Genomic DNA, 56,380 nt, shown 5'->3' on the forward strand with positions numbered 1-56,380 from the left:
CTTCGCCACGCTTGGCCGCAGTCAATCCGGCGGCGACACCTATCCTTCGCTCGATATCGATTTCGAGAGGGCGGGTGATGAAGCCGTCGACCGGCTGGTCGCGCGCGGCCACCGCCGCATTGCCGCCATCCGCCCTTCGCATGATCTCAACTTCGGGTACCTGTTCCTCGACGGCTACCGCAAGGCGCTGGAGCGGCACGGCATCGAAGTCGACCTCGGCCTGATCGCCGACGGCTTCATCAACGAGGCCGGAGGCTACCAGGTGACGCCGCGCGTGATGCTCTCCAAGGACCGGCCCACAGCCATCATCTTCAACAATGACGCAATGGCGCTCGGCGGCTGCAAGGCACTGGTCGAGATGGGCATCAGGCCCGGCCACGACATCGCGGTGATCGTCATCGTCGACACGCCGCTTTGCCGCTACTTTTCTCCGGCGCTGACTGCCTTCCGTCCGTCGCTGGAGCCGATGGGAAGGCGGCTGGCTGAAATGCTGCTGGCCTCGCTCCCCGCCTTCGCCAGCCCCGAAGGCACGCGCATCATCCGCGAAGTCTGGCCGCTGGAGCTGATTGCGCGCGATAGTGACTGATAACTGCCGGACGCAGGCTGGCCGGCATCAATCCACCTTCTTCTCACCCCGCTCGCCGGCCTTGACGATGTCGCCCGTGGTGAACAGGATTTCCTTCAGTTCCGCCCGCCAGTCCTTCTTCTGGCGCAGCAGGAATTCCAGATCCATGCCGAAATGCTTGAACTCCTCGCCTTGCGCATTCTTCATGATCGCCTTGGCCTGCGGGTCCTTCTCCACCGATATGCGCTGCTCATACCAGCCGATCGCCTCCGCCTCCTCGATCAGCGAGGTAATCATGCGGGCGAAGGTCCGCACCTTCTGCGTCAGTTCTTCCGGCGGCTCGTGATACTGATCGAAACCCATGTCGCCTCCCTCAAACGGACCGGCAAATCCAGCCATATCCAGGAATGCACTGGAACGCGGTGGGTTCCGCCTCACTGTAGCAATTCGACCAAAGCCCTCTGCAAAGGCGCCGACGAAATCTGGATCGGGCCGGAGAACGGCACATCCATATCGAGGATCAGGTAAAGCGCTCCGGCAATCAGCGCTGCCGACACCACGAACGTCTCTATGGTGATGGCATTTCGCGGCGCCCTGAAACCGAAACTGGCGAAGATAAGCACCAGCCACGCAACGAGCATAACGATAAGCGGCCGCGGGATGGTACCTTCGGATTGCTCGATCAAAGCCCAGCGCAGTTCCACTACCTTCTGCAGATGCTGGCGGGCGTCCTCCAGCAGGGAACCGTGCGCTGCGTCAGCAGGCTGCAGAGCGGTCAATCGTGTGCTGATCTCGGTCAACAGACGTTCAGACAGCCGGTTGGCGACGAGGGGTGTTTCGTTGGCTTCTGTCCAGTTGTTGGTCTGTCTTTGTACATAAGCGACCAGCGGCTGACGGACCTCGGCGGTCTCGGGCCCATATTGCCGAAGCGACCGGTCGAGAAGGATCAACTCGGTCGCATATGTGTGCACGTTGCGGTCGATCGACTCGAAAGTGTTCTTGGCCGAGTTGATCATGAGACCAAGCACCAGCGAGGTCATGACGACGAACAGGTTGGCGGCGAGCCGAACCACGGCGTTGGTGTCGTCGTCACGGTGATGGGCTGGCAACCTGCCGTAGACGGCCATGCTGGCCAGCGGCGCCGCCGTCAGGCAGAGGAAAACGGCCACCGCGATGAGTGTTTCCTGCATGCAGCCATTTCTGCACGGCAAGCACCGAATGCCAATGGCTGTCAGAATGCTCTGTCACGCAAGTATCATGTTCGCGTCCTAGACCGCTTCGCGGGGGGCGACATCGTCGATGCGACGCGGAGCCCTTTGCAGTCTCGGCCGCTTGAAGGCTTGTCACAAAGAGGATCTCCATGAAAATCTCGCACCGAACCGTGTCGCTCGGCGCCGCATTGGCGCTGTTTACCGCTTTGACCCCTGCCCTTGCCGACAGCACCGCCACCGTTGGCGGCGTCAGTTTCGTCAACAAGGGCCTGGTCGGCGTCGGTCGCCTCCCGGCCGACCTGAAGGACAAGTTCGGCGAGACCTTCGGCTCCGGCTCCGGCATGTCGATCGACGCCGCCGGCTGGACGCATGGCGCCGACGGCTACAAAGGTTCGCTGTGGCTGCTGCCGGACCGTGGCTACAATGTCGTCGGCACCACCGACTACCGGCCGCGCCTCAACACCATCGGCATCGAGTTCACCCCGGTTGCACCAGGTGCCACGCCCGCCGCCGGCCAGGAACAGACCGGCGTCAAGGCGACGCTCACCGATTCCCTGCTGTTGACCGACGACAAGGGCGCCGACGCCACCGGCCTTGATCCGTTGAACGGCGTGCGCGCGGCAAGCGGCGAGCTGCCGATCCTGCCCGAGGCCAATGGCAAGCTGGCGCTCGACAACGAGGCGATCGCCCGGCTGCCCGACGGCACCATGTTCATCTCCGACGAATACGGCCCCAACATCTACCGCTTCTCGGCCGAGGGCCATTTGTTGTCGGCAACGCAGCCGCCGGCCGCCCTGGTGCCGATGCGCAAGGGCACGCCGAACTTCGCCTCCGACAATCCGGGCCCCGGTGCCGCCGAGCCCGATCCGAAGGATCCCGAAACCGGCCGCCAGAACAACCAGGGCCTCGAAGGCATGGCGCTGACGCCGGACGGCAAGTCGCTGATCGCGGTGCTACAGTCCGCGCCCCGCCAGGATGGCGGCGATTCCGGCGCGACGCGCCAGAACACCCGCGCACTGGTCTATGACGCCACCGACCCGGCGCACCTCAAGCTGGCGCATGAATATGTCGTGCCGCTGCCGGTGTTCAAGGACGACAAGGGCAAGACCAAGATCGCCGCGCAGAGCGAGATCGTGGCGCTCTCCGACAAGACCTTGCTGATGCTGGCGCGCGACAGCGGCAACGGCCAGGGCGTGAAGGGCGACACTTCGCTTGTGCGCCAGATCTTCGTCGTCGACGTCTCTGGTGCCACCGACATTGCCGGCGGCGCCTTCGATGCCGCCGACAAGCCGGTAGCGCCCAAGGGCGTGCTCGACCCCTCGGTCATGCCGGCCAAGCTGACGCCGTTTATCAACATCAACGACAACAAGGAACTCGGCCGCTTCGGCCTGCATGACGGCAAGCCGAACGACAAGAACAACCTCTCGGAGAAGTGGGAGGCGATGTCGGTGGTCAGCGTGCTCGATCCGGCGCTGCCCGACGATTATTTCCTGTTCGTCGGCAACGACAACGACTTCCTCGCCCAGGACGGCTTCCAGGTCGGCGCGCCTTACAAGGCCGAAGACGGCGCCGATGTCGACACCATGTTCCTGGTCTATCAGGTCACGCTTCCGGGCCTCGCCAAGAAGTAATCGCATACGACAGACAAAAGCGGACGCGCCTAAAGCAATTCCAGGAAAAGTGTGATCGGTTTTCCGTCCGGAATTGCGAAAAAAACAAAGAGACAGAGCGTTTCACCTTTTCCGTGAAACGCTCTATCTCGTCCGCTTTTTTGTCGGCTACAGCGATACCGCTGAGAAACTTACTTCAATATCTCGGCATCCTTCGGCACGCCGGCATCGATCGGCTCGGCGGTACGGCTCGACACGGCCATGATCTTGCCGGCGGGCGACAGGTTCGGGCGCACATAGACCTGGGCGACGCCATTGACCCGGCTGTAGAGGTCGATGATGTCCTGGTTCATGAAGCGCACGCAACCCGACGATGCGTTCTTGCCGATGGAATCCCACTCCGGCGTACCGTGCAGCCGGTACATCGTGTCCTTGCCGTCGCGGAACAGATAGAGCGCGCGGGCGCCGAGCGGGCTCTGCGGTCCCGGCGGCATGCCGTCCTTGTATTTCGTCAGTTCCGGCCGGCGCTGGATCATTTCGGGCGGCGGCGTCCACACCGGCCACTTCTTGCGCGCCTGGACCACCGCACTGCCGGTCCAGCCGAACCCGGCCTTGCCGAGGCTGACGCCGTAACGGATCGCCTTGCCGCCATCGCGCACCAGATAGAGGAAATGCTCCGACGTATCGACAACGATGGTGCCGGGTTTTTCGCCGGTCGGGTCGGTCACGATCTGGCGCACGAACTTCGGATCGAGCTTGGATATCGGGATCGCCGGCAGTGAAAAGCCTTCGTCGACGCGCGCCGCATACATGCTTTCGGCGGCGCCGAAGGCCGAGTCGCTTGGCGGCGGCGGCGCTGCCGCTGGCGGCGCCACGTCCGTGGTGGTGCAGGCCGAAAGCGCCATCGAAGCGGCACCCAAGGCGGATACCCCAAGAAATGCGCGCCGGTTCAGGCGCTCAGAAAAAAGCGGATTGTCGGACATGATCCCCTCGGTTTGCGGCCCCACGCGGCGACGATCCATAGCCCATTCCGGATGCTTTGAGAACCTGATTGGCGCAGCACGCAAGGCGGAATGTTCCGATGCCGCATCGACCTTGTCAGTCAAATCGGCAATCATTGCGGCCGGACTGAGACAGCGCTGAGTGCCAGCCATGGACGAAAAAATGCCCCCGCGCCGGCGCACCGGTGATCTCACCAGCGGCCCGATCCCGCGCACGCTGCTTTTGTTCGCCCTGCCGGTGCTCGGCTCCAACGTGCTGCAATCGCTCAACGGTTCGATCAATGCCGTCTGGGTCGGCCGCTTTCTCGGCGAATCGGCGCTGACCGCGACCTCCAACGCCAATCTGGTGCTGTTCCTCATCCTCGGCACCGTGTTCGGCATAGGCATGGCGGCGACCATCCTGGTGGCGCAGTCGGTCGGCGCCCGCGACCTGCCCGAAGCGCGGCGCATCGTCGGCACCAGCGCCACTTTCTTCTTCCTCGTCTCGGTCATCTTCGCTGTCTGCGGCTGGATCTGGGTCGATGCGATCCTCAACACGCTTGGCACGCCACCCGACGCGCTGCCGCTGGCACGCTCCTACCTGCGCATCATCTTCGTCGCCGTACCGATGATGAATCTCCTTTCCTTCGTCATGACGGTGCTGCGCGGCGCTGGCGATTCGCGCACCCCGTTCTTTTTCATGGCGCTCGCCGTCGTGCTCGACATCGTGCTCAACCCGCTGCTGATCCGCGGCATCGGCCCCTTCCCCGAACTCGGAATTGCCGGCTCCGCCACCTCGACGCTGGTCGGCCAGACGGTGAGCGTGATCGCCATCCTCGTGGTGCTTTATGCGCGCAAGCATCCGCTCAGGATCGCCGGCGCCGACCTAGCTCTGCTGCGGCCCGACCCGACGCTGCTCCGGATCGTCGTCTTCAAGGGCGTGCCGATGGGCCTGCAGATGATCGTGATTTCGGCGGCAGCTCTGACGGTGATGGGCATCGTCAATTCCTACGGCTCGCAGGTCGCCGCCGCCTATGGCATCGCTGCCCAACTCTGGACCTATATCCAGATGCCGGCGCTGGCCATCGGCGCTGCGGTCTCCTCGATGGCGGCGCAAAATGTCGGCGCCGGGCGCTGGGACCGCATCGGCAAGGTCGCCGCCTCCGGCGTCGGCTTCAACCTCGTGCTCACCGGCACGCTGGTGGCGCTGCTGTTCTTCTTCGACAGGCCGGTGCTCGGCCTGTTTCTCAGCGGCGACAGCACGGCAATCGACATTGCCGCCCACATCAACAAGGCGGCGTCCTGGTCGTTCATCCTTTTCGGCATCACCATCGTGCTGTTCGCCACCGTGCGGGCAACCGGTGCCGTGATGCCGCCGCTGATCATCCTGGTGATTTCGGTGCTGGTCGTGCGCACCGGCTTTGCCTACTTCTTCCGCAGCTACATCGGCCAGGAAGCGCTGTGGTGGAGCTTTCCGGCGGGCTCAATCACCTCGCTGGTGCTGGCCGCCGCCTACTATCGCTTCGGCCGCTGGCGCACCATGCACATGATCGAAGACCGGCCTGCCGCCGGCGAACCGCCCGACACCGGCCTCGGCGTACCGCGCCACCGCGCCAACCTGGCGCCTGAGACGCCGAATGGATGAAGTTCAGCGCGCATATTTCGCGCCGAACCCCAATGCCACCAGCGAGAACACCGTGATCATGCCGGCGAACGCCAGGCTCGCCGTCGTCGGGCTGCTCCAGTTCGACAACAGGCCGATGCCGATGACCGGCAGCGCGTTGCCGCAGAAGCAGCAGATGAAGAAGGCCGACACCACTTCGGCGCGGCGATCCGCCGGCGCGATCTGGTTCACCACTTGCAGACCGCCGCGATAGCCGAGCGCGGCCGCCACGCCGCACAAAGCAGTAGAGGCAATCATCAGCGACATCGACGCAAAAAACTGCGCCGCAACGACCAGCGCAACTGCCGGGATCATCAGCGCCAGCGCCGCCAGCATGCCGGTGCGGCTGGGCAGCCAGGTCGTGCCCAAAATGGTGGCGGCGGCGACGATCGACAGTTCGAAGAACAGCCCGCCTGCTTCGGCATGGTTGGCCACATGCAGCTGCTGCGCCAGGATGCTCGGCGCCAGTGCCGCATAGAAGCCGACCAGCGCCATGGCGCCGAAACCGGTCACCGCCGGCGCCACGAAAGCGGCGCGGGTATCGGCCGGCACCGAGAGGCGTGGCCGCAGCGAAACATCGGCCAGCCTTCCCGGCCGCGACACGGTTTCGCGCGTGCGCCAGATCATGAGCGTGACCACGACAAGCACCGCCAGATAGACCGCAAACGTCAGCCTGAGCGGCCACGGCGCATATTCGGCAAGCAGGCCTGAGCCGAGCGCGCCGAGGCCGAGGCCGACGAAGTTGGTGCTGGTGGCGATGACAGCCGCGCGCGACTTGTCCTCGCCATCGATCAGCTCGGCGAGCCAGGCCGTGCCGGTTCCCGCGCCGATGCCGATGCCAAGGCCGCTCAGGATACGGGCCGCGTCGAGCCAGGCCACATTTTCGGCGAACAGAAACACCAGCGCACTGACCACCGCCACCGCCATCGACGCCAGTGCCGCAGGACGGCGGCCAATGCCGTCGGACAGCCGTCCGAACATCAGCAATGCGCCGAGATTGCCGACGACATAGACGGCGTAGACCAGGGTGAGTGTGACCTGCGAGAAGCCGAAGGCCTGCTTGTAGATGATGTAAAGCGGCGTCAGCGCCGTGCTGCCCGCGAACAGCGCCGCGATCATGGCGGCGACCGCAGCCATCGCGGCACGGCCGCCGAGTTCACTGTCGCGCGTCGTCGTCTCGGCATAGCTGGTCATGGCAACCTCCGGTCAGTTGCCCCAACGCCCGATCGAAACCCAACGTTGATGTAAGGACGGCTGTTCCATTTGCCGAACCCGCTCCTGACAATCTTGTCAGGATGGCCTTGCGAGAAATCCTCGCTTAACGTCGGCCCAACGAGAGGGAGGAACCATGGGCAAAGGCAGGGTCGAGGCATTCACCGACGGCGTCGTCGCCATCATCATCACCATCATGGTGCTGGAGCTGAAAGTGCCGCATGGCGAGGATTTTTCGTCCCTCCTGCCGCTGTGGCCGATCTTCTTCTGCTATGTCCTGTCCTTCATCTATGTCGGCATCTACTGGAACAATCTGCATAACATGTTCCACACCGTGCAGCGCGTCGACGGCCGCGTGCTGTGGGCCAACCTCAACCTTCTGTTCTGGCTGTCGCTGATGCCGGCGACCACCGCCTTCATGGGCGAGAACCATTTCGCCCCGGCGCCGGTCGCCGTCTACGGTATCGACCTGGTGTTATGCGGGCTCGCGTATACGATTCTTGCGACCAAGCTGCACCATCTGCATGGCAACGAAACCGCCTTCGCCAAGGCGCTCGGCAATGACCGCAAGGGCAAGATTTCGGTGGCGCTTTACACAACGGCGGTGCTGCTGACCTTCGTCAACCAATGGATCAGCGTTGCGATCTACGTTCTGGTGGCCGCAATCTGGTTCGTGCCGGATAGGCGGTTTTCGCGAATGATCGAAAAGTAGCGCGCTATTTGCGCATCGCCTTCAGCTTTTCGGCGACCGAGGCTGCGAGGTCGCCGTAGCGCTCCTCCAGCCGCTCCGCCGCCTTGATGATCGAAAAATCATGGCCGAATTTTTCCAGCGCCATACGCAATTTCTCGACGAACTCGGCCTGTTTTTCCAATGCCGAAAACAAGGTCTTGACCTGCGCTTCGCTGATGTCGGGATTGGCCAGCATCTGCGGCACCTCGCGGCCCATCTGGTCGCCGGTGGCGGTCTGCTCCTTCAGGATTGCGATCCAGTCGGTCAATCGGCAGTCTCCTAAAGCAGTTCCAGGAAAAGTGTGACACGGTTTTCCGTCCGGAACTGCGTAAAACTAAGACTCACTCGCACCATGCGCAGCCAGCGCCGATACGGTCAACCCGAACACGCCGGACGGCCTTGCGCGAAGCGCATCCCGCGCTAAGTTCGGCGCCATCTGATACCCAAGGAAAAGACCATGACCCGCGACGCCGAAATCCAGTCCGCTTTGCCCGCCCTCAGCTCCGGCAATGTCGCCGTTATCACCGGCGCGGCCAGCGGCATCGGCCTTGCCGCGGCCAAACGGCTGGCGGCTATGGGCATGAAGATTGTGCTGGCCGACATCGGCGGCGCGCGCCTCGACGCGGCCCGGCAAGCGGTTGCCGCGATCACTGGTGAGGATGGCGTGCTTGCCGTCGCCACCGACGTTTCGAAGGCCGACGAGCTCGCCCGGTTGGCGGAGACGACGCACCACGCCTTCGGCACTGTCTCGCTGCTGATGAACAATGCCGGCGTCGGCAACAATCCTGGAAAACCCTGGGAAAACGGTGAGGCCTGGAAGCGGCTGATCGATATTAATTTCTGGGGCGTCGTGCACGGCGTCGAGGCTTTCGCGCCGGCCATGCTGGCATCGGGAAAGCCCGGCCTGATCGTCAACACCGGCTCCAAGCAAGGCATCACCACGCCGCCCGGCAATCTCGCCTACAACGTCTCCAAATCGGCGCTGAAAACCTTCACCGAAGGCCTGGCGCACGCACTGCGCAACGAACCGGGCGCGAAGGTCGCGGCACATCTTCTCATTCCCGGCTTTACCTTCACCGGCATCACCGAGGGCGCGACCGAAAAGCCGGCCGGCGCCTGGACCGGCGAGCAGGTCATCGACTTCATGCTGGACTCGCTCATGCGCGGCGATTTCTACATCCTGTGCCCAGACAATGAGGTGAAGCGACCGACGGACGAGAAGCGCATGGCCTGGGCGATCGGCGACATCATCGAGAATCGCCCTGCCCTCTCGCGCTGGCACCCCGACCACAAGGACGCTTTTGCGGCCTTCATGGAGCGCTGAGCCGCGAATTCACGCAAAGCTGAGACTCAAGCAGCGCGCTTTTTCGCAGTGCGCTTCTGCGTCACCGCTTTCTTGGCGGCCAGTTCGGCGATCTCGGTGTCATGTCGTTTCGCCGCCCGTTCGCATTTGTCTCTGATTTCCTCGACCTCGGTTTCGGTCAGATGCTCGATGCCGATGAAATTGTTGTGCCCCTCGCTGACCCGGATCAGTTCGTCGAGCTTGGCCTGGACCGCGGCGCCATCGCGGTTTTGCGTGTTCTGGATCAGGAACACCATCAGGAAAGTGATGATCGTCGTTCCCGTGTTGATGACCAGTTGCCACGTATCGGAGAAGCCGAAGAACGGCCCGCTGACCGCCCAGACGATAACGATCGCGCAGCAGCCGACAAAGGTCAGCGGCAGCCCGGCCAGATGGGCAACGAAGTTGGCGATCCTGGTAAACAGCTTTTCCAATTCAAAATCCCTCAGTTGCCCGAAACGCGGCAAGCCGGGACGCCGCCGCGCTGGTCGCTCAGCTAGAAACAATCGGTGGCCGCTCCCGGTTCCCCCTCGCAGGTGATATCGCTGATGCAATTGAACACACGCGAAAATCGTAGCGCCGGGAAAAGCCGCCTTATGGGTTTGTTGCCATAGTCCTTGTGCAGGCCGGAGAGCCTGTTCCTTCCGCTTCACGGCGGTTTACCTCCAAAGCCCCTTCCGCTGCGCCACCCCCGCATAGCGGAAGGGGTTCCTGCCGGAGAGCCGTCCCGGAGGCGGCTTGCTAACCCGACCGCTGCGCTCAGGAGCGCTCTTGCTCCCAGCGGTCGAGAAAATCCTCGATCGCGAGGGCCTGCATATCGGGAACCGCTTTCGCCAGTTTCTCCGGTGGCCAGTCCCACCAGGCAAGGCTTTCGATCCGCGCCGCGATCTCAGAGGGAAAACGCCGGCGCAATGGCTTCGCCGGCACGCCGGCGACGATCATGTAGGCCGGCACATCCCTGGTCACCACCGCATTGGCGCCGACGATGGCGCCATTGCCGATGCTGATGCCGGGCATGATCACCGCGCCATGGCCGATCCAGACATCGTTACCGATGCTGACGGCCTTCTCCTGCCGCTGCGCGCGAAACGCCGCGTCGACGCCCAGCCAGCGAAAATATTCGTTCGGCCGGTAGCTGAGCTTGTGCTGTGTCACCCGCTCGATCGGATGCTCCAGCGCATTGATGCGGCTGTTGGCGGCGATCGAGCAGAATTTTCCGATCGTCGTGTAGATCGCTTCGGCGTGGCGCTCGAAATAGGAGAAATCGCCGACATTGACCTCGCGCAGCACGACCCGCTCGCCGATCGAGGCATAGCGGCCGAGCTTGCACGCCTTCAGCTCCGCGGTCGGGTGGATGCGCGGTTCCGGGTCTTTGAGGACAAGGTTTTCGGTACGGTCCATCTCGCGGCTTTACCCCCGCGCAATTGCGGAAGCAATTGTCGCGTCAGGAGTAACGGCCCTATTTCGGCTGGCCGTTGGTCCACACCACGCTCTGGCCGAACAACGGCACGGTGGTCACCGACATTTTCGCCGAGCCGTCCTGCACCTGGCGCGAATGCGAGAGGTATATCAGCGTCTCGTTTTTCTTGTCGTAGATACGGTTCACCACCTGCTTCTTCCAGATCAGGCTGATGCCTTGCTTGAACACCTCTTCGCCGCCTTCGCTCATGTCGATGTCGCCGATGGTGATCGGGCCGGTCTGGCGACAGGAGATCGACGAATCCGACGGGTCCTCGAACCAGTTGCCTTTCTGCAGCCGGTCGATGACGCCGCGGTCGAAATAGGAGACGTGGCAGGTGATGCCGTCGACCTTCGGGTCCTTGATCGCCTCGACAATGATGTCGTTGCCGAGCCAGTCGACGCCGACCTTGCCGACTTCCTCAGCCGCGGCGGCACCGGCGCCGAGGACAATGCATGCGGCCAGTGCGCCACCGATCAGTTTCTGCCCAATCCGTCTCTGCAACGTAGCCTCCTCAGGTTCTGGTTGCCGACCACAGGTGGGGCGAACTGCCTTGCTTTGCAAGCTAAGCCTGCCGGAATGCCAGCATCCGCCGCAGCACATCGGTCTTGAAGAAAAAATGCTGAACCAGCGCGCCTGCCGTATGCAAGAGCACCACATAGAGCAGGATGTTCTTGCCCAGCACATGCACCAGACTTGCCCCCGGCACACCAAGAAACCATGCGGCGGCGCCCGAGAGCGGAACGATGAAGATGAGGGCGTAGATGACGAAATGCGTCGCCTTGGCGAGCAGTTTCAACGCCGGATGTTCCATGCCCGACACCGGCGGAACGCCGCGCGTCGCCCTGAGCCAGACCCGCCACGCAGCCAGGACCAGCACCGCCAGGCCGATCACGACATGCATATAGGCCAGCGGCACATCACCCGGCGACGCCTCCTGCCCCCTGCGAAAGGCACGCCACACATGCTCCATGCCGTCATGGGCGAGGAACTGGATCAGGATCAGGGCAGCAATGCTCCAATGCAGCCCGATCTGGGTTTTCGAATAGGAAGCGACGGACATATCCGACATTGGCTGGTTCCACGGCAAGAGAACAGACCGTCAAGATAGGTAGGGGCCTGAATCGGTCAAATTACGGTTTGGTAACTCCGGCGGCATCGAGAGCGGGTTGCGGCAACGCGGCATCTTTGCCTTGACCGCCGCTACCGGCTAAGACTTCCGCCGCAGGCGCCAATCCGGCGTCCATCAAAATCACGACGGACACTTCCCGATGATGCGTGCAATCCTGGTCGGCATTCTCGTTCTGATGGCGGCCGGCATCGGCTGGCTCACCTTCGACTGGTACAAGGGCCATTATGGCGGCGAGCCGTTCGGCGCGCCGTTCACGCTGGTCGACCAGAAAGGCGCGCCGATCACGGAAGCTGCGTTCAGAGGCCATCCCAGCGTCGTCTTCTTCGGCTTCACCCATTGTCCGGAAGTCTGCCCGACCACGCTGTTCGAGCTGGCCGGTTGGCTGAAGACCCTGGGTGACGACGGCAAGAACCTCAACGCCTATTTCGTTACCGTCGACCCGGAGCGCGACACGCCCGAAGTGATGAAAACCTATGTCGGCAATTTTTCCGACCGCATCGTCGGCATTTCGGGCGATCCCGACAAGGTGCACGCGATGGCGAAATCGTTCGCCATTTACTGGAAGAAGGTCGACACCGGCGACGGCGACTACACGATGGACCACACCGCCTCGGTGCTGCTGCTCAATGCCAAGGGCGAATTCTCCGGTACGATCGCTTACGGTGAGAGCGCCGACACCGCGATTGCCAAGTTGAAGCGGCTGGCGGCAGGTGCCCAAAGCTGATGGGTCAGACAAGGCTCCATTTCACGACCGGAAAGGTCGAGGCCGACCGCATCTTCGCCGCGCTCGAACTGGCCTTCGAGGATGAAGGCCTGCCGCTCGCCGTGCTCGAAGTCGACGAGGACCGCGATATCCATGAAGTCTCGCTTTATGCCGACGGCGATGTCGACGCGGTCGAGGCAAGGCTGAAAGACGTCCTTGCCGAGCTTTCGCTATCGAAGCCGGTCGAACGCGAGGTGTTGCCCGACATCGATTGGGTGGCGCGTTCGCTGGAAGGGCTGAAGCCGGTGCGCGCCGGGCGTTTCTTCGTCCATGGCGCGCATGACCGCCGGAAGCGCCATAGCGGCGAACTCGCCATCGAGATCGAGGCCGGCCTTGCCTTCGGCACCGGCCATCACGGCACCACGGCCGGGTGCCTGGAAATGCTGGAACGGGTCGTACGGCGCGAGCATCCCAGGAATGCTCTCGACCTCGGCACCGGCAGCGCGGTGCTGGCGATCGCCGTCGCCAAGCTGGCGCATATTCCAGTGCTGGCGACCGACATCGATCCGATCGCCGTCAGGGTCGCCGCCGCCAATGCCCGTCTCAACCACGTCAAGGCGCTGGTCGAAACAGTGACGGCGCCCGGCTTCCACCACCCGATCTTCGGCAAGCGCGCGCCTGTCGACCTCATCGTCGCCAACATATTGGCGCGGCCGCTGATGCGGCTGGCGCCTGAGATGGCCAAGCATATCAGCCTCGGCGGCTCGATCGTGCTGTCCGGCATTCTCGATCGCCAGTGCAACGCGGTGATCTCGGCCTATGTCGGCCAGAATTTCCGCCATGTCAGGACCTTGCATCGCGAAGGCTGGGTGACCATCCACCTCAAGCACTAGCTGGACCAATCCGAGCCTGTTGCGATTGTCGAAAATCGATTCCGGTTTTCCGGGCCATGCGCTACGGTCGCGCCAAGTACAGGAGGAAACCAGCCATGTTCCAGACCTTTGACTCCGCTGGCGATCCCAGCGTCGGCAAGCCGCGCGTGAAACTGCTGCGGCAATGGCTGGCGGACAATGGCCTGGACGGTTTCCTCGCGCCCCGCGCCGACGAACACCAGGGCGAGTATGTCGCCGACCGCTCGGCGCGGCTGAAATGGCTGACCGGCTTCAGCGGTTCGGCCGGCGTCGCCCTCGTGCTGCGCGACCGCGCTTTCATGTTCGTCGACGGCCGCTACACGCTGCAGGTGCGCCACGAAGTCGATCTCGACATTTTTGCCATCGAGAGCCTCGTCGACAATCCGCCGGCCGTCTGGATCAAGGACAATCTCGGCAAGGGCGCCAGGCTTGGCTTCGACCCCTGGCTGCACACGATCGCTGAGGTCAAGGCACTTCAAGCCTCGGCCGAGCAATCCGGCGCGACGCTGGTGCCGCTCGACAAGAACCCGATCGACGTCATCTGGAAGGATCAGCCCGAACCGCCGCGGGCGCCGGTCGAAATCCACCCGATCGGCTTTGCCGGCGAACTGGCCAAGGACAAGCTGGTGCGGTTGGCGGCGGCAATCGGCAAGGACGGCGCCACGCATGCGGTTCTGACCGACCCCTCCTCGATCGCCTGGGCCTTCAATATTCGCGGCGGTGACGTGCCGCACACGCCGCTGGCGCTCGGCTTCGCGATCCTCGCCGCCGACGGCAAGCACCAGTTGTTCATGGACCAGCGCAAGTTTTCGCGCACCGTCGCCGCCTATCTCACCCAGCTCGCCGACCTGCACGAGCCCGGCGAATTCGAGGCGGCGGTCGTCGCCCTTGCCAAGGGCGGCGCAAAAATCGCGCTCGACCCCGTGCTGGCGGCGGAAAAGCTGAGAATGCTGGTCGAGGACAATGGCGGCACCTTTGTTGCCGCGCCCGATCCCGCCCGCATTCCGCGCGCCACCAAGAACCCAGCCGAGATCGCCGGAAGCCGCGCCGCGCACCGCCGCGATGGGGCGGCCGTCGCCAAGCTGCTGTGCTGGCTGGAGCGGCAGAAGCCGGGCACGCTCGACGAAATAACCGTCGTCACCAAACTGGAGGAGACGCGCCGGCAGACCGGCGAGGAAACGCAGATGCCGCTGCGCGACGTTTCCTTCGACACCATTTCGGGCGCCGGGCCGAACGGCGCCATCATGCATTACCGCGTGTCGCGCGCCACCAACCGCAAGCTGGCAAAGGGCGAGCTGTTCCTGCTCGATTCCGGCGCCCAGTACCAGGATGGCACCACCGACATCACCCGCACCGTGCCGATCGGCCAGCCGACCGAAGAGATGCGAGAACGCTTCACCCTGGTGCTGAAAGGCATGATCGGCATTTCGACGCTGCGCTTTCCCGCCGGCACGCGCGGCTCCGAGATCGACGCGGTGGCGCGCATGGCGCTGTGGAAGCATGGCTGCGACTTCGCCCACGGCACCGGCCATGGCGTCGGCTCCTACCTCGCCGTGCATGAGGGTCCGCAGCGCATCGCCCGCACCGGCACCGAAAAACTGCTCGCCGGCATGATGCTCTCCAACGAGCCCGGCTATTACAAGGAAGGCTCCTACGGCATCCGCATCGAGAACCTGATCCTGGTGACGCCGGCCGAAGCGGTCGAAGGCGGCGACATCGCCATGCACAGCTTCGAGACCCTGACGCTGGCGCCGATCGACGTCAGGTTGATACGCACCGACCTGTTGACGCGCGAGGAGCTGCACTGGCTGGATACTTACCATGCCTGGGTGTTGGCCGAGATCGGCCCGATGCTCGATGGCGAGACGCAGTCCTGGCTGGAGAAAGCAACCGCGCCACTGCCGCACGACGCGAAGATTTGATTTTCCGAGACCTGCAAGGGTGTGTTGAGATTCAGGTCAGGCCGAGTCGAAAATGGCCGATACCGAGAACCGAAGCGGAGCGTACTTTTGGGTACGTGAGCATCGGAAGCGCAGGTATCGGCCGTTTGCAGACCGGCATCACCTGAATATCAGCACACCCTACCCGACGAACTGCCGCGCCAGAATCAGCACGGCAGCTCCGGCCAAAAACATCGCCATCAGCCCGCCACGCAGCGAGGCCACAGCGGTGACGATCAACGCCGCCCATTCCGCCGGCCCGGCGCTGAGCGCGGCGGGCGCCACCAGCGTCGTCAGCACCGCCGCCGGCACGGCGTTCAAGCCCGCCTCGACGCGCGGATGGATGTGGTCGAAGCGCGAGATCACCAGATGGCCGCCGACGCGGGTGAGATAGGTGGCGACCGCACCGGCAATGATGATCCAGAAGGTCGTGCTCATCGCTTTGCCTCCACGCCGCTATGATGCGGCGGCAGGATCACCGCCAGAAGCACGCCGGCAACGGCGCCGATGGAGACGTGCCAGGGGGAGCCCACCGTCTTGTAGGCAACGATCGAGGCGGCCGCGCTGGCAATCACCACCGGCAGCCACAGCGGCCGCTTGCGAAAGCCCAGCACCAGACCGAGGAAATAGATCGGCAACAGGAAGTCGATGCCGAGCGCATGCGTGTCCGGGATCAGCTTGCCGAACACCGCACCCAGCGCGCTCTCGATCACCCACAACACATAGACCGGCAGACCAAGCCCCATATACCAGGCGAAGCCAACGGTCTCGCCGGCTTCGGCCTTGCGCTCGGCCACCGCGAACTGCGGATCGGTGAGCACGAAATAGCCCAGCGCCTGCTGGATCACCGGCCAATGCGCGATGCGCCGGCCGATGCCGGCGGAATAAAGCACGTGGCGAAAGTTCACCGCGAAGATCGACAGCACGATCAGCCATGGCGCGACATGCTGGCCGAACAGTTCGATGCCGACCATCTGGCTGGCTCCGCCGAAGATCAGCGCGCTCATCAAAGTCGCTTCGAGAACGGAAAGGCCATTGTCGACGGCGATGGCGCCAAACAGCAGCGCAAACGGCGCCGCGGCGACGACCACCGGTATAGACAGCCGCACGCCGTCCCAGAAATCGCTGGCCACAGATTTTTCGGTTAAGGTCTCTGCCGACATGTCACATTTCCCGATCGCGCTGCTATGTAGGAGCCAGCGTTTGAAAAGTCAGACGAATTCGCTTGAGCCAACAAATCAGCGAAACTGATGCAACGGGGCGCGAAGGGGTTTCAGATGATCGCTTACGATTTCACCGGCAGGCATGCCGTCGTCACCGGTGCCGGCGGCGGCATGGGCGAGGCGATCACGCTGGCTCTACTCGATGCCGGCGCCTCCGTCACCGCCATCGACATCAAGCCGCGTCCGGCCTCGCTTGCCGCCTATGACGACCGGCTCACCTTCGCCCAGGGCGACCTCACCGACGCCGCCTTTGTCGAACAGACCATCAATGCTGCCGGCCGCGCACGTGGCGGCATCGACTATCTCGCCAATGTCGCAGGCGTGCTCTGGTTCGGCCGCGACAAGTCTGCCCTGGAAATGGATCTCGACGTCTGGGACCAGGTCTTCAACATCAATCTGAAATCCTTCGTCCACACCGCGCGTGCTGTCGTTCCGCATATGCGCGCGGGCGGGCGCGGCGGCGCCATGGTGCATTTCTCCACCATCCAGTGGTATCGCGGCGATCTCAAACCGCAGGATGCCTACCAGGCCTCCAAGGCCGGCGTCTGTGCGCTGTCGAAGTCGCTCGCCATGCAGTTGGCGGGCGATGGCATCCGCTCCAATTCGATCTGCCCGGGCATGGCGCTGACGCCGCTGCAGGCGCGCTGGGACACCGAGGAGAAGCGCGCAGCCGTTGCCGACTACACCCCGCTCGGCCGCATCGGCACGCCGCAGGACATGGCCAATGCCGCGCTCTTCCTGCTCTCCGACGCGGCAAGCTACATCACCGGAATCGAGCTTGCCGTCGACGGCGGTCTTTTGATGCGGATGTAGCCGCCCAGCCCTCCGGGCTAGCCCCGCGGCGCCGTACCCTGGATCGCCCTGCCCCAATCGAGCAGCGGCTTGGCGCGCAAGGTGAAATCGACAAGCTCGTCGACCAGCGTTGGCGCGTGAATTCCAGCCGGATCGATCATGTGCTGGACATAGAAGTGCCGGTTGCGGATGGCGTCGACAAGGTCGGGTTCGTTGACCTGCTCGAAGCCGCGCGGCGTGCGCTTCAAGCGGCCCTCGGTTTCGAGTTCGAAGCCGTTTTTCCTCAGCGTTGACAGCAGTTTTCGGAACTCGGCTGGCCGGGCGATAATGGCCTTGCGCATTGCCAGCAGCAGCGGCGGCTCCGGGTTCCACCAGGCAACGTCGGCAAAGCAGCGGTCGACCCCGACATAGACGAAGAATACGCCCTGCTCCATCTTGGTGCCGTCCGGCGACAGCATGGCCGACAGATGCTGGTTGTAGGGCCGCTTGTCCTTGGCGAAGCGCACGTCGCGGTTGATACGGAACAGCGACTTCTTGCGGTCGCCGCGCAGGCCGAGCCCCGCTGCCGCGAAGCGCTCCGTCAGCGTCTCAACCAGGTCGCAGAACGGCTCATGCAATTCGCTGTCGTAAAGCGCACGGTTCTCCTGGAACCATTCGCGGCTCTGGTGGAAGTCCAGCGCCTTCAGGAACGGGATGGCCTTTTGGCCAAACCCTTTGAACGAACCGCCGGTCATGCCTTGCCGACCCGTTGCAACCAGGTGTCCTCGTCGATGACTTCGACGCCGAGTTCGGTTGCCTGCTTCAGTTTGGAGCCGGCACCCGGCCCGGCGACCAGCAGATCGGTTTTCGCCGACACCGAACCCGCAACCTTGGCGCCGAGCCGTTCGGCCATCGCCTTGGCCTCCGAGCGGGTCATCTTTTCCAGCGTGCCGGTGAAGACGATGGTCTTGCCGGCAACCTCGCTGTCAGCCGAAACGGTGACGATATATGGCTTCGGCTTGACCTGATCGAGCAGTCTGTCGAGGACATCGTCATTGCGCTCATTGCCGAAGAAATCGCGCAGCGCATCGATCACCGTGTCGCCGATGCCGTTGATGGAGGGGAAGACGCTGTGCGGGTCCTCGGCCGCAGCGGTCTCCTTGCCGACGCGGATCAGCTCCTCGATGGTCGAGAAGGTCTTGGCAAGCACCGCTGCCGTGGTTTCGCCGATATGGCGGATGCCGAGCGCGAAAATGAAACGATCAAGCTCCGGCTCGCGGCGCGAATCGATAGCCGCAAACAGCTTGTCGAGGCCTTCATAATTGCGGTCCTCGACACCGCGCACATTCTTGCGCGCCTTGCCCGATGCCGCCTCACGCTGCCTGGCCTGTTCCTCGCGCCGCTCTGCCAGCGCCCGGGTGACGGCCGGCCGGCGGTCCCTGAGCGTGAAGATATCGGCGGCGGTCTTGACCAGCCCCGAATTGAAGAACAGGTCGATGTTTTCGGCGCCCAGTCCCTCGATGTCGAGCGCCCCGCGCGAGACGAAATGGCGCAGCCGTTCCACGGCCTGCGCGGCGCAGATCAGCTCACCGGTGCAGCGCCGGCGCGAATCCTCCTTGCCGGTCTTCTCGTTGATTTCGCGCGTCGCCGGCGAGCCGCAGACCGGACAGGTATGCGGAAATTCGTAAGGCACTGCATCGCCCGGCCGCTTGTCGATTACGACGCTGACGATCTGCGGAATGACGTCACCCGCCCGTTGTATGACAACCGTATCACCGATGCGCACATCGATGCCGTCGCGGATCGGCAGGCCGTTGCTGTCGAAGCCTTTGATGTAGTCCTCATTGTGCAGCGTGACGTTCTCGACCACCACGCCGCCGACGGTGACCGGCGCCAGCCGCGCCACCGGCGCCAGCGTGCCGGTGCGGCCAACCTGGATGTCGATCTTCTGCACCGTCGTCATCGCCTGTTCAGCCGGGAATTTGTGCGCAACCGCCCAGCGCGGCTCGCCGGTGACGAAGCCCCAGCGGCGCTGCAATTCCAACTGGTCGACCTTGTAGACGACGCCATCGATGTCGTAGCCCAGCGACGAGCGCTGCTCTTCGATCTTATGGTATTGCGCAATCAGCTCCTCGACCGACTTCGCCCGCACCATCAGCGGGCTGACCTTGAAGCCCCATTCGGCGAATTTCTGCACCGAACCATATTGGGTCGGCGCCGGATCCGCCGTCGTGTAACCCCAGGCATAGGCGAAAAATCTAAGGTTGCGGCTGGCGGTGACGGACGCATCCTTCTGGCGAAGCGATCCCGCAGCCGTGTTGCGCGGATTGACATAGTCCTGGCCGCCCACTGCGGCCGAGCGCGCCTTCAGCGCCTCGAATTCGGCGTAGGTCATGTAGACCTCGCCGCGGATCTCGATGGTCTCGGGCCAGCCCGATCCTTTCAGCTTGGCGGGAATGTCGGCGATGGTTCTGAGATTGGCCGTGATGTCTTCGCCGACAGCGCCGTCGCCGCGCGTGGCACCCTGCACGAACACGCCACGCTCATAGCGCAGCGACGCCGACAGACCGTCGATCTTCGGCTCGGCCGTGAACGCAATGTCGAGATCCTTGTCGCGGTCGAAGAAGCGCCGGCCACGGTCGATGAAATCGGTGACATCCTCGTCGGTATAGGCTTTGGCCAGGCTGAGCATCGGCACCGCATGACGCACCTTGGCAAAGCCTTCGGCCGGCGCGGCACCGACCCGCACAGAGGGCGAATCCTCGCGCACCAGACCGGGAAAGCGCTCCTCGATGGCAAGGTTGCGCCGCCGCAGCGCATCGTATTCGGCGTCGGTAATCGTCGGCGCGTCCTCGGCGTGGTAGCGCCGGTCATGGCCGGCGATCTCCTCGGCCAGCCGCGCAAGCTCATCGGCGGCTTCGCTTTCGCTCAACGATTCGACTGGTTTTTCAGACATGCAGCGCGGTCCTCGAATTCTGGTGGGCCACTATAAATCAGGATTTGCCGGCAGCGAGATAGGCTGTGGAAAAATCAAACCCGAACAGCAGGATGTCGCCATATCCTGACTCTGGCCATTTCCAGCATCTGCCGCCCCTTATGCAGCTGCAGTGTTCTCGCGCAGCAGCCGCTCGGCAGCCGCACGAGCTTCGTCGGTGATGGTGGCGCCGGCCAGCATGCGCGCGATCTCTTCCTGGCGTGCCGCCCGGTCCATCTCGGCGATGCCGGTGGCAACCTTGTCCGAGCCGCCGGATTTGGAAATCAGGAAATGCGTCGCCGCACGCGCCGCCACTTGCGGCGCATGGGTGACCGATAGCACCTGCACCCGCTTCGACAGCCGTGCCAGCCGCTGGCCGATGGCATCGGCCACGGCGCCGCCGACGCCGGTGTCGATCTCGTCGAACACCAATGTCGGCGCCGAGCCACGGTCGGCCAGCGCCACTTTCAGCGCCAGCAAGAAGCGCGACAGCTCGCCGCCGGACGCAACCTTCATCATCGGGCCGGGCCTTGTGCCGGGATTGGTGCGCACCCAGAACTCGACCTGGTCGATGCCTTCTTCCATGCGGTTTTCGCCATCGCTGGTCAGCCCGACGATGAACTCGGCCCGCTCGAGCTTCAGAGCCGGCAGTTCGGCCATGACAGCCTTGGTCAGGCCAACCGCCGCAGCATGGCGAAGCGAGGACAGCTGGGCCGCCGAAATGTCATAGGCCTCGCGCGCGGCGGCGGCTTGTTTCTCCAGCCCATGCAGGCGCTCCTCGCCGGCGTGGAGATCGGCAAGGTCGGCCGACATCGTGTCGCGCAGCTGCGCCAGATCGTCGACCGCCACGCTGTGCTTGCGTGACGCCGCACGCAGCGAGAACAGCCGCTCCTCCGCCTTCTCCAGCCGCTGCGGATCGTATTCGGTGGCGCGAAGCGCCGCCTCGACACCCGATTGTGCCGCATCCAGCGACAGCATCGCCTCATCGAGCGACTTCACCACATCCTCGAGCAGGCCTGGCGCTTCGCTCGCCTTGCGCTGCAGGCGCCTGAGCAGGCTGGCCAGTTGCGGCAGCGGCGAGGACGGGCCTGACAGCACATCCTGCGCATCGTGTATTTCCGAGGCGATCTTTTCCGCCCGCATCATCGTAGCGCGCAGTTCGGCCAGCTGCGTCTCCTCGCCGGGCTGCGGATCGAGTTTCGCCAGCTCGGCCACCGAAGCCCTGAGATAATCGGCCTCGCGCGCCGCCGCCTCGACCTTGGCGCGATGCCTGGCAAAGTCCTGCTCGCAGCCGCGCCAGTAGCGCCACGCCTCGCCCGTCGCTCGGGCAGCACCGAGATGGCCGCCAAAACTGTCCAGCAACTCGCGATGCGCGCCGGGATCGACCAGGGCGCGTTCATCGTGCTGGCCGTGAATCTCGACCAGCGCGTGGCCGATGTCGCGCATCAGAGTGACGCTGGACGGCTGGTCGTTGACGAAGACGCGCGTGCGGCCATCCGCTGTCTGCAGTCGGCGCAGGATGATGTCGCCGTCATCCTCGATGGCGTTTTCGGCCAGCAGCGCGCGCACCGGATGGTTGCGCGGCACGTCGAACACGGCAATCACCTGCCCCTGGGCCGCGCCATGGCGCACCAGCGAAGCGTCGCCGCGCGCGCCAAGCGCCAGCGACAGCGCGTCGAGCAGGATGGATTTGCCGGCGCCGGTTTCACCGGTCAGCACGGAAAGGCCGGGCTGGAAGTCGATATCCAGCTTCTCGATCAGGACGATATCGCGGATCGACAGTCTGGAAAGCATCAGAACCCGAACCTATCGCATGTCGCCCCAAAGCGGAGAGGTTTGGGACAACGGCATGCACAAACAAAAGACTAAGGCGCGACGCGCCTCAATGCGGCATGCGACCGTTGGAGTCGCAGCGCCGCACTATCTTTTTGTTTGAGCGTCGGATCAATCCGAAAAGCGCTGTGCCCGCTTCAGTAGAGGCGTCAGGCGCCGGTGATCAGCTTTCCGGCCTTGGATATCCACGACCCGGCATTCTCGCGCGGCTCAAGCCCATTGCTCTGCAAGAGCTTGTAGGAATCCTTGTACCACGGGCTGTCTGGATAGTTGGTGCCGAGCACTGCCGCAGCCGTCTGCGCTTCCGAGGTCAGACCCATTGCGTAGTAGCTCTCGGTCAGGCGCGCCAGCGCCTCCTCGACATGGCGGGTGTTGGAATAGTTCTCGACCACATTGCGGAAGCGCTTGACCGCGGCAATGTATTCGCGCCGCTCGAGATAATAGCGGCCGATCTGCATCTCCTTGCCGGCGAGCTGGTCGTTGGCAAAGCGGATCTTTTCCTTAGCGTCGTCGACATATTCCGAGGTCGGCCAGCGCGTCACCAGATCCTGCATCGTCTGCACGGTCTGGCGTGCTTCCTTCTGATCCTGGGTGACGTCCTTGATCTGGCGGTAATAGCTCAGGCCGATGATATACTGGGCATAAGCGGCGTCGTCGGTGGACGGATAGAGCGTGAGATAGCGCTTGGCCGAACCGATCGCCTCGTCATAGTGGCCGGCGCGGTAGTCGGCAAAGGCGCCCATCACCATCGATTTGCGGGCCCACTCCGAATAGGGGTGCTGGCGGTCAACGGCGTCAAACTTCTTGCTCGCCTCATCCAGGCGGCCGGCGTTGAGATTGGCAAGGCCTTGATTGTAAAGGACGTCGGCCGGTTCGGTCTGGTCGACATAGGTCGACAGATCGACGTCTTTCTCCGACGACATGCAGGCCGAGAGGAACAGCGACGGCACAACCACCGAAAGCGCCAGGAAAACAGCCCGATGCGGCGCTTTCAATTGACCAACTCGCTTGAAGAACATGATTGGATTGCGCCCTTTCGGCGTTATTTCAATGCCTTTCGCATGGCGTTCCCTCAAAACTGGTCCCCACTTTTGAGCGACATGCGTCTAATCGACGGCAGCAGCCATAAACCATAACTGCCTAGCCCAGCAACGCTATGTCTAGCCAATCGCACATTTTTGTGGCGGCTTGGTGTTGCCCCTAAAGCTATGTGCTTTCACCGGCCGGTGATGCATCCGTGCAACACCAGCCAGCGCTCAGAAAGCCAGAAAATCGTTAAGAATCAGATCACCCAGGGCGCAAAGACAGGCCCGGTGACGGCGCTCATCTCGGCCGTGCGGCCACGCTCGCGGCGTGTGGTCTCGACGACCTCGAAGGCCGAACGGTCGGACAAAAGGCGCCGCAAAGCCGCTGCATTCATCCGGTGGCCGCCGCGATAGGAACGGAAGCAGCCGATGAAGCGGGCGCCGGCCAGCGCCAGATCGCCCATTGCGTCCATCGTCTTGTGGCGGGCAAACTCGTTGGGATAGCGCAGGCCGCCCATGTTGATCACCCGGTTGTCGTCGCCGATCACCAGCGAGTTCTCCAGCGACGAGCCCAGCGCATAGCCGGCCGCCCACAGCCGCTCCACATCCTTCATGAAACCGAAGGTACGGGCGCGTGCAATGTCCTGGCGGAAGACGTCGGGGTTGATGTCGGAGGCGAACAGCTGACGGCCGATCGCCGGGCTCTCGAAGTCGATCTCGATCTCGAAGCGCGTGCCGCTATAGGGCCTGAATTCCGCCCAGGAGGCGCCGTTCTCGATCCGAACCGGCTTGACCACCCTGATGTAGCGGCGCTTGACCGCCAGCGTCTCGATGCCGGCCTGGTCGATGGCTTCAACGAACGCCACTGCGCTACCGTCGAGGATCGGAACCTCGTGGCCGTCGATCTCGATGACGATGTTGTCGATGCCGAGCCCGAAGAGCGTCGCCATCAGATGTTCGACGGTGGCGATATGCTCGCCTGCCGGATCGCCAAGCATGGTGCAGAGATCGGTCGCGCCGACTTCGGCGACCAGAGCACGGAACTCGCGGCTCTCGCTTCCGGTCGAAAGGTGGAAGATGACGCCGGTGTCGGCGTCCGCGGGAAGGAAATTGACGGTGACCGGTTTGCCGCTGTGAACGCCGGTACCGGTCAGCGTTGCACGCGATCTAAGTGTCGTCTGGTAGTCTTGCAAGACAAACCCCATAGCCCATATGCCTAAGTCCGCTTTACCCTAAAAGGTGCGGCTCTTTGTAATCGGCAGGCAGGGTCAACTCCCCGAATCCCAGCACACCGAAAGTGCTGCGGCAAAGATAGTGGTCCGCCAGGGAGACTCCAAATCACGGTTTCTTACTCTGTGTAACCGCGGCCGGCTATGAGCGTCACTTCGTAACGCTCTGTTATCAAAGGATCTTTTGAGTTAACAGGCAAACGATCTCTCGTCTGCCTGTTAACAAGTGTTACATACCGTTAACGCCTCAGTTGGCCTGGCGGCGCAGGAAAGCCGGGATCTCCAGCTGGTCGTCTTCCTGGGCCGACCTGGTCTGCGGCGTCAACCGGCCCTGATCGTCGAGCTGGCCGCGGCGCGGCGCGTAAAGCTGCGGATCCTGGCTGGCGAGGCGGCGCATTTCGGGCGCTGCCTGGCGCAGTTTCGGTTCGCGCGGCTGCGCCGGCTGCAGCCGGGCCGGTTCTTCCTCGCGGCGCGTCAGGCCGTTGGTCAGCCGCTTGAGCAACCCCATCGGCCCGCTGTTTTCATGGTCGGTCGGCCTGCCTTTGGCTTCCACCTCGGCCTTCACCACCGGCGGAAAATCCTCCACCCGCGGCATGCGCTGCGGCGCGGCAGCCACCGGCTGCGGCATTTCCCTGAGCGGCGCCGGCTGCATCACCTGCTGCACGACAGGCTGCGGTTGCGCCGGCGGGGCCTGGAAGATCTTGCTCTGCGGGCGGAAATCGTCCGCCTGGGCCATCGGCGCCGGGCGAGCCATTGCCGCCGCATTGGCTTCGGCAAGCTGGATCGCCTCGGCGACCGGATCGGCCGCGCGCTGCTCATAGGTCTGCTGGACCGGTGCTGGCCGGACTTCCGCGGCCGGAGCCGGACGGGCGACCGGCTTCTGCTGCGGCGGCACGGCGCGGATCGAGATCGGCACCGCGGCGATTTCGGCCGCCGACTTGTCGATGCCGGTGGCGACCACCGAGACGCGGATGACGCCTTCGAGTTCCTCGTCGAAGGTGGCGCCCAGGATGATGTTGGCGTCCTGGTCGACTTCCTCGCGAATGCGGGTCGCGGCTTCGTCAACTTCGAACAGGGTCAGGTCGCGGCCGCCGGTGATCGAGATCAGCAGACCCTTGGCGCCCCTCATCGACGTCTCGTCAAGCAGCGGGTTGGCGATCGCTGCCTCGGCGGCGGCCATCGCGCGGCCCTCGCCCGAAGCCTCGCCGGTGCCCATCATCGCCTTGCCCATCTCGCGCATCACCGAACGCACGTCGGCGAAGTCGAGGTTGATCAGGCCTTCCTTGACCATCAGGTCGGTGATGCAGGCAACACCGGAATAGAGCACCTGGTCGGCCATGGCGAAGGCGTCGGCGAAGGTGGTCTTGTCATTGGCCAGCCGGAACAGGTTCTGGTTGGGGATGACGATCAGCGTGTCGACGCATTTCTGCAGTTCCTCGATGCCCAGATCCGCCGTCTTCATGCGGCGCTGGCCTTCGAAATGGAACGGCTTGGTGACAACACCGACGGTGAGGATGCCCTTTTCGCGCGCTGCGCGGGCAACGACCGGAGCAGCACCGGTGCCGGTGCCGCCGCCCATGCCGGCGGTGACGAAGCACATATGGGTGTTGGAGAGGTGATCGACGATCTCATCGATGCACTCCTCAGCCGCCGCACGGCCGACTTCCGGCTGCGATCCGGCGCCGAGACCCTCGGTGACATGCGCGCCGAGCTGGATCAGCCGCTCGGCCTTCGACATGGTCAGCGCCTGCGCGTCGGTGTTGGCCACCACGAACTCGACGCCGCGCAAGCCAGCGGTGATCATGTTGTTGACGGCATTGCCGCCACCGCCGCCGACACCGAACACGGTGATCCGCGGCTTGAGCTCGGTGATGTCCGGCTTTTGCAGATTGATGGTCATTGTCTCCGTCCTTTGCCTTTCCCGCCGCTTCGCCGCCGCGGCCGCCTATGGGGCTGTCCCCGTCAATTAGAAACTGTCTCTCAACCACTGACTCATGCGATGCAGTTTTCCACCCGTTCCGGTCATCCTGAGACCGGAAATTCCTTTCGCCGGATGGCTCTCGAAACTCGCCATCTGCGGATAGATCAGCAGTCCGACCGCCGTCGAGAAAGCCGGCCCCTTGGCGGCTTCCGGCAGCCCCGCCACGCCGAGCGGGCGGCCGATGCGCACATTGCGTCCCAGAATCCGGCGCGCCGCTTCGGGCAAGCCGGCAAGCTGGCTGGCCCCACCAGTCAGCACGACGCGTTTTCCCACGGCATTGCCGTAGCCGGACTTGTTCAGCCGGTCGCGCAACAGTTCCAGCGTCTCATCGATGCGGGCGCGGATGATGCGCGTCATCACCGAACGCGGGATCTGCAGCGGCATCTCGCATTCCTCGCGGATCGGCTGGATCGAAACCAGGTCGCGATCGTCGGCACTGCCGGGCAGCGCCGAACCATGCATCACCTTCAGCCGTTCGGCGGCGTCGAGCGATGTCGACAGGCCCTTGGCCATGTCCAGCGTCACGTGATTGCCGCCGATGGCAATCGCGTCGCCATGGACGAATTTGCCTTCCGAAAACACCGAGATCGTCGTCGTGCCGCCGCCCATGTCGATGCAGGCCGCGCCCATTTCGAGTTCGTCGTCGACAAGCGCTGCAAGCCCGCTGGCATAAGGCGTCGCCACCATGCGCTCGACCGACAGATGCGAGCGGTTGATGCAAAGCTCCAGATTGCGCAGCGGTGCAGCGTCACCCGTCAGCACGTGCATGTCGACGCCAAGCTGGTCGCCGACCATGCCGCGCGGATCGCGCACGCCGCGCTCGGCATCCAGCGAAAAGCCGACGGGCAGCGAATGGATCACGTCGCGCTCAGCCTTGAGCGCCTGCTTGGCGCCGGCGGCAAGCACGCGCTTGATGTCGGCCTCGTCGGCCTGATGGCCACCGAGGTTGATGGTGGCCGAAAAGGTTTCGCTCTTCAGCCGGCCGGCCGTCATGTTGACGATCAGCGAGTCCACCGTCAGTCCCGCCATGCGCTCGGCAGCGTCCACCGAGAGGCGGATGGCATGCTCGGCGCGATCGAGATCGACGACGACGCCCGACTTCACGCCTTGCGATTTCTGATGGCCGATGCCGATCACCTGGATGCGGTGCGAACGGCCGCGCAACAACTTGCCGTCTTCGCGCGGCTTCAGTTTCGCCACCACGCAGCAAACCTTGCTCGAGCCGACATCCAGCACGGTGAGCGTGCCGGAGCGGCGCGAAGAGGCATCGCTGTTGCCACCAAGCCAGCTCATATCTTCGTCCCCGACTTGCGCTTCAGATTTTGCGGCTTTTCATTGAGCGCGGCCTGGCGCTGCGTCGCCGCTTCCGGCGTCAGCTGCACGACCAGGCGATCGGAGATGCGCATGTCGACGGCAGCGATATCGCGCGTCAAAAGACCATTGTCATGGTCCATGCGGACCAGATCGGCGATCGCCTGATCTTCGCCGTCTTCGGGCAGTTTGACCGTGATGCCGTTTTCCAGCTTCAGGTCCCAGCGCCGTTCGCCGATGCGGATATAGCCTTTGACCCGCGCGGCAAGCTCGGGAAATTTCTGGATCTTGGCCAGGAAGTCGGGCGCCTTGGCCGGCGCGCCGGTGCCTATGATCAGCGGCAGCAAAGCCTGCTTGCCGCCCGAGAACGGCGCGATCACCGCGCCCGAGCGCTCGATGACCGAAAGCTCCGAGCCCTGCTGCCAGAGTGCGAAAGGCTCGCGCTCCTCCACGCGCACTTCCAGCGTATGCGGATAGACCTTGCGCACCGCCGCCACCTCGACCCAGGGCAAGGTGTCAATACGTTCACGCGCGGCCTCGGCATCGAAGCCGATCAGCGACGTCCACCCGTCGAGCTCCAGCCGATCCAGTATGTCGATCTCCGAGGTCTGGCGGTTGCCCACCACCTTGATCTGGTCGACGGCAAAGCCGGTGCGAGCAGTGATGCTCTGAACGATGTCATCGGCATGACCGCCGAGAATGGCGCCATAGAGGCTGCTTGATGCAATGAGCGAAGCCGACAGGATGGCCGCGGAAAAGCGTGGCGCGACGAAGTCGCCGCCACCCAGGCGCGCCAGCACGCGCACCGGCCGGCGCAGCACGCGCGGCAGCACGAAATGGTCGAACGACAACGGCATGCCGAACAGTGCCGGCCCGGCGCCGCCCCTGCCCTTGTCCTGTCCCCATTTCAACGCAGACACGAAGCGTCCTCCACCATCCAACTCAACAGATCGCCGAAAGAATGCCCCGCTTGGGCGGCGATTTCAGGCACCAAAGACGTCGGCGTCATGCCAGGCTGAGTGTTGATCTCGAGCCAGACAATCTCGCCGTTTTCGGAGTGACGATCGTCATAGCGGAAGTCCGACCGGGAAACGCCCCGACAGCCGATAGCCAGATGTGCCTTGAGCGCCAGTGTCTGTATTTTTTGGTAAATATTCGGTGAAATTTTAGCAGGGATTTCGTGTTTTGATCCGCCGTCGACGTATTTTGAATCGTAGTCGTAGAAGGAATGGCCGGTCGGAATGATCTCGCAGACGCCGAGAGCCACATCGCCCATCACGGCGCAGGTCAGTTCGCGGCCATGGATGTAGCGCTCGACCATGACAGTCTCGCCATATTTCCAGTCTGACGAGCCGATGACCTGCGGCGGATGCGACTGACCTTCATGCACGATGACGACGCCGAAGCTCGAGCCCTCATTGACGGGCTTCACCACATAGGGCGGCTTCATCGGATGCTTGTTCTGGATGGCGAAGCGGCTGGCAACCTTCGATTCCGCCACCGCAATGCCGGCTGCCTTGGCGACCTTCTTCGCCTGCTCCTTGTTCATGGCGAGCGCCGAGGCGAGCACGCCCGAATGGGTGTAGGGAATGGCCAGATATTCGAGGATGCCCTGAATGGTGCCGTCCTCGCCGAACGGGCCGTGCAGCGCGTTGAAGACGACATCAGGCTTGAGCGCGCCAAGCACGGCGCCAACGTCGCGCGCAACGTCGACGCGGGTAACCTGGTAGCCTTCCTTCTCAAGCGCATCAGCACACGCCTTCCCCGAAGACAGAGACACGGGCCGCTCGGACGAGAATCCGCCCAGGAGGACAGCCACATGCTTGTTCTTCATATCCCGTCATCCCCTCTCACGGCGGGCTCGCAACCACGCATTCAGCGGCCAGATTGAGTCCGAGTCTCCCGGCAGGTTGCCCCCCCAGACGGAAAACGCGGTCGACGCGTCGAACGACTCAAATCAGGAAACGCTTTAGGGCAGAGAATCAGAGAGTTGATTCGCTGGCAAGTGCTTATGATTCCGACAGATTCACTTTCCGCGAAAACGGCGGCAAAAAGCGTGTTGTGAGTCTTTCGGGCAACGGTCGAACGGCTATTTCAGACCGTTTGAAGTTCATGCATCACATGAACTTCTGCTCGCGCTAAAGCAGCTGTCCGAGGAATTCCTGCACCGCGTGGCCGGGGCGGAAATTGCCGAGGCGCTTGATTTCCCACTGCAGCCGGATGCCGGAATTTACAAGCACTCGGGCGCGCACCGTCTCGCCAAGATATTCGAGGTCGTAGCCGGTCGCGGTTCCGGTGTTGATCATGAAGTTGCAGTGCATCGGCGACATCTGCGCGCCGCCGATCATCAGTCCACGGCAGCCGGCCTTGTCGATCTCCTTCCAGGCCGAGGTGCCTTCCGGATTCTTGAAGGTCGAGCCGCCGGTCTTCTCGCGGATCGGCTGCACCGTCTCGCGATGCGTCTGGACGGCATCCATCGCCGCCTTGATCGCCGCCTTGTCTTCCGGCACGCCTTCGAAAATGGCGGAGGTGAAGATCAGCCCGGCAGGTGTTGCCGAGTGACGATAGGCATAGCCCATGTCTTCATTGCTGAGCGTGTGCAAATTGCCCTTGCGGTCGAGCGCCCGCACCTCGACGACGCGCTCACGCGTCTCGACGCCGTTGGCGCCGGCATTCATCCTGAGCGCGCCGCCGATGGCGCCGGGAATACCGTGGTAGAAATGAAAGCCGCCAATGCCGGCCTCATAGGCAACGGCCGCGACGCGCTTGTCGGGCGTAGCCGCACCCGCCTTGATACCGGTCGGTGAAACCACCTCGGCCTCGCCAAAGCCCTTGGCCGAAAGCCTGACGACGAACCCTGGAATGCCGCCGTCACGCACAAGCAGGTTCGAGCCGACGCCGACGACGGTAAGCGGGATCTCCTCCGGCACGGCGCGCAGGAAGGCGGCAAGGTCTTCCTCGTCAGCCGGCTGAAACAGCGCCTCGGCCAGCCCTCCGGCGCGGAACCAGGTGATCTTGTCCATCTCGGCGTTGGGCGTCAGCCGTCCACGCAGACCGGCAAGCCGGTCGCCCAGTTTGTCGAGCAGGTCCTGGCCGCGCATCATGAGACCGCACCGCCGAGTTCTTTGGGCAGCGCATAGGCCCATTGGGTGATGTTGCCGGCGCCGAGGAAGACGACGAAGTCGCCGGGTTTGGCCAACTCGCGAATGGTGGGGGCGATGGCAGCCGGACCGTCGATATAGCGCGCGTCACGGTGGCCGCCGGAGCGGATGCGCGACACCAGCGCCTCCGAGGTCACGCCATCGATCGGCTCCTCGCCCGCCGCATAGACCGGCGCCAGCATCACCGTGTCGGCATCGTTGAAGCAGACCGAGAATTCGTCGAACAGATCGTGCAGCCGGGTGAAGCGGTGCGGTTGCGCAATGGCGATGACACGGCCCTTGGTGGCGCTGCGTGCCGCCTTCAGCACCGCCGTGATCTCGACCGGGTGATGACCGTAATCGTCGAAGATCTCGACGCCGTCCCACGAGCCGGTGTGGGTGAAGCGCCGCTTGACGCCGGCAAAGGAAGACAGCCCCTTCTTGATCGCCTCGGCCGAAAGTCCGAGCTCATGCGCAACCGCGATCGCGGCGGTGGCATTGGAGACGTTGTGGCGGCCGGGCATCGGCAGCCGCAGGTCTGATATCGTGATCTGGTCGCCGGTCTTGCGGTCGCGGATCACCACGTCGAATTCGGAGGCGGCGCCTGCCATGCGGTGGTTGGTGAAGCGAACATCGGCCTGAGCGTTCTCGCCATAGGTAATGACGCGGCGGTCCTCGATGCGGCTGACCAGCGCCTGCACTTCCGGATGGTCGGTGCACATCACGCCAAAACCGTAGAACGGCACGTTCTCGACGAACTGCCGGAAGGCTTCGCGCACCTTGTCGAAGCTGCCGTAATGGTCGAGGTGCTCGGGATCGATGTTGGTGACGACGGCAATTTCGGCCGGCAGCTTCAGGAAGGTGCCGTCGCTTTCGTCGGCTTCGACCACCATCCACTCGCCGTCGCCCATGCGGGCATTGGTGCCATAGGCATTGATGATGCCACCATTGATGACCGTCGGGTCGAGCCCGCCGGCATCGAGCAGCGTCGCCACCATCGAGGTTGTCGTCGTCTTGCCATGCGTGCCGCCGATAGCGACGGCCTGGCGGAAGCGCATCAGCTCGGCCAGCATCTCGGCGCGGCGCACGATCGGCAACAGCTTTTCGCGCGCGGCCTTCAGCTCGGGATTGGTCTTCTTGATCGCCGTCGACACCACCACCACTTCGGCGGCGCCGATATTCTCGGCCTTGTGGCCGACGAAGCATTCGATGCCTTTGTCGCGCAGCCGCTGCACATTGGCGCTGTCGGCCTGGTCTGAGCCCTGCACCTTGTAGCCGAGATTGTGCAGCACCTCGGCAATGCCGCTCATGCCGATGCCGCCAATGCCGATGAAATGCACAAGGCCGATGGTCTGCGGCATCTTCATCAATGCGTCCCTTTCCTGAAATCCGATACGGTTTTTCTGGACGCAATAGCCTCTGTGAGATCGGCGAGCAACCGTGCCGCGTCCGGCCGGCCGGCCGACTTCGCGCCGGCAGCCATCGCCGCCAGCCGCTCGGGATTGTCCATCAGCCCGCCAACAAGCGCCGCGATGCGCTCCGGCGACAGCGAGGATTGCGGATGCACCTCGCCGCCACCGGCGGCGGCAAGGGCGGCTGCGTTCGCTGCCTGGTCGTGGTCCAGCGCATAGGGATAAGGCACCAGCAGCGCCGGCCGGCCGATGACGGCGATTTCCGAGACCGTCGAGGCGCCGGAACGCGAAATCACCAGATGCGCCGCAGCCATGCGCTGCGCCATGTCTGTGAAGAAGGGCGAGACCTCGACATGGACGCCAAGGGCCGCATAGCTCGTCTTCACCCGCGCCACGTCATCGGCGCGGGCCTGTTGGGTGATCACCAGCCGCTTGCGTTGCGCATCCGGCAGGAGGGCGATCGCCGCCGGCATGGCATCGGAAAAGAACTGCGCGCCCTGGCTGCCGCCGAACACCAGGAGCCGGAACGGCTCCTCACCTTGAGATGCCGTGTATGGCGTCTTTGCTGCTTCCAGGATCGGCGGCCTGACCGGATTGCCTGTTATGACTGTCTTGGCGCCGGCAGCACTTTCATCTTCGGGCAGGAAGCCGCCGGCAATGGCGTCGACGCGGCCGGACAGCGCCCGGTTGGCGCGCCCCATCACCGCATTCTGCTCATGGATCAGCGTCGGCACCTTGCGCCGCGTCGCGGCATACAGCGGCGGCAAGGTGGGATAACCGCCGAAGCCGACGACCGCGTCAGGCTTGATCCTGGCGATGACGGCGGAAGCCTGGCGCACGCCGCGCCAGATTTTCCAGAACGCGCCAAGCAGCGCGACAGGGTTTTTCGAGCCGATCGTCGCCGACTGGATCGGATGGATGGCGGCGGCCGGGAAATGGCCGGCAAACCGCTCGGCGCGGTCATCCGTCGCCAGATGCACGCTCCAGCCGCGCTCGATCAGCTCATGCGCCAGCGCCTCGGCCGGAAACAGATGTCCACCGGTTCCGCCCGCGGCGAGAAGAATGACACCCCGCGCCATATCACTCCGCCGGCAAGGTGCGCTGCGACAGGGCAAAGCCCATCTGCTTGCGCTTTTCCGGTCGCTTGCGCGTCAGCGCCAGCACCATGCCCATCGAGATGGCAATGGCGATCTGCGAGGAACCGCCATAGGAAATGAAGGGCAGCGTCATGCCCTTGGCCGGCATCAGCTGCAGGTTGACGCACATGTTGATGACCGACTGCAGGCCGAACACCGTGACCAGCCCGCCGACGGCATAGCGGGTGAAATCGTCATGTTCCTTCAGCGCCGTGTTGAGGCCGCGCAGCACGATGAAGGCGAAGATCGACATGATGAAGAAGCACATGATCAGCCCGAACTCCTCGCCGGCGACCGAAAACACGAAGTCGGCATGCGCGTCGGGGATGACGCGCTTGACCGTGCCCTCGCCCGGCCCGACGCCGAACCAGTGGCCGTTGATCAGCGCCTCGCGGCCCATATCGACCTGGAACGTGTCGCCTTCGCCGGTAAGGAATTTGTCGATGCGGGCGGCGACGTGCGGGAACACCGTGTAGGCGGCAAACAGGCCGCTGGCGCCGGTGGCGCCAAGCGCGATGATCCACAGCCACGGCAGGCCGGCCATGAAGAACATGACGCCCCAGGTGCCGGTGACCAGCATGGTCTGGCCGAGATCGGGCTGCGCCACCAAAAGCGAGATGACCAGGATCAGGAGCAGCATGGCAAACAGGTTGCCGGGGATGTCCGGCTGGCGCTTGTGCTCGGCGAACAGCCAGGCGCAGACGATGACGAAGGCAGGCTTCAGGAATTCGGACGGCTGGATCGACATGCCGACGAAGGACACCCAGCGCCGCGCGCCTTTCACCTCGACGCCGATGTAGAGCACCGCCACCATCAGCACCAGCATGATGCACAATATGACCAAGGCCATGCGCCGGATCTGCCGCGATTCCAGGAAGGAGACCGCCAACATCACGCCGAGTGCCGGCACGGTGAAGATGATCTGCCTGGTGGCGAAGTGGAAACTGTCGAGGCCGATGCGTTCGGCCACCGCCGGGCTAGCCGCGAAGGAGAGCACGATGCCGAGCCCCATCAGCGACAGGAACGCCGCCAGGAACCAGCGATCGATCGTCCACCACCAGGTCGCAACCGGGCTTTTGTCGAGACGGCTTTGCATTATCGTGCCCCTCCGATGGGTTTCACACCCTCGATAGCATTCGCAGCTTGCCTGAAGGCTTCGCCGCGAACTTCGAAATTCTTGAACTGGTCGAAACTGGCGCAGGCGGGCGACAACAGCACCACCACCTCGCCACTATCGTCCTTGGCCGCGTCCTGAGCCGCATGGTCGACCGCGGCGGCCAGCGTGCCCGAGATCTCGTAGGGCACGGCTTCGCCAAGCGTCGCCGAGAATGCGGGCGCTGCCTCTCCAATCAGATAGGCCTTGGCGATGCGCGGGAAGAAGCCGCGCAGCGGGTCGATACCGCCTTCCTTGGGTAACCCGCCGGCAATCCAGTAGATGCGCGAGAAGCTCGACAGAGCGGGTGCCGCCGCATCGGCATTGGTCGCCTTGGAATCGTTGACGAACAGCACGTGGTCCTTGCGGCCGACCTGCTCCATGCGGTGCGCGAGGCCCGGAAAGCTCTCGAGCCCCGCCTGGATCTCGCCGAGGCTCAAGCCCACCTTGAGGCAAGCAGCAACCGCGGCCAGCGCGTTCTGCGCATTGTGCTGGCCGCGCAGCGAACCTATGCCTTCGAGGAAGGCGACGCGGCTGTAGCGGCCATGCACGGCTTCCATCAGATTGGAGCCGTCGGCGAAATAGCCGTCGGTCAGCGGCAGCCGCTTGGAGATGCGGATCACCTGCCTGCCCGCCCGCTCCAGCCGGTCGGCGATCTGCGCGCACCAGCTATCGTCGACGCCGACGATCGCCGTCTCGCTGCCGGCCACCAGCCGCTCCTTGATCGCGGCGTAGTGCTGCATGGTGCCGTGGCGGTCGAGATGATCAGGCGTCAGATTGAGCAGGATGCCGGCCGTCGGATTGATCGATGGCGCCAGATCGATTTGGTAGGACGAACATTCGACGACGTAGTGCCGGTCCGGCTGCGGCGGATCGAGCGTCATGATGGCGCGGCCGATATTGCCGCCCATCTGCGTGTCGCGCCCCGCCGACTTCAGGATATGCGCCGTCAGCGCCGTGGTTGTCGACTTGCCGTTGGTGCCGGTGATGGCGATGAACGGTGATGTTGGCGCGCGCAAAATCCGCTCGCGGCAGAACAGTTCGATGTCGCCGATCACCTCGACGCCTGAACCACGCGCGAGCTCGACAGTCCAGTGCGGCTTGGGATGGGTCAGCGGCACGCCGGGCGACAGAACGAAGGCCGAAAACTTCGCCCAGTCGGCGCCGCGCAGATCGGCGGTTGCAATGCCCTGGCCAGCTGCCTTGGCGACGCTGTCGGGATTGTCGTCCCAGGCCAGCACGTCGGCCCCGCCCTCGATCAGCGCGCGCGCCGTCGCGATCCCCGAGCCGCCAAGCCCGAAGAGCGAAACGCGTTTGCCCGAAAAGGATGCGGCAGGGATCAAGCGGGCTCCTATCTCAGCTTCAGGGTCGACAGGCCGACCAGCGCCAGAATGACGGCGATGATCCAGAAGCGGATCACCACCTGGCTCTCGGTCCAGCCGAGCTTTTCGAAATGATGGTGGATCGGCGCCATCAGGAAGACGCGCTTGCCGGTCATCTTGAAGTAGCCGACCTGGATGATGACCGACAGGATTTCGACGACAAACAAGCCACCGACAATGACCAGCACGATCTCGTGCTTGGTGGCGACCGCGACGGTGCCGATCAGGCCGCCCATGGCCAGCGAACCGGTGTCGCCCATGAAGATCGCCGCCGGCGGCGCGTTGAACCAGAGGAAGCCGAGGCCGGCGCCGATGACGGCGCCGAGCACGACGGCCAGCTCGCCGGTGCCGGGCACGAAATGGATCTGCAGATATTCGGCGAACACGGCGTTGCCGGAGAGGTAGGCGATGACGCCGAAGGACGCCGCCGCAATCATGATCGGCACGATCGCCAGCCCGTCGAGACCGTCGGTCAAATTCACCGCATTGCCGGCGCCGACGATGACGAAGCAGGAGAACGGCACGAAGAACCAGCCGAGATTAACGATGAATTCCTTGGCGAAGGGGAAGGTCAGCGATGAGGAGAACGGCGCCTGGCCATTGTGCATGATCACCCAGGCGGCGATGCCGGCGATGACGAACTCCAGCGCCAGCCGCGCCTTGCCGGAAAAGCCGAGATGCGACTGCTTGGTCACCTTGAGATAGTCGTCGTAAAAGCCGATCGAGCCGAAGCCCAGCGTCACCAGCAGCACCACCCAGACATAGATCGAGGAGAGGTTCGCCCACAACAGCGACGAGCCGACGATGCCGCACAGGATCATCAGCCCGCCCATGGTCGGCGTGCCGGCCTTCTTGAAATGCGTCTGCGGCCCGTCGGCGCGAATCGGCTGACCCTTGCCTTGCCTGAGCCTGAGCGAATTGATGATGGTCGGCCCGAAGATGAAGACGATCAGCGCCGAGGTGATCAGCGCGCCGCCGGTGCGGAAGGTTATGTAGCGGAAGACATTGAAGACCGAGATCTTGTCCGCAAAATCGACGAGCAATGTAAACATGCGATTCCGTCCCCCGGAACTAGTTCTGTTTCGTGCCTGCGGCTTCAGCCGGATATTTGCCGAGCAAGGCCTCGACCAGTTTTGAAAAGCCGATGCCTTTCGACGATTTGACCATCACCACATCGCCAGCCTTCAGCGCGGACAACAGCAGCGGCTTCAATTCTTCCGCACCAGCGCGGTATTCCGCCGCGATCTCGTCGGGCAAAATGTCGGCTAGAGCCAGCATTTCCGGGCCGCCGAGAAAGACCGTGTTTGTCCCTGTGCCGACGATCAGTTCGGCAAGCGCGGCATGCAGCTTTGCCGAATGATCGCCGAGCTCGAGCATGTCGCCGAGCACGGCGATGCGCCGGCCCTCGCCCGTGACAGGCGTCGCGTTGAGCAGCGCCATGGCAGCAGCCATCGATGCCGGATTGGCGTTGTAGCTCTCGTCGATCAGCGTGATCAGTCCCTTGGGGTGACGCAGCACATGGCGCTTGCCGCGGCCGCGTTCGGCAGAGAGATCGGCCAGCGCCTCCGCCACCTTGCCGAGGTCGGCGTCAACCAGGTGCGCCGCGCCGAGAACGGCGAGCACATTCTGCACCATGTGGCGGCCGGGCGCGCCGATGCGAGCGACGATGTCCTGGCCGCCAATCCTGGCGGTGATATCGGAATGATCGGCATGCAGCTCGCATTTGGTGAGCTTGTAGGTCGAGCGGGCGTTTTCGCCGAAGCCGAAGACATGTTCGACGCCGGCGGCGCGCGCCATCTTGTCGAGCAGCTTCCAGCGCCCGTCGTCGCGGTTGAGCAGTGCTGCACCGCCAGGCTCGATGCCTTCGAAAATCTCGGCCTTCGCCTTGGCGATCTCATCGAGATTTTTGAAGAAGCCGAGATGCGCGGCGGCGATCAGCGTGACGATGGCGACATGCGGCCGGACCATCTTGACCAGCGGCCGGATCTCCCCGGGATGGTTCATGCCGATCTCGAACACCGCATAGTCGCAATCGTCCGGCATGCGCGCCAATGTCAGCGGCACGCCCCAGTGATTGTTGAACGATTGCGCCGAGGCATGCACCTTGCCCACCGCCGACAACACATGGCGCAGCGCTTCCTTGGTGGTGGTCTTGCCGGCCGATCCAGTCACCGCGATGATTTTCGCCTTCGAACGGGCGCGGGCGGCAACGCCGAGTTTTTCCAGTGCCGCCAGCACATCCTGCACCACGATCATCGGCGCCGTCAGCCGCCCGAGCGACGGCAGTTTGCCTTCGGCGACGACCAGAACGCCGGCGCCGGCCTTGATCGCCGCGGTCGCGAAATCATGGCCATCCATCGCCTCGCCCTTGATGGCGAAGAAAGCGTCGCCCGGCTGCAGGCTGCGGCTGTCGATCGAAATCCCCGAAATGCCCTCCGGCATCGGCCCGAGCGGCCGTCCGCCCATGGCGTCCACAAGCGCATCGGCGGTCCAGAGCACGCTCATGCGGCCCGCTCCCGCAGTGCCGAGCGGACTTCCTCATGGTCTGAGAAGGGAAATGTCTCGGCGCCGATGGTCTGGCCCTCTTCATGGCCCTTGCCGGCAACGATCAGCGTGTCGCCGGCCTTGAGCATGGCCACCGCGTCGTGGATCGCCTTGCGGCGGTCGCCGATCTCGATGGCGCCGGGCGCCGCCGCCAGGATCGCGGCGCGGATGGTTTCGGGAACTTCCGAACGCGGATTATCATCGGTGACGATGACGACATCGGCCAACCGCGTGGCGATTTCGCCCATGATCGGCCTTTTTCCCCGGTCACGGTCGCCGCCGCAGCCGAACACGACAATGACGCGGCCGGTGGTGAACGGTCGCACCGCAGCCAGCACATTTTCCAGCGCATCGGGCTTGTGGGCATAGTCGACATAGACCGGCGCACCATTGGCGGTCGCGCCGACAAGGTCGAGACGGCCTGGTGCGCCCTGGAGTTTCTCCAATGCCATCAAGGCCTTGGCGACTGGCGTTCCAGTGGAAATCGCCAGACCCGCCGAGACCAGGGCGTTGGCGATCTGGAAGTCGCCGGCAAGCGGCAGGTCGATCTCGTAGAGCACGCCATCGGCTTCCACCTCGGCGCGCTGGCGGTGGCGTTCGTGCTCAACCCGCTTCAGCCGCAGGAAATCGCCATGGCGGCCGACCGTCAGCACTTTGAGCCCGGCGGCTTGTGCGGCATGAATAGTCGGCGCAGACCACGGATCGTCTGCGAAGATAACCGCCGGCGCGCTTTTCGGCAGCAACGCATCGAACAGGCGCAATTTGGCGCGATGGTAGTCCTCGACCGTCGGATGGTAATCCATGTGGTCGCGGCCGAGATTGGTGAAACCGCCGGCGGCGAGCTTCACACCATCGAGGCGGCGCTGATCGAGACCGTGGCTGGAGGCCTCCATCGAGGCGTGGGTGACGCCTGCCTCCGCCAGTTCCTTGAGCAACTGGTGCAAAGCCACCGGATCGGGCGTGGTCAGCGAGCCATAGTCGTTGCGGCCCGGCGCGACGACGCCGGTGGTGCCGATCGAAGCGGCGGCAAAGCCGGCCTGCTCCCAGATCTGCCTGACGAAGGCGGCGACCGACGTCTTGCCGGCGGTGCCGGTCACCGCGACCATGGTCTCAGGCTGCTTGCCGAAGAAACGTGCCGCGCTCAGTGCCAGCGCCAGGCGTGGATCATCGACGCTGAGCACCGGGACGGACAGGCCGGTACCGGCGCTGGCCTTGCCCAAGACAACCGCCGCGGCGCCGCGCTTGGCCGCATCGGTGGCATAGGTGGCGCCATCTGCCTTGCTGCCGGCAAGCGCGAAAAAGACGACGCCCGGTTTGACCTGGCGGGAATCCGACGAAATCCCGGTGACCTCCACATCGCGGGATGTTGTTCCCTCGACAGGCAGGATACCGGCTAAATCTCTCAGGTGCATCGAACCCCGTTTATCTCAACAAAATAGCGCGCAGTTGCCGGCGCGCCCCAAGAATCACTGATAGGAAACCAGCGTTGCACCATTTTCATGGCTGAAATCTGGCTTCACGCCAAGCATGGCCGCTGACCGCCGGATGATATTGCCGGCCATGACCCCCGCATTGTTGGCGGCAACGTCGGTCATCCCGGGCTTTTCCGGGTGCGGAGCGTCGGCAATCGTAAACACCAGATATTGCGGATCGTCCATCGGGAAAGCGGCGACGAAGGTGTTGAAATTCAGTTCCTTCGAGTAGCGGCCATTGATGACCTTTTCGGCAGTTCCGGTCTTGCCGCCAACACGGTAGCCGGGGGCCCGGGCGTTTCTGGCCGAGCCCTTCTCGGCATTGAGCGTGTAGAGGTAGCGCATGCCCTCCACCGTCTTTTCGCTGACCACTCTCTTGGCCACCGCCATGGCTTCCTGCTGGCTGCGGACCAGGAATGTCGGCTGGATCAGGTAGCCCTGCATCAGCGCCGCGCAGCCGACAGCGGCCTGCAGCGGTGTCGTCGACACGCCATGGCCGAAAGCGATGGTGAACGAGTTGACCTGTTTCCAGACCTTCGGTTCAGTCGGGCGGGCGACTTCAGGCAGTTCGGTCTGCATCCTGTCCAGGATACCGAGGCGATGCAGGAATTCGCGATGCCCCTCGATGCCGACCATCTCGGCCTCGCGGGCCGATCCGATGTTGGAGGAATAGAGGAACACTTCCGGCAGCGAGAGCACGCGGTTCTTGCCATGAAAATCGTGGATGGCCTGATGGCCGACACGGATCGGATGCGATGCGTCGAAACGGCTGTTCATGTTGGCCTTGCCGGAATCGAGCGCCATCGCCGAGGTGAAGCTCTTGAAGGTCGAGCCCATTTCGTAGAGGCCGGCCGACATGCGATTCAGGCGGTCCTTGTCCTGCGCATTGTAGGGATTGTTCGGATCGAAATCCGGCACAGAGGCCATGGCCACCACTTCACCGGTCTTGATGTTGAGCACGACGGCGCCAGCGCCCATGGCGCGATAGCGCTCGAGGCCGGCGGCGATCTCGTCACGCACCACATGCTGGACGCGCAGATCGATCGACAGCTGCACCGGCTTCAGGTCTTTTGCCACCGCGAGGCCTGAGGCCTGCAAGTCGCTTAGGCCCTGCTCGTCAATGTACTTCTCCATGCCGGAGATGCCCTGATTGTCGATGTTGGTGAGGCCGACAATGTAGGACGAGGTCACGCCGGCCGGATAGAAGCGGCGCTTTTCGGTCCGAAAGCCGATGCCGGGAATGCCAAGCTGCATGATGTCGGCCTGCTGCTTGGGCGTCAGCTGCCGCTGCAGCCAGACGAAGCCGGCGCCGCTCTTCAGCTTGTGGTAGGTCTGCTCGGGGTCGATATCGGGCAGGATGGTCGACAGCTTTTCGATCGCCTCGTCGGCATCGACGATGCGGCGCGGCTCGGCAAACAGCGATGCCGTCTTGATGTCGGTCGCCAGCACTTCGCCGTTGCGGTCGACGATATCGGGACGCGACGCCGTCACCCGGCTCTGCGGCCCGTTCGACAAATCTGGGTTCTGGAAACCGAGATAGACCAGCCGCCCGGCGATGGTCGAATAGATGCCAAAGAAGACCGCCATCGTCATGATGATGCGGGTCTTGGCCTTGCCGCCGGTTGCCTTGCGCGCACCCTCGACGACGATCGAGCCGTCCTCGCCGGTCCTTGCGCGCCGCTTCAGCAACCCACCGATCTTCGGAAGCTTGACGCTCATTGGAAACCCGACGGTCATTGGACGATGGCTCCGGTCACCACGGGATCCTTGCCGGCTGGTTCTTTGCCGGAGATATCAGCCATGCCGCCAAGCCGCTGCGACGACAGGTCCTCGATGTTGAGCGGTTTTGCCGGCAGATCGTCGATCCCGACGATCTGACGCGCATTGACCGGCTCGAGCGCCAGCTGCGATTTGTAGGTTTCAGCCAGCTTCTGCAGGCGCGACGGCTGGGTCAGCAGGCTCCAGTCGGCCTTGAGCAGGTCGATCGTGTCCTCCTCGTAGCGGATCTGCGCCTCGATCTTCTGCACCGAGGCCAGTTGCTCCTCGGCCTCGCGCTTGGCCTTGTAGGTAAGGGCCGCGGCCGAGACCATGACGGCGATCAGGACTATGTCGCTGGTTCGAAACAAGTGTTCACCTCTCTCGCGGCGCCTGGATGCCGGGAAGCTTTGGAAGGCCGAAAATTGAAAGATCGCCGGCACGCGCCGGCGCCTCGGTACGGATCGCAGCGCGCAGCCTGGCCGAGCGCGCCCGCGGATTGGCGGCTATCTCGGCGTCGCCGGGTGTGACGCCGCCACCGGCCTTGCGGAAGGTGGCGTTGCGCGCATGCGCCTCAGGCATATGGCGCGAGCCGGTCACCGCATCGGCGCGGTCGGCGATGAAGCGCTTGACGATGCGGTCTTCCAGCGAATGGAACGTCACCACGGCAAGCCGCCCGCCGGGCTTGAGCACGCGCTCTGACGCCACCAGCGCCCTGGCCAGTTCACCAAGTTCGTCATTGACGAAAATGCGCAGCGCCTGGAAGACGCGGGTGGCCGGATGAATCTTGTCCTTCGGCGCGCGGCCGATATGCGTCTCGATGGCGTCGGCGAGGTCGAGCGTGCGCTCGAACGGGCGTTTTTCGCGGCGGCTCTCGATCATGCGGGCGATGCGACCAGCGTTGCGCTCTTCGCCAAGGAAACCGAAAATGCGGGCAAGGTCACCCGTCTTGAACGAATTGACGACATCGGCGGCGCTCAAGCCGGCCTGCGCCATGCGCATGTCGAGCGGCCCGTCGGCGCGGAACGAAAAGCCGCGCTCGGCCTGGTCGACCTGCATGGAGGAAATGCCGATGTCGAGCACAACGCCGTCGGCACTTTCGACCTGTTCGTCCAGCGTCGAGAACGGCGCTTGCACCAGCCTCAGTCTGCCATCGGATTGCTGCTCCAGGCTGCGTCCCGCGGCAATGGCGTCCGGATCGCGATCGATGGCCACCACCGAGGCGCCGCTTGCCAGGATCGCTTTGGTGTAGCCGCCGGCGCCGAAGGTGCCGTCGACGATCACATCGCCTTCTGTGGGCGATAGCGCTTCCAGCACTTCGGCAAGGAGGACCGGAATGTGGCGGACCGATCCGCCAACGGCGCTGATATCATCGCCGTGATCCGCCATCATTCCGGTCGCTCCCCAGGCTTCGTCCCCTGCCGAAGCTGCAAAAGCCGGGCGCGCGCCTGCGCCCCATAGGCGGCAAGCCGCTCGGGTTCCCAAACTTGAAAGAAATTGCCGCGGCCGACAAAGGCCACTTCGCTCGTAATGCCGGTATGGTCGCGGATGAAATCGCTCATCGTGATGCGGCCGTCCTGGTCGAGCTTCAGGAACGTCCCGTCGCCATGGCAGAAGAACGACATGTCGTCCGCCGTCTGCAGGAAAGGGTCTTCCAGCGCGATGCGCTGTTCGTAGCGGTCGAGCAAATCGAGCCCGCCGACATCCATCGCCGCGACATCCAGGCAACGCAGTGCGTAGAGGTCCGAATAGCCGCGCTTCTGCACGACCGCGCGGAAATGCGCCGGAACGGAGACCCGCCCCTTCGCATCGATCCTGTTCACTGCGCTTGACAGAAACCGGTCCATGACACGCTACAGCCGCTTCCGCCGCCGCACCCCTCTCCATGTTTTCGTCCGCGCCAGCGAGGCGCGTCCCCTGCCGAAAAACTGCTTCGGTCCCAACAGCAAAACCCGGCAAACGCGCAGCCGCCGCGGCTGCCCGATTGGCGTACGCTTTACCCTGACGCGGAACGAAGGCTTTGGTATCGAAATGGGATATCATGGGGCACTATGGGCGTCAACGGGAACAGGCTTCACAAACGCGCGCGCCACAACCGGTGAGAGCAGCTTTGACGACGCTCCCGTCTTTATCCCTCATTAAGCCTAACGAAGCGTTTAGAGCGGCTTGGCCCAACCGGAAGCGGCTTGCCGCGCATCGCCGCCACGCATAGCGTCGGCCCGTCTTTTCCGCTCAGCAACAAGGTTTGAAATCCATGTCCGAAACAGCCAGGTCACGCGCGGCCTCCCTTGCCCATCTGCGCCGCGACGGGCTTGCCAAAGGCGACCCCATCCCGTTGCCGCTGACCATGGCCGCCATTTTCCACAATCCGGGCGATGGCGCCGGCTACAGCCAGTATGGCCGCTACAGCAACGCCACCTGGGACGCGGTCGAGCACATGCTGGCGCATCTGGAAGACGCCCCGTGCGTCGGCTTCCCCTCGGGAATGGCGGCGATCTCGGCGGTGTTTTTCGGGTTGCTCAAAACAGGCGACCGCGTCCTTTTGCCTTCCGACGGCTATCACGCCACGCGCGCGCTGGCCGAGCGTTTCCTGAAACCGTTCGGCATCGCCTATGATCTCAGGCCGACATCGACCTTTCTCGACGGCGGCTTCGAGGGCTATCGGCTCGTCTACATCGAAACCCCGTCAAATCCGCGATTGGACATCTGCGACATCACAGCCGTCGCCGAGGCTGCCCACCGGACGGGCGCGATCGTCGTCGTCGACAACACGACGATGACGCCGTTCGGCCAGCGCCCGCTGGATCTTGGCGCCGATATTGTCGTTGCCGCAGACACCAAAGCGGCCAACGGCCACTCCGACGTGCTGTTCGGCCATGTCGCCAGCCGCAATCCGGACATCATCGCCGCCGTTACCGGCTGGCGCGAGCTGGCGGGCGGCATTCCCGGCCCGTTCGAGGCCTGGCTGGTGCATCGCGGCCTGGAGACATTGGACGTGCGCTTCGACCGGATGTGCACTTCGGCGGAGGTGATCGCGAAGCGCCTAAAAGATCATCGCGCCGTGAGCGGCCTGCGCTATCCCGGGCTGGAGGGCGACCCGTCGCACAACCTCGCCCGCGCCCAGATGGAGCGCTTCGGCTTCCTCGTCTCCTTCGAACTCGCCTCGGAGGGCAAGGCCGAGGATTTCATCAACAACTGCACACTGATGCAGGCGGCAACTTCCTTCGGTGGCGTCCATACCTCGGCCGAGAGACGAGCAAAGCGCGGCGATGCCGTGCCACCCGGCTTCGTACGCCTGTCAGTGGGTTGCGAACCGGTGGAAGAATTATGGCAGGCGATCGAGGCATCGCTGAACAAGATCGGGGCTTGAGCTGACCGCTTAGGTGACGACGTCGTCGGCGCCGATATTGCGCCTGCCGTGCAGGACACGGACAATCTCGATAGCGTCTTCTCGGACGCGATACAGAATGAGGTATTCGCTAACGATCAGATGGCGGATACCAGGGGCGATATCATCGCGCGTGCGCCTGAGTATGGATATGTCGCCAGCTGCTGCCAGCGTGCCTCAATCCGATCGAGGAGCCGATCGGCCGCAGGCTCGCTGTCTGGTGCAACGTGCAGCCAGATTGCGATCAGGTCCTCTTCTGCGCGCATTGCGGACGATGGGCAGCAAACTCATGCGTCGTCGCCTCTCAATCGTCTGCGTGCTTCGGCCTTGATCTCATCCATCGACGCAAACCGTCCCGGCCCGCCCTCGATCCCCTCCTGCACCAGCTTGCGCAGTTCCTCGACCGTGTAGCCGAGTAGGTCGCGGCGGTCTTTCCATTGCCGGAGCGCGTCGCGGATCACTTCGCTGGCCGACGCATATTCGCCGGCGGCCACAACATCGTCGACCGCCGCCGCCAGTTCCGGCGAAAGTGTGATGCTGCGTTTGTCGACATGACCCATGACGTGCTCCTTGATCACCACGATGGCCATGGTACGATTTAATCGCACCAGCTTCAAGAACGTCCATTGCTTTCAGCCTGCCCCGCGCGGTTGATTCAACTGCTGAAGCACCTGAATCAACAGGCGCGCCCGAGGGCGCAACCTGCTGATCTCAAAAGATCTTCCATATCGCGGAGAATTGCCAGCTGGCCTGTAAGCCGGGTTTTGTATGGCCCTCGTCCCTTGCGGGGCGAGAACGTGGCGGCCATTCATCTTGGGCGCATGTTGCCATGCGCCTCACGCAACCTACCCGGACGGTGAGCCGGAAACAGCCCTCGAAGGTTTCCCCTCGCACCGTCCCTATTCGGTCTTGCTCCCGGTGGGGTTTACCGTGCCGCTCCTGTTGCCAGTCGCGCGGTGGGCTCTTACCCCACCCTTTCACCCTTACCCCGATAAATCGTGGCGGTTTGCTTTCTGTGGCACTTTCCCTGGGGTCGCCCCCGCCGGCCATTAACCGGCACCGTGTCTCCATGGAGCCCGGACTTTCCTCACCCGCAGCCTTTCGGCTTTGCGGGTGCGGCCGCCCGGCCAGCTGGCAGAGCGTATAAAGGGGTTCACGTTCAAAAACGCAAACGAAAAAGCAGACTTATGCGGGAGATCCAAGGGCTGCCATCTGAACCTTGACCTTGCCGCAATAGGCGGCCGACACCGGGTTCATCCGCGTCGCGGCATGGCCGGCATTGTATTTCAGGATCGTGCCGCAGGTTGTGCCGCCGCCGAGGTTGCGCGCCATGGCCAGATACTTCATGCCGTATTTGATGTTGGTGTCGGGGTCGAACAGGCCCTTGGTCGAGCCGCTATAGCCCATCATCCGCGCCGTCGCCGGCTTGATCTGCATCAGGCCGATCTCGCCGGCGCTGCCGACGATGTTGGGGCGATAATTGCTCTCGATCTTGATGACCGCCTTGGCCAGCGACACTGGCACGCCTTCGGCCGCCGCATAGCGGGCGATGATCGCCGAATACTGGCCGCCGACGGCGGCCGCCGCCGTCGACTCTGAAGCGGTGCTCGGAGCGATCGACGCGGTCGTCGTCAGGTCGATGCTCTTCCTGCCGCGCTTCAAATGCCTCTTGGCCGTCGCTTTTCTGACCTTCACCACGGCTGCCTTTTGCACTTTGGCAGTGGCTGTCCTCTTGGCTTTCGGGCTCGCTTTCGTCACGGCGGTTTTGGCGGGTGCGGCGATGAAGCCCTGGTCTGCCCTCTGGCTCAGAGGTGCGGCATCGGCCGCATTGAAGGCAAAAGTCATCACGCCGGCAGCAATAGCTGCCGTTACAACGGTCAATTTCTGCATGTGGTCCTGTTCTGTTTGAGCCGCGCGAAGATCTTCACGCAGCAACGCCTAATCAATATCGGGACTTCCGGGGGGATGAAGGCCTGATAAATTGCACGAACTGCCTTTGAGGGCCGAATTGGTGTCGAACAAGGCGAGGCAATTCACTTTCAGTGACAGGCTGTAACTCTAATATCAGGAAACGGTTATTTAGACGCAACTGACCTAAGGGAAGTCAGCAGGCTTTGCAGCGTGCGGATCGTCGAGCGGTCGGCGACGCCATCCACCAGGCGCGGCCGGAAATGCCGCTGAAACGCTTCGACGACGATTTCGGTCTGGCGGTCGAAGACACCGGATATTTCCACGCCATAGCCGTAGAGCGCCAGCATCGACTGCAGCGCCTCGACCTCGGCGCCGGTATCGCCGGCTTTCGGCACCGGGCCGCGCCGGATTGGCGCCGCAGGCACGAGATGGCCGACCCCGGCCGCAAACAGCACCTTCCAGGGGAATTTCTCGCCCGGATCGATCTTGCGCCCTGGCGTGATGTCGGAATGGGCGAGCACCCGTTGCGCCGTAATGGAATGGCGTTCGATGATGCCAAGGCACAGCCCGATCACCGCGTCGACCTGCCGCTTGGGAAAGGTCGCATAACCGAGTGTATGACCGGGATTGACGATTTCAATGCCGACCGAGCAGGAGTTGATGTCGGTGCGCCCAAACCAGGAACTTGCGCCGGCATGCCAGGCGCGGTCGCTTTCGCGCACCATCTGGACGATGCGGCCATCCTCGTGGACGAGATAATGTGATGAAACCTCGCTCGCCGGATCGCACAGCCAGGCTTCGGCGGCAGCCCCGGTCGCCATCCCGGTATAGTGCAACACGATCATATCGGGTCTGAGCGTATCGCGCCGCGGGCCGAAATTCGGCGATACCCTGACCTCGGCGCGCGGCTCGTCGGGCAGGAAGCCGCTCATGCGTGCCTGAGGCCCCGCTCGATCATCTCGTAGGCCGCGTTGATCGCCGCAACCCTGGTCGTCGCGATCTTGATGAATTCCTGCGGCAGGCCGCGCGCGATGAGCCGGTCCGGATGGTTGTCAGAGACCAGCTTGCGATACCGCTTCCTGACCTCCTCGAACGGCTTGCCGCGCTCGATGCCGAGCACGAGATAGGGATCGCCGGCGCCGAGATTGACGTGCCTGGCCATGATCGCCTCGTAGTGCACCTCGTCGATGCGGAAAATCTCGGCAATGCGGTGCAGGAAAATGCCTTCGCGTTCATGCACCAGCCCGTCGGCCTTGGCGATGTGGAACAGGCCGTCGAGTATATCTTCCAGCATGACGCAGTTGGAGTGGCCCGAGCCACACATCTGCGCCATGCGCTCGGCATAGGTCTCGAACCCTGCGACGTCGCGCTTGGCCAGATCGTAGAGCCGCGCCACATTGCGGGTCTGCTCTCTCGGCACCTCGAATATTTCCTGGAAGGCTCGCACCTCGTCCTGGGTGACGATGCCATCAGCCTTGGCCATCTTGGCCGACAGCGCAATCATCGCCACCGAGAAGGCAACGCGCCGGCGCAGATCGGGGTCGCCGGAAAAAACAGTGCGCACGGCCTCGACCACTTCGGCGACGCCCGAATTGGCTGAAGAAGAAACGCGGGTGATGAACTCGCCGAGGCGATCCCAAATCGACATGAGCGCTTATTAGGGCCGCCGGCCACCGCTATCAAGCCAAGACAGTGCCGCAGGGGTGGATCGATATACGCAAACAACCGACGCGCCAGATCGCAAAGTGCAGGAATGAGCCGATCGTAGCCCACGAAACGCCCAGAGCGGCCCCCAAACGCAGGAAGGCCGGCGCGAAGCCGGCCTCCTGTCTCGTCACGCCAAAGTGACTGAGACCACTGCTACTGCGCGGGGGCGGCAGGAGCAGGTGTTGCCGGAGCCGGTTCTGCGGGCTTCGGGGTATCGGGGTTTGCCGGCTGCATCGGCTGTTCGGCGGCCGGCGGATTGGTGCTCTGGGTGGTGGTGTTATCGGTGCCGCTGTCGCTGCAGGCTGCGACGCCCAGCAGGGCCAGGGCGGAAACGGAAGCCAGAATGAGCTTTTTCATAACATCTCTCCTTCAACACACGCTCACGTTCCGGTGAACGGTCGAAGGGGAAATGCATCAGACGGCCATGAGTTTCGTAACGTTGCGTTTCGGCATGTAACATCCCCTTAGCCGATTGCAGGCCGCGCGATGGCGAACTAACAGTCTGAAACCAAATGAAATGCCGGAGCTCTGCGTGGACAAGAAATGGGATTTTTGGATCGACCGCGGCGGCACCTTCACCGACGTGATCGGACGCGACCCGGACGGCGGGTTGCATCCCAAAAAACTCCTGTCGGAAAACCCTGAAGCCTATCCCGACGCGGCCATAGCAGGAATCCGCGAATTGCTGGGGCTGAAACCAGGCGCCGCCATCCCGCCCGGGCTGATCGGCGACATCAAGATGGGCACCACCGTCGCCACCAACGCGCTTCTGGAGCGCAAGGGCGACCGTGTGCTTTTGCTCATCACCAAGGGCTTTCGCGATGCGCTGAAGATCGCCTACCAGGCACGGCCCGACATCTTCGCCAAGGAAATCATCCTTCCCGAGCAGCTCTATGAGCGGGTCATCGAAATCAACGAACGCGTGCTTGCCGATGGCAGCGTCGAGCGCCTGCTCGACATCGCCGCCTGCCGTCCCGCCATCGAACAGGCGAAAGCCGACGGCATAGATGCGGTGGCCATCGTCTTCATGCACGCCTGGAAATATCCGGACCACGAGAAAGCGGTGGCCAAAGTCTGCCGCAAGGTCGGCTTCTCGCAGATTTCGGTCAGCCATGAGGTCTCGCCGCTGATCAAGCTCGTCGGCCGCGGCGACACCACCGTGGTCGATGCCTATCTGTCGCCGATCCTGTCGAGATATGTGCGGAGGGTTGGCCAAGAGCTCGGCGTCCTCACCCCCCTCGAGGGGGGTGAGGAGCGGTCGGCTGAAGGCCGAGAAAAAGCCAACGATTTGGCTTTTTCAGCGACGAACGCCCGGAGCCGTAGCGAAGGGCAGCCGGCGAAGCGGCCAGAGGGGGGCCTCTCAGAAGGCACCACCAGAGCGTCGAACCCGGTCGATCCGACCCCACCCGGCGGCTCCGCCGCCACCCTCCCCTCGAGGGGGAGGGAAGGCCCCCACCTCATGTTCATGATGTCCTCCGGCGGGCTCACGGCCGCCGACATGTTCCAGGGCAAGGACGCGCTGTTGTCCGGCCCAGCCGGCGGCGTCGTCGGCATGGTCGAGACGGCGAAGCTCGCCGGCTTCGAAAAAGTCATCGGCTTCGACATGGGCGGCACCTCCACCGACGTCGCCCATTATGACGGCGAGTATGAGCGCGCCTTCGACACCGAGGTTGCCGGCGTGCGCATCCGCGCGCCGATGATGCGCATCCACACGGTCGCTGCCGGCGGCGGCTCGATCCTGCATTACGACGCCGGCCGCTTCCGCGCCGGCCCGGATTCCGCCGGTGCCAATCCCGGACCCGCCGCCTATGGGCGCGGCGGCCCGCTCGCCGTCACCGACGCCAATGTGATGCTGGGCAAGCTGCAGCCCGATTTCTTCCCGGCGATTTTCGGACCCGGCCAGGACCAACCGCTGGACGTCGCCGCCGTGCGCAAGAAATTCGCCGCACTCGCCGCTGAAATCGGCGACGGCCGCACGCCGGAGGCCGTCGCCGAAGGCTTTGTCACCATCGCTGTCGAGAACATGGCCAATGCCATCAAGAAGATCTCCGTCCAGCGCGGCTACGACGTCACCGAATATCTGCTCAACTGCTTTGGCGGCGCCGGCGGCCAGCATGCCTGCCTGGTTGCCGACGCGCTCGGCATGGAAGCGGTGCTGATCCATCCCTTCTCCGGCCTGCTGTCGGCCTATGGCATCGGCCTGTCGTCGGTTTTTGCGTCACGCCAGCAGGCGCTGCTCAAGCCGCTTGCCGAAGAATCCAGGACCGAGATCGGCAGCCTCATTGCCACATTGAAACAGGCGGTCATCGCCGAGCTCGCGGCCCAAGGCATCGCGCAGAACAAGATCGCCGCAAAGCCGGTGCTGCACATCCGCTATGACGGCACGGACACCACCCTGCCGGTGAATTTCGAACAGGACTCGATCTTCCAGGCTAGGCGCGACTTCGAAATCGCCCACAAGGCGCAGTTCGGTTTCGTCTATGACGACAAGCCGATGATCGTCGAGACTGTCGGCGTCGAAGGCACCGAAATCACCGAGAACAGCGCTGAAGCCTATGCGCCGGCCGGGCCTGCACGGGTTGAAGCTGGCGCTTCTGGAACGCGGCGCATCTACACCGAAGGCCAGTGGCGCGAAGCCGGCATACATCGTCGCGAAAACCTGCGCCCATCCAATCTGGTCCCAGGCCCTGCTCTCATCATCGAGCCGAACCAGACCATCGTTGTCGAGCCCGGCTGGCAGGCCGAAATCACCAACCTCAATCACGTCGTCATCCGCCGCACGGAACGGAAAGTGCGCGCTGCCGCCCTTGGTACTGAAGCCGATCCCGTGATGCTGGAGGTCTTCAACAACCTCTTCATGTCGATCGCCGAGCAGATGGGCGTCACGCTGCAGAACACCGCCTATTCCGTCAACATCAAGGAAAGGCTGGATTTCTCCTGCGCCGTCTTCGACCGCCATGGCGCGCTGGTCGCCAACGCGCCGCACATGCCGGTCCATCTCGGCTCCATGGACCGCTCGGTCGAAACCATCATCCGTCTGAACTCCGGCGACATCCACCCCGGCGACGTTTTTGCGCTGAACGCCCCCTACAATGGCGGCACACATCTGCCTGACATCACCGTGGTGACGCCGGTGTTCGATGACGCCAAGCAAGAAATCCTGTTCTGGGCGGCGTCACGCGGCCATCATGCCGACATTGGCGGCACCGCACCCGGCTCGATGACCCCGCTCGCCACCACCGTCGACGAGGAAGGCGTGCTGTTCGACAATTTCCGCGTTGTCGATCGCGGAAAATTCCGAGAGGCGGAGCTGCAAACGCTGCTCACCGACCACCCCTACCCCGCCCGCAATCCGCACCAGAACATCGCCGACCTAAAGGCGCAGATTGCCGCCAATGAAAAGGGCGTGGCGGAACTGCGCAAAATGGTCTCCCATTTCGGCCTCGATGTCGTCGAAGCCTATATGGGCCATGTCCAGGACAATGCCGCCGAAAGCGTTCGCCGTGTGCTGGAAAGGCTGTCTGACAGCTCGCAGTATGAATACCCGACCGACACCGGCCAGGTGATCAAGGTGAAGATCACGGTCGACCGGCAAAAGCGCGAGGCGACCGTCGACTTCACCGGCACCTCGCCTGTCATGAAGAACAATTTCAACGCGCCCGAACCCGTCGCTCGCGCCGCCGTGCTCTATGCATTCCGTGTCATGGTCGAGGACATGATCCCGATGAATGCCGGGTGTCTGCGGCCCATCAACATCATCATCCCTGACGGCTGCATGCTGAAGCCTAGCTATCCCGCAGCCGTTGTCGCCGGCAATGTCGAGACCTCGCAGCATGTCACCAACGCTCTGTTCGGCGCCATGGGCGCCATGGCCAATGCGCAAGGCACGATGAACAACCTGACCTTCGGCAACAAGCAGTACCAGTACTACGAGACCATCTGCTCGGGCTCGCCGGCCGGGCAGATGAACTCCGGTCGCGGCTTTGCCGGCACGTCAGGGGTTCACACCCACATGACCAATTCGCGCCTCACCGATCCGGAGGTGCTGGAACTGCGCTTTCCCGTGCTGCTCGAGGATTTTCATATCCGCCAGGGATCCGGCGGCAAAGGCAAATGGAGCGCCGGCGACGGCACCAAGCGCACGATCCGCTTCCTCGAAAAGATGGAATGCGCCATCCTGTCATCGCACCGCAATCGGCCGCCGCAAGGCCTCGACGGCGGCGGCGATGGCGAGGTGGGCTCGACCAAGGTGCGGCGACAAGACGGCAGCATCGAGACGTTGATGGCCTGCGACCAGACCGTGCTCGACGCCGGTGACGCGGTCATCCTGACGACGCCGACGCCGGGAGGGTTTGGCCAGGATTAATGCACATCGCCCAAAAATTGTTCATCCGTTTTGGGAAAACGACTTGCATCAAAACAACAAGCTCAAGCGTCAACAGCCTGTCACTGGCCTGTCATGACGCTGCGCTACCCGCTTGCGCCAAAGCAAATGGGGAATCATTAGCCATGACGGACGTTTCGGCAGATCTGGTCTTTCGCCGTGGCAAGGAAGTTGGAAAAGCTGTCTACCAGAACCGGCCGCTGTCGAAGGCCGGCCTTTCCGAACGGCTGTTTGCGCTCCTGTTTTCCGGCCTCGTCTACCCGCAGATCTGGGAAGACCCTGAAGTCGACATGGAGGCCATGCAGCTTGGCCAGGGTCACCGCGTCGTCACCATCGCCTCAGGTGGCTGCAATATCCTGGCCTATCTCACCCGGTCGCCTGAACGCGTCGATGCGGTCGATCTCAACGCCGCCCATATCGCCTTGAACCGTATGAAACTGGAAGCGGTGCGGCATCTGCCTTCGCAGGGCGACCTGTTCCGCTTCTTCGGCGCCGCCGACACCAGCCACAATTCGGAAGCCTATGACCGCTTCATCGCACCGCATCTCGATCCGGTCAGCCGCCATTACTGGGAGCACCGCAACTGGCGCGGCCGCCGGCGCATCACCGTCTTCGACCGCAATTTCTACCAGACCGGCCTGCTCGGCCTGTTTATCGCCATGGGCCATCGCACCGCCAAATTCTTCGGCGTCGACCCCGCAGGCATCATGGCGTCGAAGAGCATCGCCGACCAGCGCCGCTTCTTCAACGAAGAGCTGGCGCCGGTCTTCGACAAGAAGCTCTTGCGCTGGGCGACGTCGCGCAAGGCCTCGCTGTTCGGTCTCGGCATTCCGCCGGCACAGTACGATTCGCTGATCACCTCGGGCGACGGCTCGATGGCCAGCGTGCTGAAGGCCCGGCTGGAGAAGCTTGCTTGCGATTTTCCCTTGAAGAACAACTACTTCGCCTGGCAGGCCTTTGCCCGCCGCTATCCCAATCCGGGCGAAGCCGCCCTGCCCGCCTATCTCGAAGAGGCCAACTACAAGGCGATTCGCAACAATGTCGATCGCGTCGGCATCCACCACGCCAATCTGATCGAATTCCTGGCCGGCAAGGACGCCGGGACCGTCGACCGCTTCATCCTGCTCGACGCGCAGGACTGGATGACCGACGACCAGCTCAACGCGCTGTGGTCGGAGATCACCCGCACCGCCTCGATCGGCGCCCGCGTCATCTTCCGCACCGCCGCCGAACCCAGCCTGCTTCCCGGCCGCGTCTCGACGTCGCTGCTCGACCAGTGGACCTACGAGGACGAGGCTTCGCGCGACTATTCGGCCCGCGACCGCTCGGCCATCTATGGCGGCTTCCACCTCTATGTGAAGCGCGCCGCATGAGCACGAGCGAGCTGCCGGCCGACCATGCCCAACTGATGGACGGCGTCTATCGCTGGCAGCGCCACATCTATGACCTGACCCGCAAATATTACCTGCTCGGCCGCGACCAGATGATATCGGATCTGGATGTGCCTGCGAAAGGCACAGTACTCGAGCTCGGCTGCGGCACTGGCCGCAACATTGCGCTTGCCGCTCGCCGCTATCCCGACGCGCGGTTCTTCGGCCTCGATATTTCAGCCGAAATGCTGGAGACCGCCAGCAAGGCGATTGGCCGCGAAGGCCTTTCCGGGCGCGTCGTGCTGGCCAGAGGCGACGCCACCGATTTCGATGCCAAAACGCTGTTCGGCGTCGGGCAATTCGACCGCATTTTCGTGTCCTACTCGCTGTCGATGATCCCTGGTTGGGAAAAGACGGTTTCGGCAGCGCTCGCCGCACTTGCGCCTGGTGGTTCCTTGCATGTCGTTGACTTCGGCCAGCAGGAAGGCCTGCCGCGCTGGTTCCGGACCGTGTTGCGCGGCTGGCTCAAGAAATTCCATGTCGCGCCGCGTGAATCGCTACGCGAAGTCCTGGAATCGGAATCTCGGCGAACCGGCACAAGCTTCCGTTTCCGCACGCTTTATCGCGGCTACGCCTGGCTGGCGGTGATCAAGACGGCAGTCTGATATTCTGAATTTTGCAATTTGAAGGCATAATAGCAGCCGACTATCAGCGAGGATGGTCGCGTCGCATTTCCATCTCGACGCTCACAGCCATATGTGAGGCAACACATGTTGATGACCGCACGCAAGCCTGCAACGGTTGGCGAAATCCTTGCGGAAGAATTCATGCAGCCGCTTGGCCTTACGCAGGCGGCCTTGGCCGAGGCGATGGGGGTCCAGCGCAAGCATGTGAACGAATTGTGCAACGACCGTCGCAACGTGACGGCGGCGACCGCGCTCATTCTGGCACGAGTGTTCGGCAACAGCCCGGATTTCTGGCTGAACGTCCAACGCCGCAACGACCTTTGGCAGGTCATGAACTCGCCCGACGAACGGGCGCGTGTCGATCGCGTAAGGCCTTTGCCGACCGCCGCATGAGGAGGCTCTGCGGCGACCGGCGTCCGATAGCTAATGTAGCGCCTTGACCAACGCGCCAAGCATCACTTGCGGCCGGTAGCCGAGCTTGGCCGGGGTCAGCCCGAGCCGCACCACCACCAACTGCTCCGACGGGATGATGGCGACCGTCTGGCCGTCATGGCCCTCCATCCAGTAGGTGTCCTTGGGCAAGCCGGCGGCGACGCCGGCGCCGGGATTTTCTTCGTCGCCCGGCGCTTCGATCCACAACTGGCCCTTGCCGTAGACTTTCGAAGCCGACGCCGGCTCGCGCATCCAGTCGACGAAACCGGCCGGCAGAATCTGATTGCCGTTCCACACGCCCCCTTGCAGCAGGAACTGGCCAAAGCGCGCCCAGTCATGGCCGGTGGCGTAGAGATAGGATGAGCCGACAAACGTGCCCTGCTCATCGGTCTCGAGCACCGCGCTCTGCATGCCCAGCGGCGCAAACAGCGCGGTCCGCGGCCAGGTCAGCGCCTTCGCCTTATCGCCGATCGCATCCTGCCACAGCCGCGACAACATCACCGCCGTGCCGCTCGAATAGGAAAACACCTTACCCACGTCGCCGGTCAGCGACTTGGATTCGGCGAAGCCCGCCATGTCAGGCTCGAGATAGAGCATGCGCGTCACATCTGCGACGTCGCCATAATCCTCGTTGAATTCCAGCCCGCTCGACATCGCCATCATGTCAGCGAGGCTGATGGCGGCGCGGCCGTCCGCCTTCCAC

Annotated in this window: 53 protein-coding genes, 1 other RNA gene and 1 pseudogene (2 of these 55 only partly in view); 15 read left to right on the forward strand and 40 right to left on the reverse strand. The window is 63.6% G+C overall.

The genetic code is table 11. The annotated features are described in order from the left end of the window. Positions 1-586, forward strand: the 3' portion of a protein-coding gene (locus AC1DZ8_RS22420; RefSeq protein WP_477301264.1) for a LacI family DNA-binding transcriptional regulator. It extends 440 nt beyond the left edge of the window; only the last 586 of its 1,026 coding nucleotides appear in the window; the start codon falls outside the window, past its left edge; its stop codon occupies positions 584-586. A 27-nt stretch (positions 587-613) separates the two neighbouring features. Here AC1DZ8_RS22420 and AC1DZ8_RS22425 read toward each other — a convergent pair whose 3' ends face one another. Together AC1DZ8_RS22425 and AC1DZ8_RS22430 are read right to left on the reverse strand one after the other, a co-directional pair. Next, positions 614-928, reverse strand: a complete 315-nt coding sequence (locus AC1DZ8_RS22425) for a ferritin family protein (protein ID WP_477301262.1) — start codon at positions 926-928, stop codon at positions 614-616. A gap of 71 nt (positions 929-999) precedes the next feature. Then, a complete protein-coding gene (locus AC1DZ8_RS22430) occupies positions 1,000-1,692 on the reverse strand; it encodes a bestrophin-like domain (RefSeq protein ID WP_477301260.1) in 693 nt (230 codons plus the stop codon). Between the two features lie 233 nt (positions 1,693-1,925). Between AC1DZ8_RS22430 and AC1DZ8_RS22435 the strand changes: the two genes are divergently transcribed. Then, complete coding sequence (locus AC1DZ8_RS22435) at positions 1,926-3,407, forward strand: esterase-like activity of phytase family protein (RefSeq protein WP_477301258.1); 1,482 nt, start codon at positions 1,926-1,928, stop codon at positions 3,405-3,407. A gap of 170 nt (positions 3,408-3,577) precedes the next feature. Here the strand turns inward: AC1DZ8_RS22435 and AC1DZ8_RS22440 are convergent, their stop codons facing one another. Further along, entirely contained in the window at positions 3,578-4,369 is a 792-nt protein-coding gene (locus AC1DZ8_RS22440) for a L,D-transpeptidase (RefSeq protein WP_477301256.1), read from the reverse strand. Between the two features lie 169 nt (positions 4,370-4,538). Between AC1DZ8_RS22440 and AC1DZ8_RS22445 the strand changes: the two genes are divergently transcribed. After that, positions 4,539-6,011, forward strand: coding sequence for an MATE family efflux transporter (locus AC1DZ8_RS22445; protein WP_477301254.1), 1,473 nt, complete (start codon positions 4,539-4,541; stop codon positions 6,009-6,011). Positions 6,012-6,014: 3 nt separating this feature from the next. Here AC1DZ8_RS22445 and AC1DZ8_RS22450 read toward each other — a convergent pair whose 3' ends face one another. Further along, positions 6,015-7,223 carry an MFS transporter gene (locus AC1DZ8_RS22450; protein ID WP_477301252.1) on the reverse strand — a complete coding sequence of 403 codons (1,209 nt, stop codon included), beginning with the start codon at positions 7,221-7,223 and terminating at the stop codon, positions 6,015-6,017. 154 nt (positions 7,224-7,377) lie between these two features. On the opposite strand from AC1DZ8_RS22450, the gene AC1DZ8_RS22455 reads away from it, so the two are divergent. Next, positions 7,378-7,953, forward strand: a complete 576-nt coding sequence (locus tag AC1DZ8_RS22455) for a TMEM175 family protein (RefSeq protein ID WP_477280490.1) — start codon at positions 7,378-7,380, stop codon at positions 7,951-7,953. Positions 7,954-7,957: 4 nt separating this feature from the next. On the opposite strand, the gene AC1DZ8_RS22460 is transcribed toward AC1DZ8_RS22455, so the two are convergent. Next, positions 7,958-8,239 carry a hypothetical protein gene (locus AC1DZ8_RS22460; protein ID WP_477301250.1) on the reverse strand — a complete coding sequence of 94 codons (282 nt, stop codon included), beginning with the start codon at positions 8,237-8,239 and terminating at the stop codon, positions 7,958-7,960. Between the two features lie 189 nt (positions 8,240-8,428). Here AC1DZ8_RS22460 and AC1DZ8_RS22465 point away from each other — a divergent pair, with 189 nt between their 5' ends. After that, complete coding sequence (locus AC1DZ8_RS22465) at positions 8,429-9,295, forward strand: SDR family NAD(P)-dependent oxidoreductase (RefSeq protein ID WP_477301248.1); 867 nt, start codon at positions 8,429-8,431, stop codon at positions 9,293-9,295. Positions 9,296-9,321: 26 nt separating this feature from the next. Here AC1DZ8_RS22465 and AC1DZ8_RS22470 read toward each other — a convergent pair whose 3' ends face one another. The 4 genes from AC1DZ8_RS22470 to AC1DZ8_RS22485 form a co-directional block, all read right to left on the reverse strand. Next, complete coding sequence (locus tag AC1DZ8_RS22470) at positions 9,322-9,747, reverse strand: low affinity iron permease family protein (RefSeq protein ID WP_477301246.1); 426 nt, start codon at positions 9,745-9,747, stop codon at positions 9,322-9,324. Between the two features lie 325 nt (positions 9,748-10,072). After that, positions 10,073-10,714, reverse strand: coding sequence for a DapH/DapD/GlmU-related protein (locus AC1DZ8_RS22475; protein WP_477301244.1), 642 nt, complete (start codon positions 10,712-10,714; stop codon positions 10,073-10,075). Positions 10,715-10,772: 58 nt separating this feature from the next. Then, positions 10,773-11,276 (reverse strand): CreA family protein, encoded by a 504-nt coding sequence (locus AC1DZ8_RS22480; protein WP_477301243.1) that lies wholly within the window; start codon positions 11,274-11,276, stop codon positions 10,773-10,775. A gap of 61 nt (positions 11,277-11,337) precedes the next feature. Further along, entirely contained in the window at positions 11,338-11,844 is a 507-nt protein-coding gene (locus AC1DZ8_RS22485) for a cytochrome b (protein WP_477301241.1), read from the reverse strand. Positions 11,845-12,043: 199 nt separating this feature from the next. On the opposite strand from AC1DZ8_RS22485, the gene AC1DZ8_RS22490 reads away from it, so the two are divergent. The 3 genes from AC1DZ8_RS22490 to AC1DZ8_RS22500 all read left to right on the forward strand — a co-directional run bounded on the left by AC1DZ8_RS22490 (position 12,044) and on the right by AC1DZ8_RS22500 (position 15,440). After that, positions 12,044-12,628 (forward strand): SCO family protein, encoded by a 585-nt coding sequence (locus AC1DZ8_RS22490; RefSeq protein ID WP_477301239.1) that lies wholly within the window; start codon positions 12,044-12,046, stop codon positions 12,626-12,628. Next, a complete protein-coding gene (locus AC1DZ8_RS22495) occupies positions 12,628-13,500 on the forward strand; it encodes a 50S ribosomal protein L11 methyltransferase (protein WP_477301237.1) in 873 nt (290 codons plus the stop codon). The genes AC1DZ8_RS22490 and AC1DZ8_RS22495 overlap by 1 nt, the downstream gene beginning before the upstream one ends. A 95-nt stretch (positions 13,501-13,595) precedes the next feature. Beyond that, positions 13,596-15,440, forward strand: coding sequence for an aminopeptidase P family protein (locus AC1DZ8_RS22500; protein ID WP_477301235.1), 1,845 nt, complete (start codon positions 13,596-13,598; stop codon positions 15,438-15,440). Between the two features lie 159 nt (positions 15,441-15,599). Here the strand turns inward: AC1DZ8_RS22500 and AC1DZ8_RS22505 are convergent, their stop codons facing one another. Continuing rightward, on the reverse strand, positions 15,600-15,896 hold the full coding sequence (locus AC1DZ8_RS22505; protein WP_477301233.1) for an AzlD family protein: 297 nt from the start codon (positions 15,894-15,896) through the stop codon (positions 15,600-15,602). Further along, on the reverse strand, positions 15,893-16,621 hold the full coding sequence (locus tag AC1DZ8_RS22510) for an AzlC family ABC transporter permease (RefSeq protein WP_477301231.1): 729 nt from the start codon (positions 16,619-16,621) through the stop codon (positions 15,893-15,895). The genes AC1DZ8_RS22505 and AC1DZ8_RS22510 overlap by 4 nt, the downstream gene beginning before the upstream one ends. A 114-nt stretch (positions 16,622-16,735) precedes the next feature. Here AC1DZ8_RS22510 and AC1DZ8_RS22515 point away from each other — a divergent pair, with 114 nt between their 5' ends. After that, on the forward strand, positions 16,736-17,494 hold the full coding sequence (locus AC1DZ8_RS22515; RefSeq protein WP_477301229.1) for an SDR family NAD(P)-dependent oxidoreductase: 759 nt from the start codon (positions 16,736-16,738) through the stop codon (positions 17,492-17,494). 17 nt (positions 17,495-17,511) lie between these two features. Here the strand turns inward: AC1DZ8_RS22515 and AC1DZ8_RS22520 are convergent, their stop codons facing one another. The 21 genes from AC1DZ8_RS22520 to mraZ all read right to left on the reverse strand — a co-directional run bounded on the left by AC1DZ8_RS22520 (position 17,512) and on the right by mraZ (position 43,646). Then, on the reverse strand, positions 17,512-18,207 hold the full coding sequence (locus AC1DZ8_RS22520) for a DUF2461 domain-containing protein (RefSeq protein WP_477301227.1): 696 nt from the start codon (positions 18,205-18,207) through the stop codon (positions 17,512-17,514). Next, positions 18,204-20,408: an NAD-dependent DNA ligase LigA gene (ligA, locus tag AC1DZ8_RS22525; protein WP_477301225.1), complete on the reverse strand. Its 2,205-nt coding sequence runs from the start codon at positions 20,406-20,408 to the stop codon at positions 18,204-18,206. The genes AC1DZ8_RS22520 and ligA overlap by 4 nt, the downstream gene beginning before the upstream one ends. 138 nt (positions 20,409-20,546) lie before the next feature. Beyond that, positions 20,547-22,220, reverse strand: a complete 1,674-nt coding sequence (gene recN, locus AC1DZ8_RS22530; protein ID WP_477301223.1) for a DNA repair protein RecN — start codon at positions 22,218-22,220, stop codon at positions 20,547-20,549. A 188-nt stretch (positions 22,221-22,408) separates the two neighbouring features. After that, positions 22,409-23,278 (reverse strand): outer membrane protein assembly factor BamD, encoded by an 870-nt coding sequence (locus AC1DZ8_RS22535; protein ID WP_477301221.1) that lies wholly within the window; start codon positions 23,276-23,278, stop codon positions 22,409-22,411. 263 nt (positions 23,279-23,541) lie between these two features. Continuing rightward, entirely contained in the window at positions 23,542-24,489 is a 948-nt protein-coding gene (gene lpxC, locus AC1DZ8_RS22540) for a UDP-3-O-acyl-N-acetylglucosamine deacetylase (protein ID WP_477301218.1), read from the reverse strand. Positions 24,490-24,760: 271 nt separating this feature from the next. Continuing rightward, the gene (gene ftsZ / locus AC1DZ8_RS22545; RefSeq protein WP_477301216.1) at positions 24,761-26,413 is read right to left on the reverse strand and encodes a cell division protein FtsZ; all 1,653 of its coding nucleotides are present in this window, start codon (positions 26,411-26,413) and stop codon (positions 24,761-24,763) included. 66 nt (positions 26,414-26,479) lie between these two features. Then, positions 26,480-27,787 (reverse strand): cell division protein FtsA, encoded by a 1,308-nt coding sequence (gene ftsA / locus AC1DZ8_RS22550; RefSeq protein WP_477301214.1) that lies wholly within the window; start codon positions 27,785-27,787, stop codon positions 26,480-26,482. Continuing rightward, positions 27,784-28,725: a cell division protein FtsQ/DivIB gene (locus tag AC1DZ8_RS22555; protein ID WP_477301212.1), complete on the reverse strand. Its 942-nt coding sequence runs from the start codon at positions 28,723-28,725 to the stop codon at positions 27,784-27,786. Before AC1DZ8_RS22555 ends, ftsA begins: the two co-directional genes overlap by 4 nt. Continuing rightward, the gene (locus AC1DZ8_RS22560) at positions 28,713-29,639 is read right to left on the reverse strand and encodes a D-alanine--D-alanine ligase (RefSeq protein ID WP_477301210.1); all 927 of its coding nucleotides are present in this window, start codon (positions 29,637-29,639) and stop codon (positions 28,713-28,715) included. The genes AC1DZ8_RS22555 and AC1DZ8_RS22560 overlap by 13 nt, the downstream gene beginning before the upstream one ends. A 304-nt stretch (positions 29,640-29,943) precedes the next feature. Further along, on the reverse strand, positions 29,944-30,909 hold the full coding sequence (murB, locus tag AC1DZ8_RS22565; protein ID WP_477301208.1) for a UDP-N-acetylmuramate dehydrogenase: 966 nt from the start codon (positions 30,907-30,909) through the stop codon (positions 29,944-29,946). Continuing rightward, on the reverse strand, positions 30,906-32,312 hold the full coding sequence (gene murC, locus AC1DZ8_RS22570) for a UDP-N-acetylmuramate--L-alanine ligase (protein ID WP_477301206.1): 1,407 nt from the start codon (positions 32,310-32,312) through the stop codon (positions 30,906-30,908). Before murC ends, murB begins: the two co-directional genes overlap by 4 nt. Next, positions 32,312-33,436, reverse strand: coding sequence for an undecaprenyldiphospho-muramoylpentapeptide beta-N-acetylglucosaminyltransferase (gene murG / locus AC1DZ8_RS22575; protein WP_477301204.1), 1,125 nt, complete (start codon positions 33,434-33,436; stop codon positions 32,312-32,314). The genes murC and murG overlap by 1 nt, the downstream gene beginning before the upstream one ends. A 1-nt stretch (position 33,437) precedes the next feature. Next, positions 33,438-34,589 carry a putative lipid II flippase FtsW gene (gene ftsW / locus AC1DZ8_RS22580; RefSeq protein WP_477301202.1) on the reverse strand — a complete coding sequence of 384 codons (1,152 nt, stop codon included), beginning with the start codon at positions 34,587-34,589 and terminating at the stop codon, positions 33,438-33,440. Next, complete coding sequence (murD, locus tag AC1DZ8_RS22585; RefSeq protein WP_477301200.1) at positions 34,589-35,989, reverse strand: UDP-N-acetylmuramoyl-L-alanine--D-glutamate ligase; 1,401 nt, start codon at positions 35,987-35,989, stop codon at positions 34,589-34,591. The genes ftsW and murD overlap by 1 nt, the downstream gene beginning before the upstream one ends. Before the next feature lie 8 nt (positions 35,990-35,997). Continuing rightward, positions 35,998-37,080, reverse strand: a complete 1,083-nt coding sequence (mraY, locus tag AC1DZ8_RS22590) for a phospho-N-acetylmuramoyl-pentapeptide-transferase (protein ID WP_477231526.1) — start codon at positions 37,078-37,080, stop codon at positions 35,998-36,000. Between the two features lie 19 nt (positions 37,081-37,099). Continuing rightward, positions 37,100-38,533 carry a UDP-N-acetylmuramoylalanyl-D-glutamyl-2,6-diaminopimelate--D-alanyl-D-alanine ligase gene (locus AC1DZ8_RS22595; protein ID WP_477301198.1) on the reverse strand — a complete coding sequence of 478 codons (1,434 nt, stop codon included), beginning with the start codon at positions 38,531-38,533 and terminating at the stop codon, positions 37,100-37,102. Beyond that, positions 38,530-39,984 carry a UDP-N-acetylmuramoyl-L-alanyl-D-glutamate--2,6-diaminopimelate ligase gene (locus AC1DZ8_RS22600; protein WP_477301196.1) on the reverse strand — a complete coding sequence of 485 codons (1,455 nt, stop codon included), beginning with the start codon at positions 39,982-39,984 and terminating at the stop codon, positions 38,530-38,532. Before AC1DZ8_RS22600 ends, AC1DZ8_RS22595 begins: the two co-directional genes overlap by 4 nt. Positions 39,985-40,038: 54 nt before the next feature. Continuing rightward, positions 40,039-41,763, reverse strand: coding sequence for a peptidoglycan D,D-transpeptidase FtsI family protein (locus tag AC1DZ8_RS22605; protein ID WP_477301194.1), 1,725 nt, complete (start codon positions 41,761-41,763; stop codon positions 40,039-40,041). Positions 41,764-41,777: 14 nt separating this feature from the next. After that, complete coding sequence (ftsL, locus tag AC1DZ8_RS22610; RefSeq protein WP_477301192.1) at positions 41,778-42,170, reverse strand: cell division protein FtsL; 393 nt, start codon at positions 42,168-42,170, stop codon at positions 41,778-41,780. A gap of 4 nt (positions 42,171-42,174) precedes the next feature. Next, positions 42,175-43,191 (reverse strand): 16S rRNA (cytosine(1402)-N(4))-methyltransferase RsmH, encoded by a 1,017-nt coding sequence (rsmH, locus tag AC1DZ8_RS22615; RefSeq protein WP_477301190.1) that lies wholly within the window; start codon positions 43,189-43,191, stop codon positions 42,175-42,177. Beyond that, the gene (gene mraZ / locus AC1DZ8_RS22620; protein WP_477301188.1) at positions 43,188-43,646 is read right to left on the reverse strand and encodes a division/cell wall cluster transcriptional repressor MraZ; all 459 of its coding nucleotides are present in this window, start codon (positions 43,644-43,646) and stop codon (positions 43,188-43,190) included. Before mraZ ends, rsmH begins: the two co-directional genes overlap by 4 nt. On the opposite strand from mraZ, the gene AC1DZ8_RS22625 reads away from it, so the two are divergent. Together AC1DZ8_RS22625 and AC1DZ8_RS22630 are read left to right on the forward strand one after the other, a co-directional pair. Next, entirely contained in the window at positions 43,645-43,941 is a 297-nt protein-coding gene (locus tag AC1DZ8_RS22625) for a hypothetical protein (protein ID WP_477301187.1), read from the forward strand. The two genes, mraZ and AC1DZ8_RS22625, sit on opposite strands and share 2 nt — an antisense overlap. 112 nt (positions 43,942-44,053) lie before the next feature. After that, a complete protein-coding gene (locus tag AC1DZ8_RS22630; RefSeq protein ID WP_477301186.1) occupies positions 44,054-45,169 on the forward strand; it encodes a cystathionine gamma-lyase in 1,116 nt (371 codons plus the stop codon). Positions 45,170-45,178: 9 nt separating this feature from the next. On the opposite strand, the pseudogene AC1DZ8_RS22635 reads toward AC1DZ8_RS22630, so the two are convergent. From AC1DZ8_RS22635 to AC1DZ8_RS22665, 7 genes and pseudogenes are all read right to left on the reverse strand, one after another. Further along, positions 45,179-45,453, reverse strand: a pseudogene (locus AC1DZ8_RS22635) (type II toxin-antitoxin system RelE/ParE family toxin). A 21-nt stretch (positions 45,454-45,474) separates the two neighbouring features. Then, positions 45,475-45,747, reverse strand: a complete 273-nt coding sequence (locus AC1DZ8_RS22640; RefSeq protein ID WP_477301492.1) for a type II toxin-antitoxin system ParD family antitoxin — start codon at positions 45,745-45,747, stop codon at positions 45,475-45,477. Positions 45,748-45,924: 177 nt separating this feature from the next. Beyond that, an RNA gene (rnpB, locus tag AC1DZ8_RS22645) (RNase P RNA component class A) lies at positions 45,925-46,322 on the reverse strand. A gap of 50 nt (positions 46,323-46,372) precedes the next feature. Next, on the reverse strand, positions 46,373-47,077 hold the full coding sequence (locus AC1DZ8_RS22650; RefSeq protein ID WP_477401668.1) for a lytic transglycosylase domain-containing protein: 705 nt from the start codon (positions 47,075-47,077) through the stop codon (positions 46,373-46,375). Positions 47,078-47,262: 185 nt separating this feature from the next. Then, positions 47,263-48,030 carry an N-acetylmuramoyl-L-alanine amidase gene (locus AC1DZ8_RS22655; protein ID WP_477301183.1) on the reverse strand — a complete coding sequence of 256 codons (768 nt, stop codon included), beginning with the start codon at positions 48,028-48,030 and terminating at the stop codon, positions 47,263-47,265. Beyond that, positions 48,027-48,746: a TerB family tellurite resistance protein gene (locus AC1DZ8_RS22660; RefSeq protein ID WP_477301181.1), complete on the reverse strand. Its 720-nt coding sequence runs from the start codon at positions 48,744-48,746 to the stop codon at positions 48,027-48,029. Before AC1DZ8_RS22660 ends, AC1DZ8_RS22655 begins: the two co-directional genes overlap by 4 nt. Before the next feature lie 212 nt (positions 48,747-48,958). Then, positions 48,959-49,162: a hypothetical protein gene (locus tag AC1DZ8_RS22665; RefSeq protein ID WP_181055739.1), complete on the reverse strand. Its 204-nt coding sequence runs from the start codon at positions 49,160-49,162 to the stop codon at positions 48,959-48,961. A 175-nt stretch (positions 49,163-49,337) separates the two neighbouring features. Between AC1DZ8_RS22665 and AC1DZ8_RS22670 the strand changes: the two genes are divergently transcribed. The 4 genes from AC1DZ8_RS22670 (at position 49,338) to AC1DZ8_RS22685 (ending at position 55,638) form a co-directional block, all read left to right on the forward strand. Further along, positions 49,338-53,171: a hydantoinase B/oxoprolinase family protein gene (locus AC1DZ8_RS22670; protein ID WP_477301179.1), complete on the forward strand. Its 3,834-nt coding sequence runs from the start codon at positions 49,338-49,340 to the stop codon at positions 53,169-53,171. Positions 53,172-53,314: 143 nt separating this feature from the next. Beyond that, complete coding sequence (locus AC1DZ8_RS22675) at positions 53,315-54,562, forward strand: BtaA family protein (RefSeq protein WP_477301177.1); 1,248 nt, start codon at positions 53,315-53,317, stop codon at positions 54,560-54,562. Further along, positions 54,559-55,224, forward strand: coding sequence for a class I SAM-dependent methyltransferase (locus AC1DZ8_RS22680; protein ID WP_477301175.1), 666 nt, complete (start codon positions 54,559-54,561; stop codon positions 55,222-55,224). Before AC1DZ8_RS22675 ends, AC1DZ8_RS22680 begins: the two co-directional genes overlap by 4 nt. A 105-nt stretch (positions 55,225-55,329) precedes the next feature. Beyond that, entirely contained in the window at positions 55,330-55,638 is a 309-nt protein-coding gene (locus tag AC1DZ8_RS22685; RefSeq protein ID WP_477301173.1) for a HigA family addiction module antitoxin, read from the forward strand. 30 nt (positions 55,639-55,668) lie between these two features. On the opposite strand, the gene AC1DZ8_RS22690 is transcribed toward AC1DZ8_RS22685, so the two are convergent. Then, positions 55,669-56,380: the 3' portion of a serine hydrolase domain-containing protein gene (locus AC1DZ8_RS22690; RefSeq protein ID WP_477301171.1), read on the reverse strand. Its footprint extends 668 nt past the window's final position; the window shows 712 of its 1,380 coding nt (coding positions 669-1,380); its start codon lies beyond the right edge, outside the window; the stop codon is at positions 55,669-55,671.

Source organism: Mesorhizobium sp. P2_F7, assembly GCF_056403695.1.

Excerpts from the sequence above, each read along its gene's own strand:
- AC1DZ8_RS22425 (WP_477301262.1), bottom strand. The coding sequence starts at position 928 with ATGGGTTTCGATCAGTATCACGAGCCGCCGGAAGAACTGACGCAGAAG.
- AC1DZ8_RS22430 (WP_477301260.1), bottom strand. The coding sequence starts at position 1,692 with ATGGCCGTCTACGGCAGGTTGCCAGCCCATCACCGTGACGACGACACC.
- AC1DZ8_RS22435 (WP_477301258.1), top strand. The coding sequence starts at position 1,926 with ATGAAAATCTCGCACCGAACCGTGTCGCTCGGCGCCGCATTGGCGCTG.
- AC1DZ8_RS22440 (WP_477301256.1), bottom strand. The coding sequence starts at position 4,369 with ATGTCCGACAATCCGCTTTTTTCTGAGCGCCTGAACCGGCGCGCATTT.
- AC1DZ8_RS22445 (WP_477301254.1), top strand. The coding sequence starts at position 4,539 with ATGGACGAAAAAATGCCCCCGCGCCGGCGCACCGGTGATCTCACCAGC.
- AC1DZ8_RS22450 (WP_477301252.1), bottom strand. The coding sequence starts at position 7,223 with ATGACCAGCTATGCCGAGACGACGACGCGCGACAGTGAACTCGGCGGC.
- AC1DZ8_RS22455 (WP_477280490.1), top strand. The coding sequence starts at position 7,378 with ATGGGCAAAGGCAGGGTCGAGGCATTCACCGACGGCGTCGTCGCCATC.
- AC1DZ8_RS22465 (WP_477301248.1), top strand. The coding sequence starts at position 8,429 with ATGACCCGCGACGCCGAAATCCAGTCCGCTTTGCCCGCCCTCAGCTCC.
- AC1DZ8_RS22475 (WP_477301244.1), bottom strand. The coding sequence starts at position 10,714 with ATGGACCGTACCGAAAACCTTGTCCTCAAAGACCCGGAACCGCGCATC.
- AC1DZ8_RS22485 (WP_477301241.1), bottom strand. The coding sequence starts at position 11,844 with ATGTCGGATATGTCCGTCGCTTCCTATTCGAAAACCCAGATCGGGCTG.
- AC1DZ8_RS22490 (WP_477301239.1), top strand. The coding sequence starts at position 12,044 with ATGATGCGTGCAATCCTGGTCGGCATTCTCGTTCTGATGGCGGCCGGC.
- AC1DZ8_RS22495 (WP_477301237.1), top strand. The coding sequence starts at position 12,628 with ATGGGTCAGACAAGGCTCCATTTCACGACCGGAAAGGTCGAGGCCGAC.
- AC1DZ8_RS22500 (WP_477301235.1), top strand. The coding sequence starts at position 13,596 with ATGTTCCAGACCTTTGACTCCGCTGGCGATCCCAGCGTCGGCAAGCCG.
- AC1DZ8_RS22505 (WP_477301233.1), bottom strand. The coding sequence starts at position 15,896 with ATGAGCACGACCTTCTGGATCATCATTGCCGGTGCGGTCGCCACCTAT.
- AC1DZ8_RS22510 (WP_477301231.1), bottom strand. The coding sequence starts at position 16,621 with ATGTCGGCAGAGACCTTAACCGAAAAATCTGTGGCCAGCGATTTCTGG.
- AC1DZ8_RS22515 (WP_477301229.1), top strand. The coding sequence starts at position 16,736 with ATGATCGCTTACGATTTCACCGGCAGGCATGCCGTCGTCACCGGTGCC.
- AC1DZ8_RS22520 (WP_477301227.1), bottom strand. The coding sequence starts at position 18,207 with ATGACCGGCGGTTCGTTCAAAGGGTTTGGCCAAAAGGCCATCCCGTTC.
- ligA (WP_477301225.1), bottom strand. The coding sequence starts at position 20,408 with ATGTCTGAAAAACCAGTCGAATCGTTGAGCGAAAGCGAAGCCGCCGAT.
- recN (WP_477301223.1), bottom strand. The coding sequence starts at position 22,220 with ATGCTTTCCAGACTGTCGATCCGCGATATCGTCCTGATCGAGAAGCTG.
- AC1DZ8_RS22535 (WP_477301221.1), bottom strand. The coding sequence starts at position 23,278 with ATGTTCTTCAAGCGAGTTGGTCAATTGAAAGCGCCGCATCGGGCTGTT.
- lpxC (WP_477301218.1), bottom strand. The coding sequence starts at position 24,489 with ATGGGGTTTGTCTTGCAAGACTACCAGACGACACTTAGATCGCGTGCA.
- ftsZ (WP_477301216.1), bottom strand. The coding sequence starts at position 26,413 with ATGACCATCAATCTGCAAAAGCCGGACATCACCGAGCTCAAGCCGCGG.
- ftsA (WP_477301214.1), bottom strand. The coding sequence starts at position 27,787 with ATGAGCTGGCTTGGTGGCAACAGCGATGCCTCTTCGCGCCGCTCCGGC.
- AC1DZ8_RS22560 (WP_477301210.1), bottom strand. The coding sequence starts at position 29,639 with ATGAAGAACAAGCATGTGGCTGTCCTCCTGGGCGGATTCTCGTCCGAG.
- murB (WP_477301208.1), bottom strand. The coding sequence starts at position 30,909 with ATGATGCGCGGCCAGGACCTGCTCGACAAACTGGGCGACCGGCTTGCC.
- murC (WP_477301206.1), bottom strand. The coding sequence starts at position 32,312 with ATGAAGATGCCGCAGACCATCGGCCTTGTGCATTTCATCGGCATTGGC.
- murG (WP_477301204.1), bottom strand. The coding sequence starts at position 33,436 with ATGGCGCGGGGTGTCATTCTTCTCGCCGCGGGCGGAACCGGTGGACAT.
- ftsW (WP_477301202.1), bottom strand. The coding sequence starts at position 34,589 with ATGCAAAGCCGTCTCGACAAAAGCCCGGTTGCGACCTGGTGGTGGACG.
- mraY (WP_477231526.1), bottom strand. The coding sequence starts at position 37,080 with ATGTTTACATTGCTCGTCGATTTTGCGGACAAGATCTCGGTCTTCAAT.
- AC1DZ8_RS22595 (WP_477301198.1), bottom strand. The coding sequence starts at position 38,533 with ATGAGCGTGCTCTGGACCGCCGATGCGCTTGTGGACGCCATGGGCGGA.
- AC1DZ8_RS22600 (WP_477301196.1), bottom strand. The coding sequence starts at position 39,984 with ATGCACCTGAGAGATTTAGCCGGTATCCTGCCTGTCGAGGGAACAACA.
- AC1DZ8_RS22605 (WP_477301194.1), bottom strand. The coding sequence starts at position 41,763 with ATGAGCGTCAAGCTTCCGAAGATCGGTGGGTTGCTGAAGCGGCGCGCA.
- rsmH (WP_477301190.1), bottom strand. The coding sequence starts at position 43,191 with ATGATGGCGGATCACGGCGATGATATCAGCGCCGTTGGCGGATCGGTC.
- AC1DZ8_RS22625 (WP_477301187.1), top strand. The coding sequence starts at position 43,645 with ATGACACGCTACAGCCGCTTCCGCCGCCGCACCCCTCTCCATGTTTTC.
- mraZ (WP_477301188.1), bottom strand. The coding sequence starts at position 43,646 with ATGGACCGGTTTCTGTCAAGCGCAGTGAACAGGATCGATGCGAAGGGG.
- AC1DZ8_RS22630 (WP_477301186.1), top strand. The coding sequence starts at position 44,054 with ATGTCCGAAACAGCCAGGTCACGCGCGGCCTCCCTTGCCCATCTGCGC.
- AC1DZ8_RS22640 (WP_477301492.1), bottom strand. The coding sequence starts at position 45,747 with ATGGGTCATGTCGACAAACGCAGCATCACACTTTCGCCGGAACTGGCG.
- AC1DZ8_RS22650 (WP_477401668.1), bottom strand. The coding sequence starts at position 47,077 with ATGCAGAAATTGACCGTTGTAACGGCAGCTATTGCTGCCGGCGTGATG.
- AC1DZ8_RS22655 (WP_477301183.1), bottom strand. The coding sequence starts at position 48,030 with ATGAGCGGCTTCCTGCCCGACGAGCCGCGCGCCGAGGTCAGGGTATCG.
- AC1DZ8_RS22660 (WP_477301181.1), bottom strand. The coding sequence starts at position 48,746 with ATGTCGATTTGGGATCGCCTCGGCGAGTTCATCACCCGCGTTTCTTCT.
- AC1DZ8_RS22665 (WP_181055739.1), bottom strand. The coding sequence starts at position 49,162 with ATGAAAAAGCTCATTCTGGCTTCCGTTTCCGCCCTGGCCCTGCTGGGC.
- AC1DZ8_RS22675 (WP_477301177.1), top strand. The coding sequence starts at position 53,315 with ATGACGGACGTTTCGGCAGATCTGGTCTTTCGCCGTGGCAAGGAAGTT.
- AC1DZ8_RS22680 (WP_477301175.1), top strand. The coding sequence starts at position 54,559 with ATGAGCACGAGCGAGCTGCCGGCCGACCATGCCCAACTGATGGACGGC.
- AC1DZ8_RS22685 (WP_477301173.1), top strand. The coding sequence starts at position 55,330 with ATGTTGATGACCGCACGCAAGCCTGCAACGGTTGGCGAAATCCTTGCG.